This is a genomic window from Pseudomonas sp. HY7a-MNA-CIBAN-0227 (genome assembly GCF_040310325.1).
Taxonomy (GTDB): Bacteria; Pseudomonadota; Gammaproteobacteria; order Pseudomonadales; family Pseudomonadaceae; genus Aquipseudomonas.
In genome coordinates this window covers 170486-228156 of the sequence record NZ_JBEOPT010000006.1, presented here as the reverse complement: position 1 = coordinate 228156, position 57671 = coordinate 170486, and the positions used below count along the sequence as shown (strand labels likewise).

The 57671-nt window shown below is 59.9% G+C and carries 46 protein-coding genes, 1 other RNA gene and 2 pseudogenes (2 of these 49 running past the window's edge); 25 read left to right on the top strand and 24 right to left on the bottom strand.

Features of this window, described 5'->3' with window-relative positions; translation table 11 throughout:
- Both fadB and AAEZ06_RS12885 read right to left on the bottom strand, forming a co-directional pair.
- Positions 1 to 2045, bottom strand: the 5' portion of a protein-coding gene (gene fadB, locus AAEZ06_RS12890) for a fatty acid oxidation complex subunit alpha FadB (RefSeq protein WP_350614558.1). The gene continues 103 nt to the left of window position 1, outside the view; only the first 2045 of its 2148 coding nucleotides appear in the window; its start codon is at positions 2043 to 2045; its stop codon lies beyond the left edge, outside the window.
- 516 nt (positions 2046 to 2561) lie between these two features.
- The gene (locus AAEZ06_RS12885; protein ID WP_149412887.1) at positions 2562 to 2999 is read right to left on the bottom strand and encodes a hypothetical protein; all 438 of its coding nucleotides are present in this window, start codon (positions 2997 to 2999) and stop codon (positions 2562 to 2564) included.
- A 104-nt stretch (positions 3000 to 3103) separates the two neighbouring features.
- On the opposite strand from AAEZ06_RS12885, the gene AAEZ06_RS12880 reads away from it, so the two are divergent.
- Positions 3104 to 3541, top strand: coding sequence for a universal stress protein (locus AAEZ06_RS12880; protein ID WP_149412886.1), 438 nt, complete (start codon positions 3104 to 3106; stop codon positions 3539 to 3541).
- 151 nt (positions 3542 to 3692) lie between these two features.
- On the opposite strand, the gene AAEZ06_RS12875 is transcribed toward AAEZ06_RS12880, so the two are convergent.
- Entirely contained in the window at positions 3693 to 5603 is a 1911-nt protein-coding gene (locus AAEZ06_RS12875; RefSeq protein ID WP_350614555.1) for an ATP-binding cassette domain-containing protein, read from the bottom strand.
- 212 nt (positions 5604 to 5815) lie between these two features.
- Here AAEZ06_RS12875 and AAEZ06_RS12870 point away from each other — a divergent pair, with 212 nt between their 5' ends.
- Positions 5816 to 7744, top strand: a complete 1929-nt coding sequence (locus AAEZ06_RS12870; RefSeq protein WP_149412884.1) for a transglycosylase SLT domain-containing protein — start codon at positions 5816 to 5818, stop codon at positions 7742 to 7744.
- 90 nt (positions 7745 to 7834) lie between these two features.
- Here the strand turns inward: AAEZ06_RS12870 and AAEZ06_RS12865 are convergent, their stop codons facing one another.
- A complete protein-coding gene (locus tag AAEZ06_RS12865; RefSeq protein WP_350614552.1) occupies positions 7835 to 9610 on the bottom strand; it encodes an ABC transporter transmembrane domain-containing protein in 1776 nt (591 codons plus the stop codon).
- Positions 9611 to 9864: 254 nt separating this feature from the next.
- Here AAEZ06_RS12865 and AAEZ06_RS12860 point away from each other — a divergent pair, with 254 nt between their 5' ends.
- The gene (locus AAEZ06_RS12860) at positions 9865 to 10038 is read left to right on the top strand and encodes a PA1571 family protein (RefSeq protein WP_178114403.1); all 174 of its coding nucleotides are present in this window, start codon (positions 9865 to 9867) and stop codon (positions 10036 to 10038) included.
- Between the two features lie 57 nt (positions 10039 to 10095).
- Here the strand turns inward: AAEZ06_RS12860 and pdxB are convergent, their stop codons facing one another.
- The gene (gene pdxB, locus AAEZ06_RS12855; protein WP_350614550.1) at positions 10096 to 11238 is read right to left on the bottom strand and encodes a 4-phosphoerythronate dehydrogenase PdxB; all 1143 of its coding nucleotides are present in this window, start codon (positions 11236 to 11238) and stop codon (positions 10096 to 10098) included.
- A gap of 143 nt (positions 11239 to 11381) precedes the next feature.
- Between pdxB and AAEZ06_RS12850 the strand changes: the two genes are divergently transcribed.
- The gene (locus AAEZ06_RS12850; protein ID WP_350614548.1) at positions 11382 to 12776 is read left to right on the top strand and encodes an MATE family efflux transporter; all 1395 of its coding nucleotides are present in this window, start codon (positions 11382 to 11384) and stop codon (positions 12774 to 12776) included.
- On the opposite strand, the gene tusA is transcribed toward AAEZ06_RS12850, so the two are convergent.
- On the bottom strand, positions 12773 to 13024 hold the full coding sequence (tusA, locus tag AAEZ06_RS12845) for a sulfurtransferase TusA (RefSeq protein WP_133101612.1): 252 nt from the start codon (positions 13022 to 13024) through the stop codon (positions 12773 to 12775). The two genes, AAEZ06_RS12850 and tusA, sit on opposite strands and share 4 nt — an antisense overlap.
- Before the next feature lie 27 nt (positions 13025 to 13051).
- On the bottom strand, positions 13052 to 14125 hold the full coding sequence (gene rlmM, locus AAEZ06_RS12840; RefSeq protein WP_149412880.1) for a 23S rRNA (cytidine(2498)-2'-O)-methyltransferase RlmM: 1074 nt from the start codon (positions 14123 to 14125) through the stop codon (positions 13052 to 13054).
- A gap of 192 nt (positions 14126 to 14317) precedes the next feature.
- Here rlmM and acnA point away from each other — a divergent pair, with 192 nt between their 5' ends.
- Positions 14318 to 17059 (top strand): aconitate hydratase AcnA, encoded by a 2742-nt coding sequence (gene acnA / locus AAEZ06_RS12835; RefSeq protein ID WP_149412879.1) that lies wholly within the window; start codon positions 14318 to 14320, stop codon positions 17057 to 17059.
- Positions 17060 to 17360: 301 nt separating this feature from the next.
- Positions 17361 to 18926 (top strand): methyl-accepting chemotaxis protein, encoded by a 1566-nt coding sequence (locus AAEZ06_RS12830; RefSeq protein ID WP_149412878.1) that lies wholly within the window; start codon positions 17361 to 17363, stop codon positions 18924 to 18926.
- Positions 18927 to 19011: 85 nt separating this feature from the next.
- Here AAEZ06_RS12830 and AAEZ06_RS12825 read toward each other — a convergent pair whose 3' ends face one another.
- Positions 19012 to 19704: an alpha/beta family hydrolase gene (locus AAEZ06_RS12825; protein ID WP_149412877.1), complete on the bottom strand. Its 693-nt coding sequence runs from the start codon at positions 19702 to 19704 to the stop codon at positions 19012 to 19014.
- A gap of 79 nt (positions 19705 to 19783) precedes the next feature.
- Here AAEZ06_RS12825 and ccoN (AAEZ06_RS12820) point away from each other — a divergent pair, with 79 nt between their 5' ends.
- The 14 genes from ccoN (AAEZ06_RS12820) (at position 19784) to hemN (ending at position 34031) form a co-directional block, all read left to right on the top strand.
- Complete coding sequence (ccoN, locus tag AAEZ06_RS12820; RefSeq protein WP_133101626.1) at positions 19784 to 21208, top strand: cytochrome-c oxidase, cbb3-type subunit I; 1425 nt, start codon at positions 19784 to 19786, stop codon at positions 21206 to 21208.
- Positions 21209 to 21218: 10 nt separating this feature from the next.
- Positions 21219 to 21827: a cytochrome-c oxidase, cbb3-type subunit II gene (ccoO, locus tag AAEZ06_RS12815; protein WP_133101627.1), complete on the top strand. Its 609-nt coding sequence runs from the start codon at positions 21219 to 21221 to the stop codon at positions 21825 to 21827.
- A 3-nt stretch (positions 21828 to 21830) separates the two neighbouring features.
- On the top strand, positions 21831 to 22049 hold the full coding sequence (locus AAEZ06_RS12810) for a cbb3-type cytochrome oxidase subunit 3 (RefSeq protein ID WP_133101628.1): 219 nt from the start codon (positions 21831 to 21833) through the stop codon (positions 22047 to 22049).
- On the top strand, positions 22046 to 22966 hold the full coding sequence (ccoP, locus tag AAEZ06_RS12805; protein ID WP_149412876.1) for a cytochrome-c oxidase, cbb3-type subunit III: 921 nt from the start codon (positions 22046 to 22048) through the stop codon (positions 22964 to 22966). Before AAEZ06_RS12810 ends, ccoP (AAEZ06_RS12805) begins: the two co-directional genes overlap by 4 nt.
- Positions 22967 to 23513: 547 nt before the next feature.
- Positions 23514 to 24956, top strand: a complete 1443-nt coding sequence (ccoN, locus tag AAEZ06_RS12800; RefSeq protein WP_149412875.1) for a cytochrome-c oxidase, cbb3-type subunit I — start codon at positions 23514 to 23516, stop codon at positions 24954 to 24956.
- Complete coding sequence (ccoO, locus tag AAEZ06_RS12795; RefSeq protein WP_149412874.1) at positions 24956 to 25564, top strand: cytochrome-c oxidase, cbb3-type subunit II; 609 nt, start codon at positions 24956 to 24958, stop codon at positions 25562 to 25564. The genes ccoN (AAEZ06_RS12800) and ccoO (AAEZ06_RS12795) overlap by 1 nt, the downstream gene beginning before the upstream one ends.
- A 5-nt stretch (positions 25565 to 25569) precedes the next feature.
- Positions 25570 to 25755: a cbb3-type cytochrome oxidase subunit 3 gene (locus tag AAEZ06_RS12790; RefSeq protein ID WP_149412873.1), complete on the top strand. Its 186-nt coding sequence runs from the start codon at positions 25570 to 25572 to the stop codon at positions 25753 to 25755.
- Positions 25752 to 26729, top strand: coding sequence for a cytochrome-c oxidase, cbb3-type subunit III (gene ccoP / locus AAEZ06_RS12785; RefSeq protein ID WP_149412872.1), 978 nt, complete (start codon positions 25752 to 25754; stop codon positions 26727 to 26729). The genes AAEZ06_RS12790 and ccoP (AAEZ06_RS12785) overlap by 4 nt, the downstream gene beginning before the upstream one ends.
- Before the next feature lie 359 nt (positions 26730 to 27088).
- On the top strand, positions 27089 to 28504 hold the full coding sequence (gene ccoG, locus AAEZ06_RS12780; protein WP_149412871.1) for a cytochrome c oxidase accessory protein CcoG: 1416 nt from the start codon (positions 27089 to 27091) through the stop codon (positions 28502 to 28504).
- A gap of 14 nt (positions 28505 to 28518) precedes the next feature.
- On the top strand, positions 28519 to 29058 hold the full coding sequence (locus AAEZ06_RS12775) for a FixH family protein (RefSeq protein ID WP_149412870.1): 540 nt from the start codon (positions 28519 to 28521) through the stop codon (positions 29056 to 29058).
- A 111-nt stretch (positions 29059 to 29169) separates the two neighbouring features.
- The gene (locus AAEZ06_RS12770) at positions 29170 to 31620 is read left to right on the top strand and encodes a heavy metal translocating P-type ATPase (RefSeq protein ID WP_149412869.1); all 2451 of its coding nucleotides are present in this window, start codon (positions 29170 to 29172) and stop codon (positions 31618 to 31620) included.
- Between the two features lie 22 nt (positions 31621 to 31642).
- Positions 31643 to 31870: a cbb3-type cytochrome oxidase assembly protein CcoS gene (gene ccoS / locus AAEZ06_RS12765; RefSeq protein WP_149412868.1), complete on the top strand. Its 228-nt coding sequence runs from the start codon at positions 31643 to 31645 to the stop codon at positions 31868 to 31870.
- Positions 31863 to 32546: a sulfite exporter TauE/SafE family protein gene (locus AAEZ06_RS12760; protein WP_149412867.1), complete on the top strand. Its 684-nt coding sequence runs from the start codon at positions 31863 to 31865 to the stop codon at positions 32544 to 32546. Before ccoS ends, AAEZ06_RS12760 begins: the two co-directional genes overlap by 8 nt.
- Before the next feature lie 102 nt (positions 32547 to 32648).
- Complete coding sequence (gene hemN / locus AAEZ06_RS12755) at positions 32649 to 34031, top strand: oxygen-independent coproporphyrinogen III oxidase (RefSeq protein WP_149412866.1); 1383 nt, start codon at positions 32649 to 32651, stop codon at positions 34029 to 34031.
- A gap of 6 nt (positions 34032 to 34037) precedes the next feature.
- Here the strand turns inward: hemN and AAEZ06_RS12750 are convergent, their stop codons facing one another.
- Positions 34038 to 34508: a hypothetical protein gene (locus AAEZ06_RS12750; protein ID WP_149412865.1), complete on the bottom strand. Its 471-nt coding sequence runs from the start codon at positions 34506 to 34508 to the stop codon at positions 34038 to 34040.
- A 155-nt stretch (positions 34509 to 34663) separates the two neighbouring features.
- On the opposite strand from AAEZ06_RS12750, the gene fnr reads away from it, so the two are divergent.
- The gene (fnr, locus tag AAEZ06_RS12745; protein ID WP_149412864.1) at positions 34664 to 35398 is read left to right on the top strand and encodes a fumarate/nitrate reduction transcriptional regulator Fnr; all 735 of its coding nucleotides are present in this window, start codon (positions 34664 to 34666) and stop codon (positions 35396 to 35398) included.
- A gap of 79 nt (positions 35399 to 35477) precedes the next feature.
- Positions 35478 to 36026, top strand: coding sequence for an adenine phosphoribosyltransferase (locus tag AAEZ06_RS12740; RefSeq protein ID WP_149412863.1), 549 nt, complete (start codon positions 35478 to 35480; stop codon positions 36024 to 36026).
- A 5-nt stretch (positions 36027 to 36031) separates the two neighbouring features.
- On the opposite strand, the gene AAEZ06_RS12735 is transcribed toward AAEZ06_RS12740, so the two are convergent.
- The 5 genes from AAEZ06_RS12735 to dnaX form a co-directional block, all read right to left on the bottom strand.
- Positions 36032 to 37180: an acyl-CoA dehydrogenase family protein gene (locus AAEZ06_RS12735; RefSeq protein WP_149412862.1), complete on the bottom strand. Its 1149-nt coding sequence runs from the start codon at positions 37178 to 37180 to the stop codon at positions 36032 to 36034.
- A 97-nt stretch (positions 37181 to 37277) separates the two neighbouring features.
- The gene (gene recR / locus AAEZ06_RS12730) at positions 37278 to 37880 is read right to left on the bottom strand and encodes a recombination mediator RecR (protein ID WP_133101641.1); all 603 of its coding nucleotides are present in this window, start codon (positions 37878 to 37880) and stop codon (positions 37278 to 37280) included.
- 66 nt (positions 37881 to 37946) lie between these two features.
- Positions 37947 to 38981 (bottom strand): NADPH-dependent curcumin/dihydrocurcumin reductase, encoded by a 1035-nt coding sequence (curA, locus tag AAEZ06_RS12725; RefSeq protein ID WP_149412861.1) that lies wholly within the window; start codon positions 38979 to 38981, stop codon positions 37947 to 37949.
- A 267-nt stretch (positions 38982 to 39248) separates the two neighbouring features.
- The gene (locus tag AAEZ06_RS12720; protein WP_133101643.1) at positions 39249 to 39587 is read right to left on the bottom strand and encodes a YbaB/EbfC family nucleoid-associated protein; all 339 of its coding nucleotides are present in this window, start codon (positions 39585 to 39587) and stop codon (positions 39249 to 39251) included.
- A 43-nt stretch (positions 39588 to 39630) separates the two neighbouring features.
- Positions 39631 to 41712, bottom strand: a complete 2082-nt coding sequence (gene dnaX, locus AAEZ06_RS12715; RefSeq protein ID WP_350614537.1) for a DNA polymerase III subunit gamma/tau — start codon at positions 41710 to 41712, stop codon at positions 39631 to 39633.
- A 134-nt stretch (positions 41713 to 41846) separates the two neighbouring features.
- Here dnaX and AAEZ06_RS12710 point away from each other — a divergent pair, with 134 nt between their 5' ends.
- Positions 41847 to 42605, top strand: a complete 759-nt coding sequence (locus tag AAEZ06_RS12710) for a substrate-binding periplasmic protein (protein ID WP_149412859.1) — start codon at positions 41847 to 41849, stop codon at positions 42603 to 42605.
- On the opposite strand, the gene AAEZ06_RS12705 is transcribed toward AAEZ06_RS12710, so the two are convergent.
- The 3 genes and pseudogenes from AAEZ06_RS12705 to AAEZ06_RS28560 form a co-directional block, all read right to left on the bottom strand.
- Complete coding sequence (locus AAEZ06_RS12705) at positions 42586 to 44277, bottom strand: putative bifunctional diguanylate cyclase/phosphodiesterase (protein ID WP_149412858.1); 1692 nt, start codon at positions 44275 to 44277, stop codon at positions 42586 to 42588. The genes AAEZ06_RS12710 and AAEZ06_RS12705 overlap by 20 nt on opposite strands.
- 18 nt (positions 44278 to 44295) lie before the next feature.
- A pseudogene (locus AAEZ06_RS28565) lies at positions 44296 to 44643 on the bottom strand (methyl-accepting chemotaxis protein); the annotation flags it as partial.
- Positions 44644 to 45147: 504 nt separating this feature from the next.
- Positions 45148 to 45399: pseudogene (locus tag AAEZ06_RS28560) on the bottom strand (PAS domain-containing protein); the annotation flags it as partial.
- Positions 45400 to 45847: 448 nt separating this feature from the next.
- On the opposite strand from AAEZ06_RS28560, the gene AAEZ06_RS12695 reads away from it, so the two are divergent.
- Entirely contained in the window at positions 45848 to 46162 is a 315-nt protein-coding gene (locus AAEZ06_RS12695; RefSeq protein WP_149412856.1) for a helix-turn-helix domain-containing protein, read from the top strand.
- Between the two features lie 97 nt (positions 46163 to 46259).
- On the opposite strand, the gene AAEZ06_RS12690 is transcribed toward AAEZ06_RS12695, so the two are convergent.
- Positions 46260 to 47174 carry a DMT family transporter gene (locus AAEZ06_RS12690; RefSeq protein ID WP_149412855.1) on the bottom strand — a complete coding sequence of 305 codons (915 nt, stop codon included), beginning with the start codon at positions 47172 to 47174 and terminating at the stop codon, positions 46260 to 46262.
- Positions 47175 to 47276: 102 nt separating this feature from the next.
- Here AAEZ06_RS12690 and AAEZ06_RS12685 point away from each other — a divergent pair, with 102 nt between their 5' ends.
- Positions 47277 to 48140, top strand: coding sequence for a LysR family transcriptional regulator (locus AAEZ06_RS12685; protein ID WP_350614534.1), 864 nt, complete (start codon positions 47277 to 47279; stop codon positions 48138 to 48140).
- A 174-nt stretch (positions 48141 to 48314) separates the two neighbouring features.
- Here AAEZ06_RS12685 and ffs read toward each other — a convergent pair.
- The 6 genes from ffs to AAEZ06_RS12655 all read right to left on the bottom strand — a co-directional run.
- An RNA gene (gene ffs / locus AAEZ06_RS12680) (signal recognition particle sRNA small type) lies at positions 48315 to 48411 on the bottom strand.
- A 121-nt stretch (positions 48412 to 48532) separates the two neighbouring features.
- On the bottom strand, positions 48533 to 49699 hold the full coding sequence (locus AAEZ06_RS12675) for a zinc-binding metallopeptidase family protein (RefSeq protein WP_350614532.1): 1167 nt from the start codon (positions 49697 to 49699) through the stop codon (positions 48533 to 48535).
- Positions 49700 to 49938: 239 nt separating this feature from the next.
- The gene (gene ligA, locus AAEZ06_RS12670; RefSeq protein WP_350614530.1) at positions 49939 to 52305 is read right to left on the bottom strand and encodes an NAD-dependent DNA ligase LigA; all 2367 of its coding nucleotides are present in this window, start codon (positions 52303 to 52305) and stop codon (positions 49939 to 49941) included.
- 87 nt (positions 52306 to 52392) lie between these two features.
- Positions 52393 to 53241, bottom strand: coding sequence for a cell division protein ZipA (gene zipA, locus AAEZ06_RS12665; RefSeq protein ID WP_350614528.1), 849 nt, complete (start codon positions 53239 to 53241; stop codon positions 52393 to 52395).
- A gap of 305 nt (positions 53242 to 53546) precedes the next feature.
- A complete protein-coding gene (smc, locus tag AAEZ06_RS12660; protein ID WP_149412850.1) occupies positions 53547 to 57035 on the bottom strand; it encodes a chromosome segregation protein SMC in 3489 nt (1162 codons plus the stop codon).
- Between the two features lie 2 nt (positions 57036 to 57037).
- Positions 57038 to 57671 carry the 3' portion of a GntR family transcriptional regulator gene (locus tag AAEZ06_RS12655; protein WP_149412849.1) on the bottom strand. Its footprint extends 26 nt past the window's final position, so the window shows 634 of its 660 coding nt (coding positions 27-660); the start codon falls outside the window, past its right edge; its stop codon occupies positions 57038 to 57040.

Here is a 57671-nt window from a genome sequence, read left to right as displayed (position 1 = left end):
TCGGCCACACCGATCGAATCGATGTAACGCAGCGCACCGCCACGGAATGGAGGGAAACCAATACCGTAGACCAGACCCATGTCAGCTTCGGCAGCGGTTTCGACAATGCCGTCTTCCAGGCAGCGCACGGTTTCCAGGCACAGAGCGATCATCATCCAGTTGATGATGTCCTCGTCGGACACTTCACGCTGTTCGTAGACGATCGGCTTGAGCACTTCCAGCACCGACGGATCGGCGACTTTCTTCTGCTTGCCGCGCTTGTCGGTTTCGTAGGCGTAGAAGCCCTTGCCATTCTTCTGGCCCAGGCGCTTGGCTTCGTAGAGCGCATCGATGGCCGAACGACGGTCGTCTTTCATGCGGTCCGGGAAGCCTTCAGCCATTACGTCGCGACCGTGGTGGCCGGTGTCGATACCGACCACGTCCATCAGGTACGCCGGGCCCATTGGCCAGCCGAATTTTTCCATGACCTTGTCGATACGGACGAAGTCCACACCAGCGCTGACCAACTTGGCGAAACCGCCGAAGTACGGGAACAGCACACGGTTGACCAAAAAGCCCGGGCAGTCATTGACGACGATTGGGTTCTTGCCCATTTTCTTGGCGTAGGCCACGGTGGTGGCAACGGCCAGCTCACTGGACTTCTCGCCACGGATCACTTCCACCAGCGGCATCATGTGCACCGGGTTGAAGAAGTGCATGCCGACGAAGTTTTCCGGACGCTTGAGGGCCTTGGCCAGCAATGTGATGGAAATGGTCGAGGTGTTGGAAGCCAGGATGGTGTCTTCACCGACATGGGCCTCGACTTCAGCCAGTACCGCCTGCTTGACCTTCGGGTTCTCGACAACCGCTTCGACCACCAGGTCGACGTGGCCGAAATCACCGTAGGACAGGGTCGGACGAATGCCGTTGAGCACTTCGGCCATCTTGGCTGCAGTCATGCGACCTTTATCAACGCGGCCCACCAGCAGTTTCGCGGCTTCTGCCAGACCCTGCTCGATACCGTGCTCGTTGATGTCTTTCATCAGGATCGGCGTGCCTTTGGACGCCGACTGATAGGCGATACCGCCACCCATGATACCGGCGCCGAGTACGGCAGCCTGTTTCACGTCCTTGGCGATTTCGTCGTAGACCTTGGCCTTTTTCTTCAGTTCCTGATCGTTCAGGAACAGACCGATCAAGCTCTGCGCGGCAGAGGTCTTGGCCAGTTTGACGAAACCTGCGGCTTCGATTTCCAGCGCCTTGTCGCGACCGAAGTTCGCGGCTTTCTGGATAGTCTTGATGGCTTCAACCGGCGCCGGGTAGTTCGGGCCGGCTTGGCCAGCGACGAAACCCTTGGCGGTTTCGAACGACATCATTTGCTCGATAGCGTTGAGCTTGAGTTTTTCCAGCTTCGGCTGACGCTTGGCCTTGTAGTCAAATTCGCCGCTGATGGCGCCTTTGATCAGGCTCAGTGCAGCTTCGGCCAGCTTCTCGGGAGCAACCACGGCATCGACGGCGCCGACTTTCAGCGCGTCTTCAGCACGGTTTTCCTTGCCAGCGGCGATCCATTCGATGGCGTTGTCGGCACCGATGATGCGCGGCAGGCGCACGGTACCGCCAAAGCCTGGGTAGATGCCCAGCTTGACTTCCGGCAGACCGATTTTCGCGGTCGTGGCCATGACGCGGTAGTCCGCAGCCAGGCACATTTCCAGACCGCCGCCCAGGGCGATGCCATTGATCGCGGCAACGGTCGGTACGTTGAGGTCTTCGAAATCGCTGAAAATCTTGTTGGCTTCGAGGTTGCCAGCCACAAGCTCGGCATCGGGCAGCTTGAAGCTCTCGACGAATTCGGTGATGTCAGCGCCGACGATAAACACGTCCTTGCCGCTGGAAACGATCACGCCCTTGACCGAAGCATCTGCTTTGATGGCGTCTACGGCCTGACGCAGTTCGTTCAGGGTTAGACGGTTGAACTTGTTGACGGACTCACCCTTGAGGTCGAATTTCAATTCGACGATGCCACTTTCAAGAGCCTTAACCGTGATGGCTTTACCTTCGTAAATCATCAACTGATCTCCACGATATGGAAGCTGAACAGTACACGTCGGACGCAGGCACAAGCTTCAGCATTGACGTTACCGTCGATGCTAACGCCAATTCGCCAGGCACACCCGCCAACGCGATAGTCGGGATTCTGTAGAAGCGCTCGCTAATACAAACGCTCAATTCATACGCCCGTTTGATTTGGGTACGCCACCTTCATCCAAATTCCGACAATTGTCAATCGCCCGAAAGGGCCTGAAAAACGCGACTTTTCAGTCATTTCAGAACCATGAGGGCAAGTTGCAGGCGGATGGATGGCGAACCATTCACGCAATCAATAATAAGAAAATACGTGCGAAGGCCTGTACAGACTGGCGTCAGTAGCTACGCTAGCGGCAACCTTAGCAAGATCACATGAACGCTTGGATGAGTATCCGGCGTGAAATGAAAGCCAGCATTGAAGAGTTTCCGGCCTGCCTGGCCAACCCCGCCCGATGTTGATATCGGGCTTTTTATTGCCCGCGAAAACATACCGCCCCTCAGGCCAGCGCCTTGAGCAACGCAGTAATGTCCTGCAAAACACTCATCTCACCCTTCTCACCCCAGTACAAAGTGATCATCTGCGCATCCGCCTCCACCTTGTAGACGTTGTCGGGCAGCGTCGCAAAATGTGGCAACAATTTCTCGTCAACGCAGACTTCCTGCCACTGGTTGACCCACACACCCGGCTCCAACTGCCAATAGCTCCAGATCGAAGGCCGGCTGCCGCGCCGTGGCCGGTGATACTGCGCACACGGGCTCGGCGGCTCCTGCTTGAGCCAGTGCGGCCAATCCTGGGGCGCCAGTTGCATGGCCAGGCCAATGCGGCGTGCCTCCATGCGCAGGGCCATGCGTCCACTCGAATGACGCGATGGACGCAGCCATGCCAGAGGGCTCAAAACCACCGCAAGGATTGACACCACTATCCAGACCGTCATATGTGTACTCCCGAATTCTTGATGAGCGGATTTGACCTGACGCAAGCCCATCCGCTTGAAACCAGCCATACTGAACTTATCGCTTTCCTTTGGAGGAACTCTTCATGCCCTACCAACATATTCTGGTCGCTGTGGATCTGACCGAAGAGTGCGATCCGGTGATCAAACGCGCCGTTGAACTTGCCGGCGACACCGTCAAGCTGTCCCTGGTGCATATCGTCGAACCCATGGCCATGGCCTTTGGCGGCGATGTACCGATGGACCTTTCACAATTGCAACAACAACAGTTCGATCAAGCCAAAGAACGTCTTGAGCGATTGATTGCCAAGTATCCGGCACTGAAAAAAGATCAGAGCCACCTGACCTACGGCCAGCCGCGCCAGGAAATCCATCACCTGGCCAAGGAACAAGGCTGTGACCTGATTGTGGTCGGCAGCCATGGCCGTCATGGCCTGGCCTTGCTGCTGGGCTCCACCGCCAATGATGTGCTGCATGGCGCGCCATGTGATGTGCTGGCAGTGAGACTGATCAAAGCAGTGTAGGAGCGAGCTTGCTCGCGAAAAACCTGAGAGCACCTCACCGTGCCAGGCACCCCGCGTTATCGTTAACGAGCATCACGAGCAAACTAGTTCCTACAAAAAACCCGGCGTTCACCTAAGTGCACGCCGGGTTTTTTTATTACCGCAGAATCAATCAGGCATCCAGCTCGGCCCAACGCTCAACCAATACGTCCAACTCAGCCTGCAACTGCTCAAGGGAAGCAATGACCTTGGCGGTTTCAGCCGCAGGACGCTGATAGAAACTCGCGTCAGCCATTTCGGCCTCGACGCCAGCAATCTGCTTTTCCTTGGCGTCGATATCACCCGGCAACGCTTCCAGCTCGCGCTGCAGCTTGTAGCTGAGCTTCTTCTTTGCCACCGGTGCTTCTGCAGGAGCAGCGGCAGCCGGCGTCACCACGGCCGAAGCCAGGTCAGCCTTGCCGGATTTGCTTTCGGTCACGCCCAGCAGGCGCGGCGAGCCGCCCTGACGCAGCCAGTCCTGATAACCACCGACGTATTCGCGAACCTTGCCTTCACCTTCAAAGACCAGGGTGCTGGTGACCACGTTGTCGAGGAATGCCCGATCGTGACTGACCATCAGCACGGTGCCGTTGAAAGTCAACAAGACCTCTTCCAGCAGCTCCAGGGTTTCCACGTCCAGGTCGTTGGTCGGTTCATCGAGCACCAGCAGGTTGGCCGGTTTGCTGAACAGCTTGGCCAACAGCAGGCGCGCACGCTCACCGCCAGACAATGCCTTGACCGGCGTACGTGCACGTTGCGGGCTGAACAGGAAGTCGCCCAGGTAGCTCAGCACGTGGCGGCTCTGGCCGTCGATATCGATAAAGTCGCGACCTTCGGCGACGTTGTCGATCACGGTTTTCTCTAGGTCCAACTGGTGACGCAACTGGTCGAAGTAGGCTACGTCGATGCGCGTGCCCTCTTCCACTTTACCGCTGGTCGGTTGAAGGCCGTTGAGCATCAGCTTGAGCAAGGTGGTCTTGCCGGTACCGTTGGCGCCGAGCAAACCAATGCGGTCGCCGCGCTGCAGGACCATCGAGAAGTCCTTGATCAGGAACGGGCCGCCCGGGTGAGCGAAGCTCACGTTGTCCAGGACCATTACCTGCTTACCCGACTTGTCGGCGGTATCCAGCTGAATGTTGGCCTTGCCGGTGCGCTCACGACGCTCGCTACGCTCGTTGCGCAGGGCTTTCAGAGCGCGTACGCGACCTTCGTTACGGGTGCGACGCGCCTTGATGCCCTGCCGGATCCAGACTTCTTCCTGGGCAAGCTTCTTGTCGAACAGCGCGTTGGCGGTATCTTCAGCCGACAGAGCCGCCTCTTTATGTACCAGGAAGCTGGCGTAGTCGCCGTCCCAGTCGATCAGGCCACCGCGATCCAGTTCCAGGATGCGGGTCGCTAGGTTTTGCAGGAAGGAACGGTCGTGCGTGATAAACAGCACAGCGCCCTGGAAGTCCTTGAGGGCTTCTTCCAGCCAGGCAATTGCGCCGATATCCAGGTGGTTAGTCGGTTCGTCGAGCAGCAACAGGTCCGGTTCGGAAACCAGGGCCTGGGCCAGCAGGACGCGACGACGCCAGCCGCCGGACAATTCGGCGAGGGTCTTGTCGGCAGGCAGTTGCAGGCGGCTGAGGGTGCTGTCGACCAATTGCTGCAGGCGCCAGCCGTCACGGGCTTCGAGGTCGTGCTGGACGTGCATCAGCTTGTCCAGGTCAGCGGCGGTGACGATGTTCTGGCTCAAGTGGTGGTATTGCGCAAGCAACTCACCGACACCATCCAGGCCTTCGGCAACCACGTCGAACACAGTCCGTTCGTCGGCCACCGGCAATTCTTGCGGCAATTCGCCAATCTTGAGGCCCGGGGCGCGCCAGACAGAGCCTTCATCGGGCTTCTGGTCGCCTTTTACCAGCTTCATCATGCTGGACTTGCCGGTGCCGTTGCGGCCGATGATACACACCCGCTCACCACGGGCGATCTGCCAGGACACCTTGTCCAACAACGGCATAGCGCCGAAAGCAAGGGACACATCGCTGAATTTGAGCAGGGTCATGAGCTTCTCCAAAAACTGGGCGCGTATTCTACCTGACTTAGGGCCTGAGGCGGCCGGCATTTTCGCCGCCGACATGTTCTGCAGAAGATTTCCAGCGAACTTGAACGAAGCAGCCGGCAAAGCTTTCACCGGTTGCAGGCAAAAGGCTAAGCTAGAGGTAATCAGTGCCGGCAGCGTCGGCACTAGTCGTGATTTCTCTGCACGGACGTCTCATGCGCAGTCGCCTTTTCAATTTTTTATCTTGCCTACTTCTTTCCGCCACTGCCGCTCAAACCGCCCAGGCTGTGGACTTGACCACCCAACGCCAATATTACGATCAAGCCAAGCGGGCATTGGCCAAAGGCGACACTGGCCCTTACATGCAATACAGCCAGGCCCTGGCGGATTATCCGCTGACGCCGTACCTGGCCTACGACGAACTGACCGCCCGACTGAAATCCGCCAGCAACCAGGAGATCGAACAATTCCTGGCAAAAAACGGCGACCTGCCCCAGGCCAACTGGATGAAACTGCGCTGGTTACGCTGGCTGGCCGAACGGGGTGACTGGCAGACCTTTGAAAAGTACTACGACGCCAAGCTCAATTTCACCGAACTGGACTGCCTCCATGGCCAGTTCCAGCTAAGCCACAACCTCAAGGCCGAAGGCTATAAAACTGCCGAGAAACTGTGGCTCACCGGTAAATCCCAACCCGCCGCCTGCGATGCGACGTTTGGACAATGGGCCGCTGACGGCCAACTGACCGAACAGAAAATCTGGGACCGCACCAAACTGGCCGCCGAAGCGCGCAACTACGCGCTGGCCAACAGCCTGGTGAAAACCCTGCCCACCCTCGGCGTCCAAGGCCGACTGATGGTGGACGTCGCGCAAAAGCCTGACTTGCTCAGCGACCCATCACGCTTCCTGCCGGCGACCGAGGCAATGTCCGACGCGGTCGGCCTGGGTCTTCGCCGCCTGGCACGCCAGGACCCCGAAAAGGCCTTGGCCTTGCTCGATGGGTATGCCACCAGCATGCATTTCTCCCGTGACGAAAAAGTGTCCATCGCCCGGGAAATCGGCTTGACCCTGGCGCGACGCTACGACCCTCGCGCCCTGGACGTGATGACCAAATACGACCCGGAATTGCGGGACAACACCGTTTCCGAATGGCGCCTGCGGCTGCTGTTGCGCCTCGCTCGCTGGGAAGACGCTTATCAATTGACTCGCAAACTGCCCCAGGACCTGGCCACCACCAACCGCTGGCGCTACTGGCAAGCCCGCGCCCTGGAGTTGGCCGAACCGAAAAACCCGCACGCCTTGGTGCTGTACAAGGGCTTGGCGCAGGAGCGGGACTTCTACGGTTTCCTCGCGGCGGATCGCTCCCAAGCTCCGTACCAGTTGAACAACAAGCCACTGGTGATGAGTCAGGCGCTGGTCAACAAGGTACGTAACACCCCTGGCGTACGCCGCGCCCTGGAGTTCTACGCCCGTGGCCAGATCGTCGATGGCCGCCGCGAGTGGTACCACGTCAGCCGCCACTTCAACCGCGATGAAATGGTCGCCCAGGCCAAGCTGGCCTATGACATGAAGTGGTATTTCCCGGCAATTCGCACCATTAGCCAGGCAAAATACTGGGACGACCTGGACATCCGTTTCCCCATGGCCCACCGCGATACCCTGGTGCGCGAAGCCAAAGTTCGCGGCCTGCACTCAAGCTGGGTGTTTGCCATCACCCGCCAGGAAAGCGCCTTCATGGACGACGCCCGCTCCGGCGTCGGCGCCAGCGGCCTGATGCAACTGATGCCCGCCACCGCCAAGGAAACCGCGCGCAAGTTCAGCATCCCGCTAGCCTCACCGCAGCAAGTGCTGGACCCGGACAAGAACATCCAGCTCGGCGCTGCGTACCTCAGCCAGGTTCACAGCCAATTCAATGGCAACCGGGTCCTCGCTTCTGCCGCCTACAACGCAGGCCCCGGCCGGGTGCGCCAATGGCTGCGCGGCGCTGATCACCTGAGTTTCGACGTGTGGGTGGAAAGCATCCCATTCGACGAAACCCGCCAGTACGTGCAGAACGTGCTGTCTTACTCGGTGATCTACGGGCAAAAGCTCAACGCACCACAGCCTTTGGTGGATTGGCACGAGCGGTATTTTGATGATCAGTAAGATGGCAGTGGCAAGCGACAAGCCTTGAGCTTCAAGCTGAAATGAAAATGCCCGCATTAAGAGATGCGGGCATTTTTTATGGCCGACGATTTAACCTGTATGCGGCTCCCTGTCCCCATCGCTGAACTGCAACGCCGCCAACCGCGCATACAGAGGGTTACTGGCAATTAATTGTTGATGCGTCCCCACCGCCACCAACTTGCCTTGATCCATCACTGCAATCCGGTCGGCATTTTTCACGGTGGCCAACCGATGGGCGATCACCAGCGTGGTACGACCCTGCATCAATTGAGGCAAGGCTTGCTGGATCAAGTGTTCGCTCTGGGCATCAAGGGCGCTGGTGGCTTCGTCCAGCAGCAGGATAGGCGCGTCCACCAGCAGCGCGCGGGCGATAGCCAGGCGCTGGCGCTGACCACCGGAAAGGCCCATGCCGCCGTCGCCCAGGTGAGTCTGGTAGCCATCAGGCATTTGCAGGATGAAGTCGTGGGCGTGGGCGATACGAGCAGCTTCTTCGACTTGGGCAAACGTGGCCGAGGGGTTGCCGTAACGAATGTTTTCTTCGATGCTGCCGAAGAACAGCGCCGGGCTCTGGGAGACCAGGGCGAAGCAGCGGCGCAGGTCCAGCGGGTCCAGTTCGGTAAGGGCGTGGCCTTCCAGCATAACGCGGCCTTGTTGTGGATCGTAGAAGCGCAGCAGCAGGTCGAAGAGGGTTGATTTACCGGCACCGGACGGCCCTACCAATGCCAGGGTTTCACCTGCATTGACGGTCAGATTCAGGCCGTCGATGGCAAAGCGATCTGGACGTGACGGGTAGGAAAAGCTCAGATCTTGCAACGCCAGGCTACCGCTTACCCGCTCAGGCAGTTTGACGGTGCCATTGGCGGGCGCCTGGATTTCATTACTCGACTGCAACAACTCGGCAATACGCTCTGCCGCGCCCGCCGCCCGTTGCAGCTCGCCGATCACTTCGCTCAGGGTGCCGAAGGCGCTACCGACAATCAGGCTGTAAAACACAAAGGCCGCCAGCTCGCCGCCGGATATGCGCCCTGCCATCACGTCCATACCACCAACCCAGAGCATCACGCCCACGGCGCCCAGTACCAGCACGATCACCAGGGTGATGAGCCAGGCGCGCTGGACGATGCGCTTGCGCGCGGTATCGAAGGCCTCTTCCACGGTCACGGCGAAGCGCTGTTCGTCCTGGCGCTGGTGGTTGTAGGCCTGAACGGTTTTGATCTGGCCAAGGGTTTCCGACACGTAGCTGCCGACATCAGCGATGCGGTCCTGGCTCAACCGCGACAGGCTGCGCACCCGGCGACCGAAAATCAGAATCGGCGCCAGCACCAACGGCAGCGCAACCACCACGATGCTGGTGAGCTTGGGGTTGGTGATGAACAGCAGCACGATCCCACCGATCACCATCAAGGCATTGCGCAGGAATAGGGACAGCGACGAACCGATCACCGATTGCAGCAACGTGGTATCAGCGGTCAGGCGCGACTGGATTTCCGAGCTGCGGTTGTTTTCATAGAAGCCTGGATGCAGGTAGATCAGGTGGTTGAATACCTGCCGTCGAATGTCCGCCACGCAACGCTCGCCGATCCACGACACCAGGTAGAAGCGGGCAAAGGTACCCACTGCCAGGCCCACTACCAGAATCATAAACAAGCCGATGGACTGGTTGAGCAAATGGGGTGATTGGGTCATGAACCCCTGGTCCACCAACAGGCGGATACCCTGCCCCATGGATAAGGTGATGCCGGCGGTGACAATCAGCGCCAGCAAGGCACCCAGTGCCTGCCATCGATAAGGCGCGATAAAGCGGCTGGCCAGGCGAATGGCGCGGCGTTGAGGGGCTGAGAGCATGGAGAACTTCACCTGATGGAAACAGCCTCAAGCCTACACCGCAATTCAATGGAATTTGGCTAAATCACAATGAGTCAGGTTAATTATGCTCATCAACGATAGCTTCTAGAGGCTATCGGTCTAAAGTCCGGCTGGAAATCTGTAGCGGCTTCTGCTGGACTAGGGACTCGAACCGCCGATCTTGCAGGGCGCTGTAACAGCTCGGTCATGCGGGGGTTTTAGAGTAGGTACACAACCTGATGAGGAGACAGGCCATGTCCTTGCAAAATAGCAGCGATGCCAACATTGAAGTGATCCGCCAACCGCAGCATTTGCCTTGCTCGTATATCGACGCTCAAGGCCGCGAGGTGCAGATTACCGAAGACATGATCCAGGACGCTTGCCGAGAACTGGAACAAAAATTGGTCAAGCCTGCCGAGCAAGGCTGATACGCCCGCACCCTTTCAGAACCGGCCTACAGGGCCGGTTTTTTATGGTCGTGAATATCAGGAGACCGTCGCACCGAGTGCCGTGACGATAGCACCCAACTGCGCCGACTCCCCGTTGATCCGCACCTTCAACCCATCAATCTCCCGACGTTCAGGATAGTGCTTGCGCAGCAGATCAAACGCTTTGCGCTGCTCTTCCAAGGTTCCCACAAGGCTGCGACGCAAATCCGCGTCGTCGCGGCGCGGGTCGTAGACACTGCGGCACAACATGGCCAAGGCCCGGGTTGGATCGGTGCTGGCATTGAGGCTGACTTCAGCCAACCAGGGCTCAGGCAGCAAGTCGCTTAACTGAATGCTCGGTGCTTGCCCAAGATGTTTACAAAGCGCGTGATAGATCTGGGCCGTGCCGCGCTGCTTGCCATCGAGGCTATAACCGGCAATGTGCGGAGTTGCCAACACACACAAGTCGGCCAGTTCGGCATCCACCTGTGGCTCGCCTTCCCAGACATCCAGCACCGCTTGCAGGTCTTCGCGCTCCAGCAGCACGTCCTTGAGGGCCGAGTTATCCACCACCGGGCCACGGCTGGCGTTGATCAGCCAGGTGCCGGTTTTGAGTTGGTTCAGACGCTGACGATCAAACAGGTGCCAAGTGGAGCCATTGCCGGACTTGTTCAGCGGCGTGTGCAGGCTGATGACGTCGCACTGCTCGACAATCTGTTCCAGGCTGACGAAATCACCGTCTTCGGCGACTTGCCGTGGCGGGTCGCAGACCAGCACATTCCAGCCCAGGCCCTTGAGGACCTTGACCAGTCGCCCACCGACCTCACCCGCACCTACTACGCCGTAAGTGCGTTGAGCCAGGTCCACTCCTTCGATCTCGGCCAAGGTCAGCAGGCTGCCCAGCACATAGTCGACCACTCCACGGGCATTGCAGCCCGGCGCGCTGGACCACTGGATGCCGGCCCGCTGGAAGTAGTCGAGGTCCAGGTGGTCGGTGCCAATGGTGCACGTCCCAACAAAGCGCACCGGCGTGCCTTGCAGCAACGCGCGGTTGACGTTAGTGACCGAACGCACCAACAGCACATCCGCTTGCTCAAGGGTGGCGCGGTCAATGGAACGGCCGGGCACCCGTCGGATCTCGCCAAACGCTTCGAAGAAGGCGTCGAGCAGCGGGATATTTTCGTCGGCAACAATCAGCATGGCAGGCTCCTTTCGCGGATCAGCAGTGTACAGGGGTGGGAAGGTAGACCGTTTACAAATCCACAACACAGGTTTTTTCCTGACCGATGCGTCAAGGCGTAGAATGCGCCGTCCTGCGCTCCCCCCCTTTCTGGACTACGTACGTGAACACTGCAGCTGATACCCTCACCCGCCCCGCCCGCGTGCGCCTGGAAGTGCGCAACCTGCTGGCCCTGGCCCTACCGATCATAATCGGGCAACTGGCGACTACCGCCATGGGCTTTGTCGATGCGGTAATGGCCGGGCGTGTCAGCTCAAGAGACCTGGCGGCGGTGGCCCTGGGCAACTCGATCTGGATTCCGGTGTACCTGCTGATGACCGGCACCCTGCTGGCCACCACTCCGAAGGTCGCCCAGCGCTTTGGCGCCGGCAAGCACCGCGAGATCGGGCCGCTGGTGCGTCAGTCGTTGTGGCTGGCGCTGGTGGTCGGGATCACGGCACTGTTGCTGCTGATCAGCGCCGAGCCAATCCTGCATGCAATGAAGGTCGACCCCGAACTGATCACGCCGAGCATGGGCTACCTGCACGGTATCGCCTCGGGCATGCCAGCGATTGCACTGTATTACGTGCTGCGCTGCTTCAGTGATGGCCTGGGACGAACGCGGCCGAGCATGGTCATGGGCCTGTGCGGGCTGGCGCTGAATATTCCACTGAACTATGTGTTCATCTACGGGCATTTCGGCGTACCGGCAATGGGCGGCATCGGTTGCGGCTGGGCCACGGCGATTGTGATGTGGGTGATGATGCTCGGCCTGGCCGCCTGGACGCACTGGGCGCCGGTCTATCAGTCGAGCGAGTTGTTCAAGCGCTTCGATTGGCCGCAATGGGCGGTGATCAAGCGGGTACTGAACATCGGCTTGCCCATTGGCATTGCGATCTTTGCCGAATCGAGCATCTTCGCGGTGATCGCCCTGCTGATCGGCAGTCTCGGCGCCACGGTGGTGGCCGGGCACCAGATCGCCCTGAACTTCAGTTCCCTGGTGTTCATGATTCCCTACTCCCTGAGCATGGCTGTCACCGTACGGGTCGGCCAGGCTCTGGGCCGTGGCGAGCCTCGTGAAGCGCGCTTTGCCGCCGGCGTGGGGATGGGCACGGCACTGGCCTACGCCTGCCTGTCTTGCAGCCTGATGTTGCTGTTTCGCGAGCAGATCGCAACCATCTACACCTCGGACCCCATGGTGATCCAGATAGCAGCGATGCTGATTGTGTTTTCTGCGCTGTTCCAGTTTTCCGATGCGATCCAGGTCACGGCCGCCGGCGCCTTGCGCGGTTATCAGGACACACGGGTGACCATGATCCTGACCCTGTTCGCTTATTGGGCCGTGGGCCTGCCGGTGGGTTACGTGCTGGGGCTAACGGACTGGCTGGGCGAGGCCCGTGGTCCGAGCGGCTTGTGGCAAGGGCTGATCGTGGGGTTGAGCTGTGCAGCAGTGATGCTGGTGATCCGCCTGACACGCAGTGCGCGCAAGCGGATTCGTTTTGAGCAGGCCAGGGCTTAAACGGACTTCTTGCGAATCCAGTACAGGTAGGTGCCTGCCTGCTCCTGCTGGTCCACCAGTTCATGGTCGAGGAACACGCAGAACTTGGGGATATCGCGACGGGTCGAGGGATCGGTCGCGATGACCTTGAGCAAACCACCAGGCGCCAGGTCGCGGATGTGCTGGTGCAGCATCATTACCGGTTCCGGGCAGTGGAGGCCGGTGGCGTCGAGGATACCGTCGACGGCGGTGTCAAAAATGTCGCTCATCACTCACTCCTGAAACTGGCCGCCAGTTTACCGGGCCTTGGGTTTTTTCACATCCAATCGGCGCAAATGGCAGGTCACTTCTTCGCGGTCGTGGTACAGCTGCTTGCAGCCGATCTCCACGCGAATGCCGCGTGCCCTGAAGCCTTCCTCGATGCGTTCAAGCAAGCGCTTCACTTCGGCATAACGCTGTTTCATCGGCAGTTTCAGGTTGACCACCGCTTCACGGCAATGTCCCTCGCCAATCCAGGTTTCCAACAAGGCCGCGTTACGCGCCGGTTTCTCGACGATATCGCAGACCATCCAGTCCACCGGCTGCTTGGGCGTGTAGATGAAGCCGTCGGCCATCAAATGCTGCACCAGGCCGGTGTCCATCAGGCTTTCGGCCATGGGGCCGTTGTCGATGGCGGTCACCAGCATGCCGCGATTGACCAGTTGCCAGGTCCAGCCACCGGGCGCAGCACCCAGGTCGACGCCGGTCATGTCGCTGTGCAGGCGCTCGTCCCACTGATCCCGGGGGATAAAGTGGTGCCAGGCCTCTTCCAGCTTCAAGGTCGAGCGGCTTGGCGCGTCCCGGGGAAATTTCAGGCGGGGAATACCCATGGGCCACATTGCCGAATTGTTCGACTCTGCCAATCCCATGAACACTTCACGGCCGCTCTTGAAGGTCAGCAGCAAACGCGGCTTGCTGGCGTCTTCCACCAGCTTGCCAGCGGCCATCAGCGCCTTGCGCAGGTGGCCTTCGAATTTTTTGCAGAAGTTCGACAGTTCCTTGCCATCATTGGTGTCGACCATTTCCAGCCACAGGCTGCCGCACAACGGGAAGCCTTGCATGTGAGCAAGGATTACGCTGATGCGATCGGTTTCCGGCAGGTCGATAAACACCCCGCGCGCCCACTGCCTTGGGAAGATCAGCTCGGCAAAGCGCTGGCCGTGCATCAGGCGCTTGGCACCATCTTCTTCGGTGCAGACAAATTCGGCGCAGGCGCTGCCGGTCTTGGCCTTGGCGTAGCCCGAGACGTTCAGGCGCGCGGCGTGTTCCGAGATTTCGGAACAGACTTCGCCTTCAAATCCCGGCCGGCAGTGCATAAAAAGGGTGTTCATCAACTCTCCTGGATCACCGGATTGCGCTATCGCAATGCCTGTCATGAAAACGCGCGCATGATAGCCGACTTCGGAACCTTGGACTTCTCAATAGAGTCCAGTAATTAGCCAGCTACTTAAAACAGGGCTAGGTTAGAAGCTCTGCCCGCCCCGTCAGGTCCGTAGCCGTGCGGACCACAAGGAGTCATTTCAATGTCATCTCTTGATAGCCTGAGAACCCTTAAAACCTTAAAGATCGACGACAAGACCTACCACTACTTCAGCCTGCCCGAAGCCGCCAAGAGCCTGGGTGATCTGGACAAGTTGCCTATGTCCCTCAAAGTGCTGCTGGAAAACCTGCTGCGCTGGGAGGATGAAAAAACCGTCACCGGGGCGGATCTCAAGGCCCTGGCCGCCTGGCTCAAGGAGCGCCGCTCCGACCGCGAGATTCAATACCGCCCGGCACGGGTACTGATGCAAGACTTCACCGGCGTACCCGCCGTGGTCGACCTAGCCGCCATGCGCGCCGCCGTGGCCAAGGCTGGCGGTGACCCGCAGCGCATCAACCCGCTGTCGCCGGTGGACCTGGTGATCGACCACTCAGTAATGGTCGACAAGTTTGGCAGTGCCGGCGCCTTTGAACAGAACGTCGACATTGAAATGCAGCGCAACGGCGAGCGCTATGCCTTCCTGCGCTGGGGCCAAAGTGCCTTCGACAACTTCAGGGTAGTCCCGCCGGGCACTGGCATTTGCCACCAGGTCAACCTGGAATACCTCGGCCGCACCGTATGGACCAAGGATGAGGACGGCCGCACCTACGCCTTCCCTGACACTCTGGTAGGCACCGACTCCCACACCACCATGATCAACGGCCTCGGCGTTTTGGGCTGGGGCGTGGGCGGTATCGAAGCGGAAGCGGCGATGCTCGGCCAGCCGGTGTCGATGCTGATCCCGGAAGTGATCGGCTTCAAATTAACCGGCAAGCTCAAGGAAGGCATCACCGCCACCGACCTGGTGCTGACGGTCACGCAAATGCTGCGCAAGAAAGGTGTGGTGGGCAAATTCGTCGAGTTCTATGGTGACGGCCTCGCCGACCTGCCACTGGCCGACCGCGCCACCATCGCCAATATGGCCCCGGAGTATGGCGCCACCTGTGGCTTCTTCCCGGTGGACGACGTGACCCTGGACTACTTACGCCTGTCCGGTCGCCCTGCCGAAACCGTGAAACTGGTGGAGGCCTACAGCAAGGTCCAGGGCCTGTGGCGTATCGCCGGCCAGGAACCCGTATTCACCGACAGCTTGGCCCTGGACATGGGCAGCGTCGAAGCCAGCCTCGCCGGGCCGAAACGCCCACAGGACAGGGTATCGCTACCTGATGTCGGCCAAGCCTTCAGCGACTTCCTCGACCTGCAATTCAAACCGACGAATAAGGAAGAAGGCCGCCTGGAAAGCGAAGGCGGAGGCGGTGTTGCCGTAGGCAATGCCGATATGATCGGTGAAACGGACTACGACTTCGAAGGCCAGACCTATCGCCTGAAAAACGGCGCGGTGGTGATCGCTGCGATTACCTCCTGCACCAACACCTCCAACCCCAGCGTGATGATGGCGGCCGGGCTGGTGGCGAAAAAGGCAGTCGAGAAAGGCCTCAAACGCAAACCGTGGGTGAAAAGCTCCCTGGCGCCAGGCTCCAAAGTGGTCACCGACTACTACAACGCTGCCGGCTTGACCCAGTACCTCGACGAACTGGGCTTTGCCTTGGTGGGCTACGGTTGCACCACCTGTATTGGCAACTCCGGGCCGTTGCCGGAACCGATTGAAAAAGCCATCCTGAAAGCCGACCTCACCGTGGCCTCGGTGCTCTCGGGCAACCGCAACTTCGAAGGCCGGGTTCACCCGCTGGTAAAAACCAACTGGCTGGCCTCCCCGCCCTTGGTAGTGGCTTACGCCCTGGCCGGCAGCGTGCGGATTGACATCAGCAGTGAGCCGCTGGGTGAAGGCAAAGACGGCAAGCCGGTGTACCTGCGGGACATCTGGCCCAGCAGCCAGGAAATTGCCGACGCCGTGGCACAGGTCAGCACAAGCATGTTCCACAAGGAATACGCCGATGTGTTTGCCGGCGATGAACAATGGCAAGCTATTGAAGTGCCGCAAGCTGCGACTTACGTGTGGCAGAAGGACTCCACCTATATCCAGCATCCACCGTTCTTTGACGACATTGCCGGCCCGCTGCCGGTGATCAAGGACATCCAGGGCGCCAACGTCTTGGCCTTGCTCGGGGACTCGGTGACCACCGACCACATCTCCCCCGCCGGTAATATCAAGACCGACAGCCCCGCCGGGGATTACCTGCGTGAGCAAGGCGTCGAGCCCAGGGACTTCAACTCCTACGGCTCCCGCCGGGGCAATCATGAAGTGATGATGCGCGGCACCTTCGCCAACATCCGCATCCGCAACGAAATGCTCGGCGGTGAGGAAGGCGGCAATACGATCTATATCCCTACCGGGGAGAAAATTCCGATCTACGATGCGGCCATGAAATACCAGGCGTCCGGCACGCCGCTGGTGGTCATCGCCGGTCAGGAATACGGCACTGGGTCGAGCCGCGACTGGGCAGCCAAGGGCACCAACCTGCTGGGGGTCAAAGCGGTGATTGCCGAGAGTTTCGAACGAATTCATCGTTCCAATCTGGTGGGCATGGGCGTGCTGCCGTTGCAGTTCAAGCTGGACCAGAACCGTAAGGCGCTAAAGCTGACCGGTAAGGAGAAGATCAACATTCTCGGGCTGACCAATGCCCAGATTGAGCCACGAATGAACCTGACGCTGGTCATTACCCGAGAAGATGGCAGCCGCGAGAAGGTCGACGTGCTGTGCCGGATCGACACCCTCAATGAAGTCGAGTACTTCAAGGCGGGCGGGATTCTGCACTATGTGTTACGGCAATTGATTGCCTCGTAACTGACACGTTCTACACACAACACCGCCTTTATTAGGCGGTGTTGTCATTTTTGCCATGGGTGGCGGTCGGTTCAAGCCTGGGTAGCGCGGCGATTGCCACGCTTTTTGGCTTGAATCCGCTGTATTTCGGACTGTTTCCCTATCCGATGCTTGCTGGCTGAACGCCACATCAGCACAAGAGAGCAGCCCGCGCCAGCACCTGCGAGCCACGGTGTGATGGCGCGCTGATTATTGCAAAAATAAGTTAAATAAAACCCTGCGATGGTCGACAACCTGTCAAAGCCTTGTGGATTGAACAACCATGCGTAATAACCAACCCGTTACCCAGCGCGAACGTACCTTCCCCACTCAGCAACGGTTGATTTCCACCACCGATGCCAAAGGCGTGATCACGTACTGCAACGACGCGTTTGTCGAGATCAGTGGGTTTTCCCGGGACGAACTGATGCGTGCCCCGCACAATCTGGTTCGTCACCCGGATGTACCTGCGGCCGTTTTTGCACACATGTGGTCCACGCTCAAACAAGGCTTGCCATGGATGGGCATCGTCAAGAACCGCTGCAAGACCGGCGATCACTATTGGGTCAACGCCTATATGACACCGGTCTTCGACGGCAATCAGGTGGTCGGCTACGAGTCGGTTCGGGTCAAGCCCTCCGCCGAGCAGATCCGCCGGGCCGAAGCGCTTTACCAGCGCATCAACCAGGGCAAGTCGGCCATCCCGAGCAGTGATAAATGGCTGCCGGTGCTGCAGGACTGGCTGCCGTTTATCCTGGTCAGCCAGTTGAGCTTCCTGATCGGAATCTGGTTCGACTCCCACTGGGGCTTCGCCCTAGCCGCCGCGCTTTCCGTACCTCTAGGCCTGATCGGCCTGTCCTGGCAACAGCGCGGCCTCAAGCGTTTGCTGCACCTAACCGAGCAAACCACCTCCGACCCGCTGATCGCGCAGATGTACACCGACAGCCGTGGTGCCCAGGCGCGCCTGGAGATGTCGATCCTCAGCCAGGAAGCACGGTTGAAGACCTGCCTTACCCGCTTGCAGGACACCGCCGAACACCTCAACGAGCAGGCGCGCAAGTCCAATACGCTGGCTCATAACAGTTCCAGCGGCCTGGAACGCCAGCGGGTGGAGACTGAACAAGTCGCCACCGCCGTCAATCAAATGGCCGCAACGACTCAGGAAGTCGCCAGCCACGTGCAGCGCACCGCCGATGCGACCCAGGAAGCCAATCGCCTGACCGGACGTGGTCGCGATATCGCCGGGGAAACCCGCGAAGCCATTCAGCGCCTGTCGGTGGTAGTCGGGGAAACCGGGCTGACCGTGACGCAACTGGCCAAGGACAGCGACGAAATCGGCGGAGTGGTCGATGTGATCAAGGGCATTGCCGACCAGACCAACCTGCTGGCGTTGAACGCGGCCATCGAAGCGGCCCGTGCCGGCGAGATGGGGCGTGGCTTTGCCGTGGTGGCTGATGAAGTGCGCCAACTGGCCCAGCGTACCAGCGAGTCCACCGGGCAGATCCATGCCCTGATTGCCAAACTGCAGCAGACCGCCAGCACCGCCGTACAGACCATGTCTGCTGGGCATCGCCAGGCCGAAGAAGGCGTGGCGAAGGTGATGGAGGCCGATCAGGCGTTGGTGGGTATCAGCGAAGCAGTGGCCAATATAACCGACATGACCACCCAGATCGCCGCCGCTACCGAAGAGCAAAGCGCCGTGGCCGAAGAGATCAGCCGCAACATCAGCACCATTGCGCTGTTGGCGGATCAGACTTCGGAGCAGGCTTTGAACTCGGCGCAGTTGAGTGAAGAGCTGACGCATACCGCCAATACTCAGTACTCTCTGGTAGAGCGGTTTAACCGCTAGACCGCTATCGCAGGCAAGCCAGCGCCCACATTTGACTGGATTCACACATCAAAATGTGGGCGCCGGGCTTGCCCGCGATGGGGCCCTAAGTGCCGCCAAGAAAACTTGAGACCTTCACCGCCGCCGCCTCCAGATGCTGTTCATGACTGAATCCCGAAGCCTTCAACGGCTTCAAGTCATGATCCCCCGCCACCAGCCACATCACCTCGATGTTAGGCGATAGCGCATATCCTTCCACTGCCTGGCGGTTACCCAGCGCATCACGCTCGCCCTGGACAATCAAGGTGTGCGTTTTTAACCCAGACAAATGCTCGATCCGAGGCTTTTGTGGCTTGCCCACCGCATAAAATGGATAGCCTAAACACACCAGCCCATCAGCCCCCACTTCATCCGCCAGCATACTGGCCATCCGCCCACCCATGGACTTGCCGCCGATGGCCAGGCGCCCAGTGACATGTCGTCGCACCAGGGCATATACCTCACGCCAGGACTCCAGCAGTTTGGGGGCCGGGTTGGGCGGGCGCCTGCCGCCATCCAGGCGCCGTTGGGCCATGTAGGGAAACTCGAAGCGCAACACGTTGACGCCACGGCCGGAAAGGCGCGCAGCCATATTGTTCATGAAGCTGCTGTCCATCGGCGCGCCGGCGCCATGGGCAAAAATCAGCGTCACCGGGTCGCCAGAAACCGCGCCTGAGGCAACATCCCATAACCAGCCATGTTCACGCACACAGTGCGCCCATTGATCCTCGTCAATACTGGCCTTGTGCTCTTTGCCCATGCTTGCCTCGCTTTTTAGTCTGCCTATAACTACAGCCGAAGTGTCGCACCTGCTTCGGTTGAACCGTGGATGGGGAACCATGAACACTACAATCAGTACCGCCTATAACTACAAGGTGGTCCGCCAATTCGCCATTATGACGGTGGTCTGGGGCATCGTCGGAATGGGGCTCGGGGTTTTTCTCGCAGCCCAGTTGGTATGGCCAGAACTCAACTTCAACTTGCCTTGGACCAGCTTCGGTCGCTTGCGCCCGTTGCACACTAACGCGGTGATCTTCGCCTTCGGCGGCTGCGCACTGTTTGCAGCGTCCTTTTACTCGGTGCAACGCACCTGCCAAACCCAGTTGTTCGCGCCGAAAGTCGCCGCGTTCTGCTTCTGGGGCTGGCAGCTGGTCATCCTGTTGGCTGCGATTTCCTTGCCTCTGGGTTACACCAGCTCCAAGGAATACGCCGAGCTGGAATGGCCGATCGACATCCTGATCACCATCGTCTGGGTGGCCTACGCCATTGTGTTCTTCGGCACGTTGATGAAGCGCAATACCAAACATATCTACGTCGGTAACTGGTTCTTCGGTGCGTTCATCATCACCGTAGCCATCCTGCATATCATCAACAACCTGGAAATCCCGGTTAGCCTGACCAAGTCCTACTCCCTGTACGGCGGTGCGACGGATGCCATGGTGCAATGGTGGTACGGCCACAACGCTGTAGGCTTCTTCCTCACTGCAGGCTTCCTGGGGATGATGTACTACTTCGTGCCGAAACAGGCCGAGCGTCCGGTGTACTCCTATCGCTTGTCCATCGTGCACTTCTGGGCACTGATCACCCTTTACATCTGGGCCGGCCCTCACCACTTGCACTACACCGCACTGCCAGACTGGGCACAGTCCCTGGGCATGGTGATGTCGCTGGTGCTGCTGGCTCCGAGCTGGGGCGGCATGATCAACGGCATGATGACCCTCTCTGGCGCCTGGCATAAGTTGCGCAGCGACCCGATCCTGCGCTTCCTCGTGGTCTCCCTGGCGTTCTATGGCATGTCGACCTTCGAAGGCCCGATGATGGCCATCAAGACCGTCAACGCCCTCTCCCACTACACCGACTGGACCATCGGCCACGTTCACGCCGGCGCTCTGGGCTGGGTAGCAATGATTTCCATCGGCGCGCTGTACCACATGATCCCGAAAATCTTCGGTCGCGAGCAGATGTACAGCCTCGGCTTGATCAACGCGCACTTCTGGCTAGCCACCATCGGCACCGTGCTCTACATCGCGTCGATGTGGGTCAACGGCATCGCCCAGGGCCTGATGTGGCGTGCAATCAACGAAGACGGCACCCTGACCTACTCCTTCGTCGAAACCCTGGTGGCCAGCCACCCAGGCTTTGTCGTGCGGCTGGTGGGCGGTGCAATCTTCCTCAGCGGCATGTTTCTGATGGCCTGGAACACCTGGCGCACCGTGCGGGCAGCACAACCTGCCGAAGTCGCCGCTGCGGCGCAGATGGCCTGAGGAGTCAGTCATGAAACACGAAATTATTGAAAAGAACGTCGGCCTGCTGATGCTGCTGATGGTGCTCGCCGTGAGCATCGGCGGCCTGACGCAGATCGTCCCGCTGTTCTTCCAGGACGTTACCAACAAACCGGTGGAAGGCATGAAGCCCTACACCGCGCTGCAACTGGAAGGTCGCGACATCTACATCCGTGAAGGCTGCGTACAGTGCCACTCGCAGATGATCCGGCCGTTCCGTGCCGAGACCGAGCGTTATGGTCACTACTCGGTCGCCGGCGAAAGCGTCTGGGATCACCCGTTCCTGTGGGGTTCCAAGCGCACCGGGCCGGACCTGGCTCGCGTCGGCGCACGCTACTCGGACGACTGGCACCGCGCGCACTTGTACAACCCGCGCAACGTGGTGCCGGAATCGAAGATGCCGGCCTATCCATGGCTGGTCACCGCCCAGGTCGACAACAGCCACACCGAAACCAAGCTCAAGGTCATGCGCACCCTCGGCGTGCCGTACACCGACGCGGACATCACCGCCGCCGTGGACAGCCTCAAGGGCAAGACCGAAATGGACGCACTCGTCTCCTACCTGCAAGTGCTCGGCACTGCAATCAAGAGCAAGAGGTGAACCATGGGTTTTGAACTTGATACCGGAATGATCCGCGGCCTCGGCACGCTGGTGGTGGCAATTGCCTTCATCGGCCTGTCGCTATGGGTGTTCAACTCCAAGCGCAACCCGGAGTTCGCCGAGGCTTGCCTGCTGCCATTTGCCGATGAACCGTTGCCAAACACCACCGGCACCCCATCCGACGCTCACGAAGAGCCTGTAACAAGGAGCATTCGGCCATGACTACCTTCTGGAGTACATGGATCTGTGTACTGACCATCGGCAGCCTGATCGGCCTGACCTGGCTGTTGTTTGGTACCCGCAAGGGCGAAACCAAGGGCAGCGTCGACCAGACCATGGGCCACGCCTTCGACGGGATTGAGGAGTACGACAATCCCCTGCCCCAATGGTGGTTCATGTTGTTCGCCGGGACTTTGTTGTTCGCCGTCGGCTACCTGATCCTCTATCCGGGCCTGGGCAACTGGAAAGGCGTGTTGCCGGGCTATGAAGACGGCTGGACCCAGACCAAGGAATGGGACAAGGAAATGGCCAAGGCCGACGCCAAGTTTGGGCCTATCTTCGCCAAATTCGCAGCCATGCCCGTGGAAGAAGTCGCCAAAGACCCGCAAGCGCTGAAAATGGGCGGTCGCCTGTTTGCCTCCAACTGCGCGGTGTGCCACGGCTCCGATGCCAAGGGCGCCTACGGCTTCCCCAACCTGGCGGACAACAACTGGCGCTGGGGCGGTTCGGCGGATGCGATCAAGCTCACCATCATGAGCGGTCGTCACGCTGCCATGCCGGCCTGGGGTGAAGTGCTGGGCGAAGACGGGGTCAAGAACGTTGCCGCCTACGTGCGTCACGATCTGGCCAAGCTGCCATTACCTGCTGACAGCAATCTCGACATGGCGGCCGGCCAGGTGGCGTTCAGCACTACGTGCGTCGCCTGCCACGGTCCTGATGGCCATGGCGTTGAAGCCATGGGCGCGCCGAACCTGACGCAGCCAGGCGGTTTCATCTACGGCACCAGCCTGGCGCAGTTGCAACAGACGATCCGCCACGGCCGCCAGGGCCAGATGCCGGCGCAGGAAGTGCTGCAAGGCAATGACAAGGTGCATTTGCTGGCCGCGTACGTCTATAGCCTGTCTCAGAAGCAGGAGTAAGCTGCAAGCTGCAAGAGAAGAGCCCAAAACTTGGATCTTGCAGCTGCTTTCAACAGCCACGCCCTACACCTTCCCGCTTCAAACTTGTTGCTTGCAGCTTAAAGCTTGAAGCCGCGCGACTGCGCCCTATTGTCACACCCTCCCAAAGCACAACTTCCCCCTCCTGCCATTCGGGTCTACGCTTGTTTCGACAGTGGACCGGCATTGGCCGGTCGCAGGCCGACTTGCACTCGATGGGTTAGACATTTCTGCTCTATGACAGGCGCAAAGGCTGGTAGTTACCGGCTGTCGCGCCACTGACCATTCGTCACCTGAACAGCTTGTTTACACACTCTTCGTTACAAGCACCTTCGACTCTCCTATTTTCCTGTCCACTTCATCAATTTTTCATTATGGATTTTGTCCTTACGCCAAACATGGAAAGGGCGCAGAATCTGGTTCGGAACGCCTTGACGCATGTCAGGTTGCGTTGCAATGGATCCCCGCTTTCTACATACTTGCGGCCGATTTTTATCCTAATAAAACACCTAAACCGTGGAACCTTAGAATGAGCACAGCAATCAGTCCGACTGCTTATAACTATAAGGTAGTCCGCCAGTTCGCCATCATGACGGTGGTCTGGGGGATCCTTGGCATGGGGCTCGGTGTCTTCATCGCCTCGCAACTGGTCTGGCCGGAGTTGAACTTCGACCTGCCATGGACGACGTTTGGACGCCTACGCCCGCTGCACACCAACCTGGTGATCTTCGCCTTCGGCGGATGTGCACTGCTTGGCACCTCCTACTATGTCGTGCAGCGAACCTGCCAGACGCGACTGATTTCCGACAGCCTCGCCGCGTTCACCTTCTGGGGATGGCAAGCGGTCATCGTCGGCGCCATCATCACCTTGCCAATGGGTTTCACCACCACCAAGGAATACGCGGAACTGGAATGGCCCCTTGCCATTCTTCTGGCGATCGTCTGGGTGACCTACGCCATCGTGTTCTTCGGCACCATCGTCAAGCGCAAGACCAAGCACATCTATGTCGGCAACTGGTTCTACGGCGCATTTATCGTCGTGACGGCGATGCTGCACATCGTCAACCACGCGTCCCTGCCGGTGAGTTTCTTCAAGTCCTACTCGGCATACGCCGGTGCGACTGACGCGATGATCCAATGGTGGTACGGCCACAACGCCGTAGGTTTCTTCCTGACCACCGGCTTCCTGGGGATGATGTACTACTTCGTGCCCAAACAGGCCGAGCGTCCGATCTACTCCTATCGCCTGTCCATCGTGCACTTTTGGGCGCTGATCACCCTGTACATCTGGGCCGGTCCTCACCACTTGCACTACACCGCATTGCCGGATTGGGCGCAGTCCCTGGGCATGGCCATGTCGATCATCCTGTTGGCCCCAAGCTGGGGCGGCATGATCAACGGCATGATGACCCTCTCGGGCGCCTGGCATAAGCTGCGTACCGACCCGATCCTGCGCTTCCTCGTGGTGTCTTTGGCGTTCTACGGCATGTCGACTTTCGAAGGGCCGATGATGGCCATCAAGACGGTCAACTCGCTGTCCCACTACACCGACTGGACCATCGGCCACGTACACGCCGGCGCCCTCGGTTGGGTAGCGATGATCTCCATCGGCGCGCTGTACCACATGATTCCCAAGGTCTTCGGCCGTGCGCAGATGCACAGTACTGCCCTGATCAATACGCACTTCTGGCTCGCGACCATCGGTACCGTGCTCTACATCGCCTCGATGTGGGTCAACGGCATCACCCAGGGCCTGATGTGGCGTGCAATCAACGATGACGGCACCCTCACCTACTCCTTCGTCGAAGCGCTGCAAGCCAGCCATCCTGGTTTCATCGTTCGCGCCATCGGCGGTGCATTCTTTGCCAGCGGCATGTTGTTCATGGCCTACAACGTCTGGCGCACCGTTCGCGCCTCGACCCCGGCTGAAGCTGAAGCCGCCGCTCAGATCGCTGTCGTTGGAGCTCACTGATGAAGCATGAAGTAGTCGAGAAGAATATCGGCCTGCTGGCCTTCTTCATGGTTATCGCCGTGAGCATCGGCGGTCTGACCCAGATCGTTCCGCTGTTTTTCCAGGACGTAACCAACAAACCGGTGGAAGGCATGAAGCCGCGCACCGCCCTTGAACTGGAAGGCCGAGACATTTACATCGCCAACGGTTGTGTCGGTTGCCACTCGCAGATGATCCGGCCGTTCCGCGCCGAGACTGAACGCTACGGCCACTACTCGGTCGCCGGTGAAAGCGTCTGGGACCACCCGTTCCTGTGGGGCTCCAAACGTACCGGTCCGGACCTGGCCCGTGTCGGCGGTCGTTACTCCGATGACTGGCAGCGTGCGCACTTGTACAACCCGCGCAACGTGGTGCCTGAGTCGAAAATGCCGGCGTACCCGTTCCTCGTGGAAAGCAAGCTCGACGGCAAGGACACGGCGAAAAAAATGGAAGTCTTGCGCACCCTGGGCGTGCCTTACACCGACGAAGACATCGCCGGTGCCAAGGATGCCGTGAAGGGCAAGACCGAAATGGACGCGCTGGTGGCCTATCTGCAAGGCCTTGGCACCATTATCAAAAGCAAACGGTGATCTAAATGGATATCGGGATGATTCGAGGCCTGGGCACCGTTGTCGTGATGGTGGCCTTTATCGGCCTGGCCTTGTGGGTGTTCAACCCCAAGCGCAAGTCAGAGTTTGAAGACGCGACCTTGCTGCCTTTCGCGGATGATCCCGAAGCCATCAAGCACGTCGAGCAAGCTTCTAGGAGTAACAAAGAATGACTACGTTCTGGAGTCTGTACGTCACAGTCCTCAGTCTGGGTACCATCTTCGCCCTGACCTGGCTGCTGCTGTCGACCCGCAAGGGTCAGCGCGTCGAGCAAACGGACGAGACGGTTGGCCACTCGTTCGACGGGATCGAGGAATACGACAACCCGCTGCCTAAATGGTGGTTCATGCTGTTCGTCGGCACCATCATCTTCGCCCTCGGCTACCTGGTGCTGTACCCAGGCCTGGGCAACTGGAAAGGCCTGCTGCCAGGCTACGCCTACCTCGACAATGACAAGCAAACCCCGTTCGCCAACGGCCAAAGCGGCTGGACCGGCGTACACGAGTGGGAAAAGGAAATGGCCAGGTCGGACGCCAAGTTCGGCCCGATCTTCGCCAAGTTCGCTTCCATGCCCATTGAGGAAGTGGCCAAGGACCCGCAAGCCTTGAAGATGGGTGGCCGTCTGTTCGCCTCCAACTGCTCGGTGTGCCACGGTTCCGACGCCAAGGGTGCCTACGGTTTCCCCAACCTGACCGACGCCGACTGGCGCTGGGGCGGCGAGCCGGAAACCATCAAGACCACCATCATGGCGGGTCGCCACGCGGTGATGCCAGGTTGGGCCGAAGTCATTGGCGAGCAAGGCGTTGCAGACGTCTCCGGCTTCGTACTGACCAAGCTCGACGGCCGCAAGCTGCCGGAAGGCGCCAAGGCTGACGTAGCCAACGGTGAAAAACTGTTCGCCGCCAACTGCGTGGCCTGCCACGGCCCTGCTGGTAAAGGCACACCAGCCATGGGCGCGCCTGACCTGACTCATCCGGGCGCGTTCATCTACGGCTCAAGCTACGCCCAACTGCAGCAGACCATCCGCTACGGCCGCCAGGGCCAGATGCCTGCCCAAGAGCAGTTGCAAGGCAACGACAAGGTGCACCTGCTGGCCGCTTACGTTTACAGCCTGTCCCATGGGGAAAAGGCCGCTGACGCCAAGTAAGCAAGCTGCAATATAAAACGGCCCCGCCAGTGAGAATTGGCGGGGCCGTTTTTTTTGCCATTACTCTGGAACGCCATAGCCACTCAAGTTGCAAGGGTGATGTTTTTTAGCGAAGCACAGCCATGAGCAACGAGCCAATCATCCAGGATTGAGCCCTGCGCGCCCAAAAAACGTCCATACTTCACCTGTCAATTGATTCAAGTCATTTACACCATCAATTGATTTCTCCCAACGCGACCAAAGGTCGCACCCGTTCGCCAGCACTACAGGCGTATCATTGCGCCACTGCAACACCCTTATTTTGACCCCGACTGGCACGTACTGGCCGAGGCAAATCTCCACTGCCGTGGGATGCAATGATGAGCAACCAGATTCCGGTACATGACGTTACCCCGCCTGCCAAAAACTCAAGCAACTCCGTCGATCTCTACGCGTCTCGGGAGAAAATCTACACCCGTGCCTTCACCGGACTGTTTCGCAATTTGCGGATGCTCGGTGGCGCCGGGTTGTTCCTGCTTTATTTCGGCACGGTGTGGCTGAACTGGGGCGGTCATCAGGCCGTCTGGTGGAACCTGCCGGAGCGTAAATTTTTTATTTTTGGTGCGACATTCTGGCCCCAGGATTTCATCCTGCTGTCGGGTATCCTGATTATTTCCGCGTTTGGCCTGTTCTTCATCACCGTGTACGCCGGGCGTATCTGGTGCGGTTATACCTGCCCGCAAAGCGTGTGGACCTGGATCTACATGTGGTGCGAAAAGGTCACCGAAGGCGACCGCAACCAGCGAATCAAGCTGGACAAGGCGCCGATGAGCGCCAATAAGTTACTGCGTAAGTTCAGCAAGCACAGCCTGTGGCTACTCATCGGCTTTGTCACCGGCATAACCTTCGTCGGCTACTTCTCGCCGATTCGCGAGCTGGTGTTCGAGTTTTTTACCGGACAAGCCGATGGCTGGTCGTATTTCTGGGTCGGTTTCTTCACTCTCGCCACCTACGGCAACGCCGGCTGGCTACGCGAGCAAGTGTGCATTTATATGTGCCCCTATGCGCGCTTCCAGAGTGTGATGTTCGACAAGGACACCCTGATCGTCTCCTACGATCCGCGCCGTGGCGAAAGCCGTGGCCCGCGCAAGAAAGGCATCGACTACAAGGCCCAGGGCCTGGGGGACTGCATTGATTGCACCATGTGTGTGCAGGTCTGCCCCACTGGCATCGACATCCGCGACGGCCTGCAGGTCGAGTGCATCGGCTGCGCGGCCTGCATAGACGCCTGCGACAACATCATGGACAAGATGGATTACCCTCGCGGGTTGATCAGCTACACCACCGAACACAACCTATCCGGGCAGAAAACCAACAAGCTGCGCCCGCGCCTGATCGGCTATGCCCTGGTGCTACTGGCGATGATCAGCCTGTTGGCCACCGCTTTTTTCATGCGTTCGCTAGTGGGTTTCGACGTCAGCAAGGACCGGGTGCTGTACCGCGAAAACGCCGAAGGGCGGATCGAGAACGTCTACAGCCTGAAAATCATGAACAAGGACCAGCGCGACCACACCTATGTGCTGGACGCCAGCGGCCTGCCGGACCTCAAGCTGCAAGGCAAACGCGAGATCAAGGTGGCTGCCGGGGAAATCTTCAGCATGCCGGTGGAACTGTCGAGCGCGCCGGAGCAAATGCCGTCCAGCACCAACGAGGTCAAGTTCATCCTCAAGGATGCCGACGATGACAGCGTCCACGTTGAAGCCAAGAGCCGATTCATCGGCCCTCAAATTCGTTAAAAGAGAGCAGAACAATGCCCGTAGCAACTGCCGCAAGCCCCTGGTACAAGCACCTCTGGCCCTGGATCATCATTGGTATCCTGGCCTGCTCGGTGACCTTGACCTTGACCATGGTGACCATCGCGGTGAACAATCCGGACAACCTGGTCAACGACAACTACTACGAAGCCGGCAAAGGCATCAACCGCTCTCTGGACCGCGAACTGCTGGCCCAAACCCTGAAACTGCGCGCCACCCTGCACCTGGATGCACTGACCGGCGAAGTCGAGCTACGCCTGAGCGGCAACAGCCAGCCCGCCACCGTGGAGCTGAACCTGATTTCGCCCACCCAGCCGGAGAAGGATCGCAAGATCGTCCTGGCTCGCAGCGAAAGCGAACCGGGCCGTTACATTGGCCAAGTGACGGACAAGGTTGAAGGTCGTCGTTTTGTTGAGCTGCTGGGTATGCAGGACGGCAAGACCTGGCGCATGTTTGAAGAGGAAGATGTCAGCCATGACAAGGACTTGATGCTCGGTGACGAACCGTTGCAGGGTGCTGAAGACCTGAAAAACTAAATCCTGCGCATCGCGCATCGCGGGCAAGCCCGCTCCCACAGTTGATCGCGGTCAAATGTGGGAGCGGGCTTGCCCGCGATGAGGCCCTCCCAGCCGACATAGATCCAGACCATGACCACCCCAACCCCCTGCTACCACTGCGCCCTCCCCGTCCCGCCCGGCAGCCGCTTCACCGCCGTAATCCTCGGCCAGACCCGCGAGCTTTGCTGCCCAGGTTGCCAGGCCGTGGCCGAGGCGATTGTCGCTGGTGGTCTGGAAAGCTATTACCAGCACCGCAGTGAAGCATCGGCGAACCCCGAAGCGCTGCCGGTGCAGTTGGTGGACGAATTGGCGCTGTACGACCGTGCCGACGTGCAAAAACCTTTCGTACGTCACGACGGCGACCTGGCCGAAGCCACCTTGCTGATGGAAGGCATCAGTTGCGCCGCCTGTGGCTGGTTGATCGAAAAACACCTGCGTAGCCTGCCCGCTGTGGCCGAGGCCCGGCTAAACCTGTCCAACCACCGATTGCAGGTGCGCTGGGCAGACGCGCAATTACCGTTGAGCCAACTGCTCAGCGAACTACGCCACATCGGTTACGCCGCCCACCCTTATCAGGCCGACCGCGCCGCCGAGCAACTGGCCAGCGAAAACCGCCTGGCCCTGCGTCAACTGGGTGTGGCTGGGCTGCTGTGGTTCCAGGCGATGATGGCAACCATGGCCACCTGGCCGGAATTCAACATCGACCTGAGCCCGGAGTTGCACATCATCCTGCGCTGGGTCGCGCTGTTTCTCACCACGCCCATCGTTTTCTACAGCTGTGCGCCGTTTTTCAAGGGCGCCATGCGCGACCTGCGTACCCGCCACCTGACCATGGATGTCTCGGTTTCCCTGGCTATCGGCGGCGCGTACCTGGCGGGTATCTGGACCGCCATTACCGGCGTTGGCGAACTGTATTTCGATGCTGTCGGCATGTTCGCCCTGTTCCTGCTGGCCGGGCGCTACCTGGAGCGTCGCGCCAGGGAGCGCACTGCCGCCGCTACGGCGCAGTTGGTCAACCTGCTGCCTGCGTCGTGCCTGCGTCTAAGCGGCGATGGCCAGAGCGAACGCATCCTGCTCCGAGAGTTGGCGCTTGGCGATCGAGTGCTGGTACACCCGGGGGCAATCCTGCCGGCGGACGGGGTGATCCTCGACGGCCAGTCGAGCATCGACGAATCCCTGCTGACCGGCGAATACCTGCCGCAGCCTCGCCAAATTGGCGACGCCGTTACCGCTGGCACCCTGAACGTCGAAGGCGCACTGACCGTGGAAGTCCGCGCCCTGGGCCACGACACGCGCCTGTCAGCCATCGTGCGCCTGCTGGAGCGAGCCCAGGCGGAGAAACCCCGGCTGGCGGAAATCGCCGACCGCGCCGCCCAATGGTTCCTGCTGTGCTCGCTGATTGCCGCCGCCGTGATCGGCCTGCTGTGGTGGGAACTGGATTCGTCGCGGGCATTCTGGATCGTCCTGGCGATGCTGGTGGCGACCTGCCCTTGCGCGCTGTCCCTGGCGACACCCACTGCGCTGACCGCCGCTACCGGCACCCTGCACAAACTGGGTTTGCTACTCACTCGCGGCCATGTGTTGGAAGGCCTGAACCAGATCGACACAGTTATTTTCGACAAGACCGGCACCCTCACCGAGGGTCGACTGGCGTTGCGCGCAATCCGACCACTGAGCGTGCTGGACAGTGACGAGTGCCTAGGCCTGGCTGCTGCCCTGGAAAATCGTTCGGAACACCCAATTGCCCGCGCCTTCGGCCGCGCACCGCTGGCAGCTGACGAAGTGCTCAGTACGCCGGGCCTGGGGCTCGAAGGTCGGGTCGGCGAGCGCCGCTTGCGCATAGGCCAGCCGGGTTTTGTCTGCGCGCTGAGTGGTTGCCCGATCCCCGCCTCGCCGGATAAAGCCGGGCAATGGTTGCTGCTGGGCGACAACAACGGCGCCCTGGCCTGGTTTGTCCTCGATGACCGCTTGCGCAGCGACGCCCCGGCATTGCTGGCCGCGTGCAAGGCGCGGGGCTGGCGTACGCTGCTGCTGTCAGGAGACAGTTCACCGATGGTCGCCAGCGTTGCCGCCGAGTTGGGTATCGACGAAGCCCACGGCGGCCTGCGCCCGGATGACAAGTTGCAAGTGCTGCAGCAACTGCACAAGGAAGGCCGCAAGGTGCTGATGCTCGGCGACGGCGTCAACGACGTGCCGGTGCTGGCCGCCGCCGATATCAGCGTGGCCATGGGTTCAGCCACGGACCTGGCAAAAACCAGTGCCGACGCCGTGCTGCTGTCCAACCGCCTCGACGCGTTGGTGCAAGCCTTCAGCCTGGCGCGACGTACCCGTCGAGTAATCATTGAGAACCTGCTCTGGGCCGGTCTGTACAATGGCCTCATGTTGCCATTTGCCGCCCTCGGCTGGATCACGCCGATCTGGGCGGCGATTGGCATGTCCCTCAGTTCGTTGACCGTGGTGCTCAACGCCCTGCGCCTGACTCGCCTGCCGAGCGGGCCAGCCGTGGCCCCCGCCCCCGTAACCCGTCCGCTGCCGGCCTGAGCCGCGTGGGCATGGAGTACAGATGCCAGCTCTTTACGTGATGATTCCGGCGGCGCTATTGATCGTGGCCATCGCCATTTACATCTTCTTCTGGGCGGTGGACAGCGGTCAGTACGATGACCTCGACGGCCCGGCCCATACCGTGCTGTTCGACGACCAGGACCCCAATCACCTGGCCGGGGTCGATGAGGCCAATCGCCCGGCGACCACCGATCAAACCGCCAAACCCAAAGACCCACCCCATGCTTGAACTGGCGCCGTTACTGGTTTCAGCGCTAATCCTCGGTCTGTTGGGCGGCGGTCATTGCCTGGGCATGTGCGGTGGCCTGATGGGCGCGCTGACCCTGGCGATCCCCAAGGAGCAGCGCAGCCGGCGCTTTCGCTTGTTGCTGGCCTACAATCTGGGGCGAATTCTCAGCTATGCCACGGCAGGCGTGCTGATCGGCCTGGCGGGCTGGGCGGTGGCCAACAGCCCGGCAGCGATGTTCATGCGTATCCTCGCCGGGCTGTTGCTGATCACCATGGGCCTGTACCTGGCTGGCTGGTGGAGCGGCCTGACTCGCATCGAAAGCCTCGGTCGCGGCCTGTGGCGCTATATCCAGCCGATTGCCAACCGTTTGCTGCCGGTGTCGAGCCTACCCCGCGCCTTGCTGCTGGGCGCGCTGTGGGGCTGGTTGCCGTGCGGGCTGGTCTACAGCACCTTGCTGTGGGCGGCCAGCCAGGGCAATGCATTGGACAGCGGCCTGCTGATGCTGGCGTTCGGCCTCGGCACCTGGCCGGTATTGCTGGCCACAGGACTCGCGGCCGAGCGGGTAACCGCCCTGCTGCGCAAACGCAGCGTGCGCATGACGGGTGGCTTGCTGGTGATCCTGTTCGGAGTCTGGACGCTGCCCGGCCCCCACCAGCACTGGCTGATGGGCCATTAAAAGGCTATGTGGCATAGCGCCGCTCCCCGTTGATGCAAATCAAGATGACTGTCCAGCCCAGCCCCTAGACTCGGCCCACTAGTCACTCCGGGAAACGCCCGCATGCTCGACGCCATTCGTTGGGACACTGATCTTATTCATCGCTACGGTCTGGCGGGGCCGCGCTACACCTCGTACCCCACCGCCGTCCAATTCGACAGCCAGGTCGGCTCCTTCGACCTACTCCACGCCCTGCGCGACAGCCGAAAGGCCGTTCGCCCATTGTCGCTGTACGTTCACGTGCCGTTCTGCGCCAATATTTGCTACTACTGCGCCTGCAACAAAGTCATCACTAAGGACCGCGGGCGCGCCCAGGCCTATTTGCAACGCCTGGAGCAGGAGATTCAACTGGTGGCCTGCCACCTCGACCCCAACCAGCAAGTGGAGCAATTGCACTTTGGCGGCGGTACACCGACCTTTCTCAGCCACGACGAACTGCGCCAGTTGATGGCCAAGCTGCGCCAGCATTTCAACCTGCTGGACGACGATTCCGGCGACTACGGCATCGAGATCGATCCAAGGGAAGCCGATTGGGCCACCATGGGCCTGCTGCGTGAACTGGGCTTCAATCGCGTCAGCATCGGCGTGCAGGACCTCGATCCCGATGTGCAGCGGGCGGTCAATCGCCTGCAAAGCCTGGAAGAAACCCGTGCCGTGATCGATGCTGCGCGGACCTTGCAGTTTCGCTCAATCAATATCGACCTGATCTACGGTCTGCCCAAGCAGACGCCGGAGCATTTCGCCCACACCATGGACGAAATAATCAGCCTGCAGCCGGACCGCCTGTCGGTGTTCAACTACGCGCACCTGCCAGAACGCTTCCTGTCCCAGCGGCGGATCAACAGCGAAGACCTTCCGGCACCCGCCGACAAACTGAAAATGCAGCAAAACACCATCGAGCAACTGGCCGCCGCCGGCTACAGCTACATCGGCATGGACCACTTCGCCCTGCCCGACGACGAACTGGCCATCGCCCAGGAAGAATCCACCTTGCAGCGCAATTTCCAGGGCTACACCACCCATGGCCATTGCGACCTGATCGGCCTTGGGGTGTCAGCTATCAGCCAGATTGGTGACCTGTACTGCCAGAACAGCAGCGACCTGAGCCACTACCAAAACTCCCTGGCCGGCGCGCAACTGGCCACCAGTCGCGGCCTGATCTGTACGACGGACGACCGTTTGCGGCGGGAAGTCATTCAACGGTTGCTCTGCAAATTCAGCCTGGCGTTCGAGGAGATCGAACAGCTCTTCACAATCGATTTTCGCGGCTATTTCGCCGAACTGTGGCCACAACTGGAAGCCATGGCCCGTGACGGCCTGATCGAACTCGACGCCCAGGGGATTCGCGTGCTGCCCGCAGGGCGCTTGCTGGTGCACGCTGTGTGCATGGTGTTCGATGCCTACCTGGATCAGCAGAATAAGCAGCGTTTTTCCCGGGTGATCTGATCCGGGTTAGCTCATCGATAGAGATGCAGTCTTGACTGCATCACCGGCACTCATATCTTTTATCGCCTTGAGCAGGGACGCCTGGGCCGCCGTCAAGCCTGCCTGCAATCCGCTCAATGCTGTTTGCAGGCCACCTAGCCGGGCCTGGGCCTGATCAGGGCTAAGGCTCTTGTCGGCCATCACTGCCGCCATTTCCGCCTGTTTTTCTACGATCTGCTGTTTGAGTTGACGGATCATCTTCAGCAACTGCTTGACGTTATCCGCCAGCCCGCTGTCGTCGATATCCTCGTTAGCGGCTTTCTCGGCGGCTGCAGCGTTCAGCGAAGCCCCGGAAAAAGTCACGGTCACGCCCTCTACCGCCTTGGGTTCACTGAGCAGAGTCGTCTCGGGCGCATCGCTTGCGACGCTGTCTTTTTTCGGCTCAGGCAGGGTCTGAACATTTGTGCGGGCTGCGAGATTGCCACCGATGGAAAGCATGTATTGAGCCTCCTGGCTCTTGGGCTAATAGCAGTACATCGGCCGCTGGCGGATAATCTTTACATCCTTGCTGGTTTTTTGTACACGCTGGCCTGAAGACCCCCGAGTGCTGTACCCTTACCCATTATGTGTGTTTTCCCACAAGGATTTAAGAAATGTCCGAGCCAGTTAAACTGCGCGCTCATAGCCAGGCTCATTGCAAGGACTGCAGCCTGGCGCCGCTTTGCTTGCCACTTTCGCTGAATCTGGAAGACATGGATGCGCTGGACGACATCGTTAAACGTGGTCGCCCACTGAAAAAAGGTGAATTCCTGTTTCGCCAGGGTGACAAGTTCGATTCCGTTTATGCCGTTCGCTCCGGCGCCTTGAAGACCTTCAGCCTGAGCGATGGCGGCGAAGAGCAAATCACCGGTTTCCACCTGCCCAGCGAGCTGGTCGGTCTGTCGGGCATGGACACCGAGATTCACCCGGTGTCGGCCCAGGCCCTGGAAACCACTTCGGTGTGTGAAATCCCCTTCGATCGTCTCGATGAGCTGGCCCTGCAATTGCCGCAATTGCGCCGCCAACTGATGCGGGTCATGAGCCGGGAAATTCGTGACGACCAGCAAATGATGCTGCTGCTGTCGAAGAAAACCGCCGACGAGCGGATCGCCACCTTCCTGGTCAACCTGTCGGCGCGGTTCCGTGCCCGTGGTTTCTCGGCCAACCAGTTCCGCCTAAGCATGTCGCGCAACGAAATCGGTAATTACCTGGGCCTGGCGGTGGAAACCGTATCCCGCGTATTCACCCGCTTCCAGCAGAACGAACTGATCGCCGCCGAGGGCAAGGAAGTGCATATCCTCGACCCGATCCAGCTCTGTGCGCTGGCCGGTGGTTCGCTCGACGGCTGATCCAGACACTTGCGGTCGCGCCAACCGGCGAGGCCGCAGGTATACTGCGGGTCCGCTTGCCTCCCAGGACTCCTCGACGATGGTCTTCGATTCGTTCGACATCAAATCCCTGATTCGCCCAGTTATCGACTTCCCCAAGCCTGGGGTGATCTTTCGCGATATCACGCCGCTGTTCCAGTCGCCCAAGGCCTTGCGCCTGGTAGCCGATACCTTTGTTCACCGCTATGTCGAAACTGAGTTCACCCACATCGGCGCGATGGATGCTCGCGGGTTCCTGATCGGTTCGATCATCGCCTATCAGTTGAACAAACCACTGATCCTGTTCCGTAAACAGGGCAAGTTGCCGGCAGACGTGTTGAGCGAGGGTTATCAGACCGAATACGGCGAAGCCTTCCTGGAAGTCCATGCCGACAGCCTGTGTGAAGGGGATTCGGTGCTGATGTTCGATGACCTGATTGCCACCGGCGGCACCCTGATCGCCGCGGCCAACCTGGCACGACGCATGGGCGCGCGGATTTTCGAAGCAGCGGCGATTATTGACCTGCCGGAGCTGGGTGGCTCGCAGAGGTTGGAAGACATGGGTATCCCGACGTTTTGCTTGACGCAGTTTGCGTTGACGGACAAATAATCCGGTTACAACCCCATCTGCTTACTGATGATTTCATTCATCACTTCCCGGGTTCCCCCGCCGATGGACAGGATGCGGTTGTCGCGGTACAGCCGCTCCACCAGGCTGCCACGCATGTAACCCAAGCCACCGAGGATCTGCACCGCGTCGTAGGTCACGCGGTCGGCGGTGTCGGTGGCGAGGTTCTTGGCCATGGAAATCTCTTTGATCACGCTCTTGCCTGCGGCCATCTTCGCCGCCTGGCGATAGGTAAATTCCCGGGAGACTTCGACGGCGGTGGCCATTTCCGCCAGGCGATGCTTGAGCACCTGGAACTTGCCGATGGGCTTGCCGAAGGCTTCGCGCTGGGCAGCCCATTTCAGGCTTTCTTCCAGGGCCAGCTGCGCGGTCATGTTGGCCATTAAGGCCAGGGCCAGGCGCTCACTCTGGAAGTTGCCCATGATGCAGGCAAAGCCCATGTTCTCGGCACCGATCAGATTGCCGACAGGCACCTGGCAATCATCGAAGAACAGCTCGGCCGTGTCCGACGCCCACCAGCCCATTTTTTTCAGCGGCTGGCCGACGGTGAAGCCAGGGGTGTCCTTTTCCATCAGCAGCAGGCTGATACCACCGAAACCTGGGCTACCGGTACGCACCGCAACGGTGTAGAAATCGGCACGCACGCCACTGGTGATAAAGGTTTTGCTGCCACTGACCCGATAATAATCACCCTCGCGTACCGCACGGGTTTGCAGGTTAGCCACATCGGAGCCGCCAGCGGGCTCGGTGACGGCCAGGGCCATGATCTTCTCACCGGCCAACACCTGGGGCACCACACGCTCTCGCACCTCGGGCCGGGCCCATTTAACGATGGGCGGCAGGCCGATATCCAGCGAGCCCAACCCCGCCACTACCCCACCAGAGCCGCAGCGCATCAGCTCTTCGCTGGCGACGACCTTGGCGAACAGGTCACCTTCATGGCTACCGCCCAGGGCTTCGGGATAGCCTATGCCGAGAATCCCCGCCGCGCCTGCCTTGAGGTACAACGCCTTGGGAAAGCTTTCGGCTTCTTCCCATTGCTCGATGCCCGGCAGAATTTCGCGCTCGACGAAACGGCGTACGCTGTCGCGAACCAATTGGTGGCTGGAATCGAAGTATTCCTGATAGGCAGGCATCGGCAAGCTCCACGCAGAGGTGGAGCGAACTTACCAAGCGCTTGCTTGGTTTTCAAGCATGCAATGCTGTAGGGCCCTCGCTCCTACACTGAAAGCATCAAAGAACGATAGGCTTGCGCCCGGCAAACGAGTGCGCCAGGGTGCCGCCATCCACCAATTCCAACTCGCCACCGAGCGGTACACCGTGGGCGATGCGCGAGGTGATCAGGCCTTTGTTGGCCAGCAGTTGGGCGATGTAGTGAGCGGTCGCTTCGCCTTCCACCGTGGGGTTGGTGGCCAGGATTACTTCAGTAAAGGTGCCCTGCTGTTCGATCCGCGTTACCAACTGCGGAATACCGATAGCCTCCGGGCCTAGGCCATCCAGCGGAGACAAGTGGCCCTTGAGCACAAAGTAACGGCCGCGATAACCGGTCTGCTCCACGGCATAGACGTCCATCGGTCCTTCGACCACGCACAGCAGTGTGTCATCGCGACGCGGGTCGGCGCATTGCGGGCAGAGTTCTTCTTCGGTGAGGGTGCGGCATTGACGGCAATGGCCCACACCTTCCATGGCTTGACTCAGAGCCAGGGCCAGTCGGGAGCCACCGTTGCGATCACGCTCCAGCAGTTGCAGCGCCATGCGCTGGGCGGTTTTCTGGCCGACGCCTGGCAAAGTGCGCAGAGCGTCGATCAGTTGACGAATCAGGGGGCTGAAGCTCATGAGGGAAAGGTCCGACAAAACAACGAGACGCGGTTTATACCCGCGCCCCGGATTAGCGTCAAATGCTCAATCCTCTGTAACACGCACCACCAACTTGCCGAAATTGCGCCCTTCCAGCAAACCGATAAAGGCTTCGGGCGCCTGCTCCAGGCCGTCGACCACGTCTTCGCGGAATTTGATCTTGCCATCGCGCACCCACGGCGCCATGGCGCTGAGGAATTCAGGCTGGCGGTCGCCGTAGTCGTCGAACACGATAAAACCCTGAATCCGCACGCGCTTGGTCAACAAGGTGCGCTGCAGCGCCGGCAACCGATCGGGACCGCTGGGCGCTTCGTGAGCGTTGTAGCCGGCGATCAGGCCACACAGAGGAATCCGCGCCTTGGGGTTGAGCAACGGCACCACCGCATCGAACACCTTGCCGCCGACGCTTTCAAAGTAGATGTCCACGCCGTTGAAACAGGCCTGGGCCAGTTCATCGGCGAAATGCTCGCTCTTGTGGTCGATACAGGCATCAAAGCCCAACTCGTCCACCACATAGCGGCACTTATCCGCTCCGCCCGCCACACCGACCACGCGCAAGCCCTTGAGCTTGGCCACCTGGCCGACCACCGAACCCACCGCGCCGGACGCAGCCGCCACCACCAGGGTTTCCCCAGCCTTGGGCTGGCCGATGTCCGTCAGGCCCATGTACGCAGTCATGCCAGGCATGCCGAGCACACCCAAGGCCATGGACGGGCTGGCCAGGCCATTGGGCACCGGCATCAGATTGCGGCCATCACAGATGCTGTGGCTTTGCCAGCCGGTGGAGCCTACTACCAGGTCGCCCACTTCGAATTTCGGGTTGCGCGACTGTTCGATACGGCTGACAGCGCCACCGGTCATCACCTCACCGATTTCCACGGGAGCCGCGTAAGACGGCGCATCACTCATGCGACCGCGCATGTAGGGGTCCAGGGACAGGAACAGCGTCTTGAGCAGGACCTGGCCATCGGCCAAATCCGGCAGGGTCACGCGTTCCAGGCGAAAATTCTCTGGTACAGGCGCGCCCTGGGGGCGGGAGACCAGAACGATGCGCTGGTTGAGGGTCAGGGCTTCGGTCATCAGTGAGGCTCCTTTATCGGTGAGTAAATTCAACGGTATAGGGTGCAGACACCGACCAGGGCATCGAGGTTCGACAAAACTGCGTACAGTTGTCGAGCCCCAGCAAGGCTACGTTGGCCACACCACTGCAATCAAGCTAGGCACCGAAGTCGCCCCCGAGCAACCTCGTTTCACTCGACAGCTGCGCAATAGACAGGCCCTGCCAATCTACACAGCAAAAAAAATGCCAGGCACGATGCCTGGCATTTTCATGTTCACGCGCGCCAATCAGAACGGCAGTTTCATACCCGGCGGCAGTTGCATGCCAGCGGTCACCCCGGACATTTTGTCCTGGCTGTTGGCTTCGATCTTGCGCACGGCGTCGTTGACCGCCGAGGCGAACAGAGCCTCGAGCATTTCCAGATCGTCTTCGCCCACACCTGGCAGCACGCTTGGGTCGATGGTCACGCGCTTGATGTCGTGACGACCGGTCATTACCACGCTGACCATATCGCCGCCGGCTTTACCGGTGACTTCGGCGTTGGCCAGTTCTTCCTGCATCTTGGCCATCTTTTCCTGCATCTGCTGCGCCTGCTTCATCAGGCCGGCCATGCCACCTTTCATCATGGGAATCACCTCAAAAGTACGTGGATCAATTATTAGCCCCAGCTTATGAAACCTGGGTTACCGGGGCTTCGACAGGTTCAATAGTATCGTGGCGAACCACGGCGCCAAACTGCTGCATCATCTGCTGGATGAGCGGATCAGCCTGGATCGACTCTTCAGCCTCGCGCTGGCGGTTTACCCGGCGACGGGAACCGGCCTGGGCCGGGGTTTCCTGCTCGGGCTTGATCAGCTCGATGCTGATCGTCAGGGTGCGCTCGTGGTACTGGTTCAGGGCATCGTTCAATCGACGCTGCTGGGTGGCGTTGAACAGCGCGCTGTGGGCCGGGTCCAGGTGCAGCAGCCAGTGGTCACCATTAATAGCGATCAAGGTGCAGTTAGCGGCGATGCTGCCCGTCATGCCGGAAATCGGCAGTTTCGGGAACAACTCCAGCCATTGCAGCGCCAGGCCGGTAGCCGGCATCGCCGCCGGTTCCGGCTCGGGCTCTGGGGCCGGCTCGGCGGCGTGTTCGCTGGCCAGGTCATCCAGATAGCTGTAGGCCGAGTCCATGTCTGGCTCGATGTAGTCTTCGTCCAGCGGCGGTTCGTCATCCAGGTCGACGCCCGGCGTAGCCGCGTCCACGTCGGCGATGGTCGGTTCGGGCACGGGGGCCGAAGCCCATTCCGACGCATCCGGCACCATGCTGTCCGGAGTTGGCGTCGGCATCGGCGTGAGATCGGGCTGCTCGCCGGTGGTTTCGAGCACAGGCTCGACGGCCGCTTGCTGCTCGATTACCGCCTCTATAGGGTCGTTCCAGGGCAGATCGACCACGGGCAACGGCTCGGGCTCGACAATCAGCTCTGGCACGACAACAGGCGCCACCGGCTCTGCAGGTGCAGGTGCAGGTGCAGGTGCAGGTGCAGGTGCCACAGCCTCCGGCGCCGCAATACTTGGCGCAACCACTGGCGCGACAACCGCCGCGCCAGCCACTGGTTTGGCGGAATCAACTGTGGCCCGGCTGATCCCCACTGGCTTTAGCGGCTGTCTCGGCGCATCTGCCGTGTCCGCAGGCCTGAACGCCAGCATGCGCAACAGGACCATTTCGAAACCGCCACGCGGGTCCGGCGCCAGCGGCAAATCGCGGCGGCCGATCAGGCCCATCTGGTAGTAGAACTGCACATCTTCGGCCGGCAGCGCCTGGGCCAACGCCAACACGCGATCGCGGTCGCCATGACCGTTGTCGACGCTTTCAGGCAACGCCTGGGCAATAGCGACGCGGTGCAGCACGTTGAGAATTTCCGAGAGCACACCATTCCAGTCCGGGCCTTGCTCGGACAGATGGCGCACAGCTTCAAGCAAGGCCTTGGCATCGCCTTCGATCAGCGCGTGCAGCACGTCAAAGACTTGCCCATGATCGAGAGTGCCGAGCATCGCCCGCACGTCAGCAGCCATGACCTTGCCTTCACCGAAGGCGATGGCCTGGTCGGTGAGGCTCATGGCGTCGCGCATCGAGCCATCGGCGGCACGGCCCAGCAACCACAGGGCGTCGTCTTCGAACGGCACGTTCTCGACACCGAGGACGTGGGTCAAATGCTCGACCACCCGCTCGGGAGTCATGTTCTTCAGGGAGAACTGCAGGCACCGCGACAAAATGGTTGCAGGAAGTTTCTGCGGGTCGGTGGTGGCCAGGATGAATTTAACGTAGGGCGGCGGCTCTTCCAGGGTTTTCAACAGCGCGTTGAAGGAGTGAGTGGAAAGCATGTGCACTTCGTCGATCAGGTAGACCTTGAAGCGGCCGCGGCTCGGCGCGTACTGCACGTTGTCCAGCAATTCGCGGGTGTCTTCGACCTTGGTCCGGCTCGCGGCGTCGATCTCGATCAAGTCGATAAAGCGCCCTTCGTCGATCTCCCGGCACACCGAGCAAGTGCCACAAGGCGTCGAGGTGATACCAGTTTCGCAGTTCAGGCACTTGGCGATGATCCGCGCGATGGTGGTCTTGCCGACACCCCGGGTACCGGTGAACAGGTAGGCATGGTGCAGCCGCTGGCTGTCCAAGGCATTGATCAGAGCCTTGAGCACATGGGTCTGGCCGACCATTTCGCGGAACGAGCGCGGACGCCATTTACGTGCAAGAACCTGATAACTCATCGAAAACCGTCGCAACTGGGAAGCGGAAGCGGGTAATGCTAGCGGAGCAAGGGGGAAATTGCATCCGGCACGCTCGCCTAATCTGACTAAGCTGGTCTAACCAAGCCCTATTAAGGGCTGAACCCGGAGAGTTTATGCGCGTAGTCCTGGGCGCCTTATGGATGATCACCACCGTCAGCCTGGCTGTGCCCGCACCTTTGCGCTTCTCCATTTCCGACAGCTGGGCCATGCCTATGGTGCAAATCGAGCAGGGCCAGCCGACCCAGGGTATTTTGTATGACCTGATGCTGAGCCTGGCGACCCAGGTTGGCCGCCCGGCACAGTTCCAGGTCCTGGCCCGGGCGCGCATCACCCCCGCCATGGAGCACGGAGAAATCGATGTGCGCTGCTATGTCACGCAAGCCTGGTTGAGCAATCTGTCCGGCGACTACAGCTGGAGTATCCCGCTGTGGGTCCAGCGCAATGTGCTGGTCAGCGCCCATTTGCCGCCGCTGTCGGTGCAACTGGGCAGCCTGGCGCCGCAGCAGATCGGCACGGTGCTCAATTACAGCTACCCAACCCTCGAACCGCGCTTCGCCAGCGGTCAACTCAAGCGCGATGACGCCCGTAACGAGGAGCAAGTGCTGCAAAAACTGGTGGCCGGACGTTTCAAGTACGCGGTCATCAACGAGTGGACACTGAATCGCTTCAACCAGAAACTGCCGGTGGCGCAACGACTTCATACAGTGGCCGTCGTAGAGGAACAAAGCCTGGGCTGTTATGTGCGCAACGACCCTGCCCTCCCGGTTCAGGAGATTCTGAGCACGCTCTGGCGGATGAAAATGTCAGGGGAAGTTGATGAGATCATCAAGCTGTATACCGGGACAGCGAGCCCTACACCTGACTCCCCGTAGCAGATGACAGCGAGAAGCCGTCTACCCACCCCGGCACCTCGGCAGCCGGCATCGGCCGGGCGAAAAAATAGCCCTGCGCCACTTCACAGCCCATGCGCATCAATAACTGGCCATGCTCCAGGGTCTCCAGGCCTTCGGCGATCACTTCGCGGCCAAACGCACGGGCCAGGCCTATCACGGCCTGGGTCAGCGCCAGATCGTCCTTGTCATGGAGAATGTCGCGCACAAACGACTTGTCGATCTTGATGGTCTGGGTCGGCAGCCGCTTGAGGTAGCTCAAGGATGAGTAACCCGTGCCGAAATCATCCAGGGAAAACTGCACCCCCAACGCCTGGCAGGCTTCCAGGTGATGGGTGACTCGCTGGATATTGTCGATGGCTACCGATTCAGCGATTTCCAGGTCAAGCATCTGCGGTGCAACCTCGGGGTGCTGCGCCAACAACTGCTGTAATCGGTCGACAAAATCTGCCCGCTGGAAATGCCGTGCCGCGATGTTAACGCTGACCGACCAGGAGTGCCCTGCGCCCTGCCACTGATGCATCTGCGCCAGCGCCTGGTCCATCACCCACTCACCCACGTCGACAATCAGATCGGTCTGCTCGATCAACGGCAGGAAATCCCCCGGAAACACCAGGCCGCGCACGGGATGCTGCCAGCGCAACAGCGCTTCAAAACCCACCACCGTACCGCAGCGCAGGTTCACCTTGGGATGGTAATGCAGGCACAACTCACCTGCCGCCAGTGCCTGGCGTACCTGCTCCACCGTCTGGTGGGTGGCCTTGACCTCCTGCTCCAGGGACACATCAAACAGCTGGAAGCGGTTACGCCCGCTCTGCTTGGCTACGTACATGGCCTGGTCGGCGTGGCGTAGCAAGGTGTCGGCGTCCTCGTCATCAGAGGGAAACAGCGTGACACCGATGCTGGCGAACACGTTGATCTCCAGGCCCTGGATCGAATAGGGCTCGGAGATGGACTTGAGGATACGCAACAAGGCGGCGTTCAGTTCGTCGGCATCCCGTACGTAACGCAGAATCAACACGAACTCGTCGCCAGCCAACCGGGCGACCACGTCCTCACCACGGATGATCTCTCGCAGGCGGCTGGCCACTTCCACCAGCAGCAGGTCGCCACACGCGTGACCGTAGCCATCGTTAACTGCCTTGAAGCCGTCCAGGTCGAGCATGCACACGGCCAAGGGAATGTCCTCGCTGCGGGAAAACTCCAGGGACTGGATCAGCAATTCGGAAAGGTAGGCGCGGTTTGGCAAGCCGGTCAGCACATCGTGGCCAACCCGCCATTGCAAGGTGTGCAGCAACTGGCGTTTTTCGCTGACATCAAAGCGAATCGACACATACTTCTGCACCTGCCCGGTGCGCTCATCCAGCAGCGGCACCATGGTGCTGTCGACCCAATAAAGCGTGCCATCCTTGGCCCGGTTGCAAATTTCCCCACGCCAGATCTTGCCCTGGGTAATGGCGAGCCACATGCCCTGGAAAAACCCGGCCGGATGCAATCCGGAGCTGAGTATCCGATGGTTTTTCCCCAGCAACTCCTTCCGGCTGTAGCCGGACAGGCTGCAGAACTGATCATTGACGTAGGTGATGCTGCCGGCCAGGTCGGTCTCGGAAAAAATGGCGGCGGCATCCACGGCCCTGCGATATTTCTCATCCATGAGTCAGGCTCTGGGTGGCTAGCGGTTGAACCGTTCGACCAGGGCACGCAACCCGGAAGAGATGCTTTCAAGTTCCCGGCCACGGGTGACTGCAGCGTTGGCATTGCCCGCTGTCTTTTGCACCGTGGCGGCGACGTTGTTGATTTGTTGCGAAACTTCCTCGGCGACGTGGGATTGCTCCTGGGAGGCGGCGGCCCGCAGGTTCTGAATGATGCCCTGGATCTGCTGGGTCGACTCACGGGTCTTGCCCGCCAGCGCCCGCACTTCATCGGCTACCACGGCAAAACCGCGACCCTGCTCGCCGGCCCGTGCGGCTTCGATGGCAGCGTTGAGGGCCAGCAGATTGGTCTGATCGGCGATTGCCTGAATCATGCTCGCGGCCACGCGAATTTCCTGAGTCTGCCCGGCCAGATTGCCGACAGCCTGGTTGATCTGGGTGACGGTACCGGCCAGCAGCTGGATAGCCTCACGGGAGGTCCCGGCCACCTCGCTGCCCTGTTCGGCCAAGGTATTGGCGGTGTGAGCTTCGCCGGCGGTCTGCTGCACATGCACGGCGACTTCGGCAATGGAGGCGGCCATTTCGGTCATGGCGGCGGCGGTCATGTCAGTTTCGGCGCGTTGCTCCAACAAGGCTGACTCGGTATTGCTCGACAGCACGCTGGAATCGGCGGCTGCTTCAGCCATTTGGCTGGCCAGGTCGCTGAGGCGCGTGAGGGCGGTTTTCAAGCGCGCGTCTTCGCTGATCAGGATCATTTCCAACTGCGCAGCCGGGCCCAACGCATCGCTGTAGGTCAACGCACTGATGGGATCGGAAAAGGTGTTGGGTGTGTGCTGAACAATCTGTTCGAGCTGTCGCCCCAGACGCTGCTGAGCCCAGGCGCCCATCCAACTGTGACCGGCCTTGAGGTAACTCCACATCAGCTCGAACACTGCGGGCGGCATGTCCGGATGGCGCACCAGGTTGTGGGGGCTGCCGATCAGCTCCGCCTGGGTAAAGCCGCTCATGGCGGCAAACTCGGCGTTGCAGTAAGTAATGTGGCTGTTGACGTCAGTTGCGGAAATTAGCCGTTGCTGCTCCCCAAAAGTCTGTTCAACAGCGGTGACCGGCAAGTTGAGACGCACGTTAAAGCTCCATGGACAGCGTTCGATCGCTCTGCCGACGGCCGGGTAGGCCCCGCAGGCGGATTCGTATTTCCAGACAGGCTGTGCCGTCAATCGGCGAGTTGGCCACAATCGACGGAAAACCCAAGATTTTGCCCAGCGATTCACCGTTGATTCGACGAAGATCAACTAGGCTTGAATTCAGGTATCTGGCACGGGAGGCGGGATGCTGCGTGGCGCTGACGAGCGACGTTAAAGTCCCTGCCAAGCGTCCGATTTATGTGAACGAGGAGAGCACAATGATTTCCTGTTTCATAAACCTGCCTTCTGAAACGAGACCACTAAATACTTGTCCTAAATGTTGATTCTACGAATTACATCACATTTTGCAAGAAAAGGTGATGGTACAAGCGGTTGTCTAATCCAAATATTTATCGTTAAGTTCTTGATTCTAAATGGGAATTGAGCGATGCACATTTCAAGTTTGGGTCCAGCCATCAGACGTTACCGCAAGGTCGCAGGGCTTACTCAGGCTGAACTAGGTGAAAAAACCGGTTTTGACCCTAAAACCATCAGCCGCTTCGAAACCGGCACCTATACACCCAGCGTGGAGGCTCTGTTCTTGTTCGCAGAGGCGCTGGAAGTGAAGCTGAAAGTCTTTTTCGCAGACCTGGTCGACGAGGATGAACAGCGCGCTTATCTGTTTGGTGTCATTCAAAAAGCCACCCCGAATGATCTGGGAAAGCTGATTGCGGCGGTAGACCAGGCCTTGTCCAAGCCTTAGAGCTCGTAACAGAAGCGTCCGTAATAAAAAGAGCAGGCAGCTTACGCTGCCTGCTCTTTTCTTAAAGACTCCTGACATGAACTGACCGGACAGCCCCCTAGACTTGCTGAGGCTGGGCAACGCCTTTACTGGCTCTTCTTCGCCAGCGCCCTTCCAGGCTGATGGCGCCGACACTGACCAACACGATCAGGCCGCCCAGCAGCACCCGCAGGGAAACCTGCTCGCCGAGCATCGTCGCTGCCATCACCATTGCCACCGGCGGCACCAGGTACAAGGCCACCGAAGCGCGACTGACCTCAACGTGCTTTAACACAAAGGCCCAGGCCAGGTACGCCAGGGCGCTGGGGAAGACACCCAGCACCAGCACCGCCAGGTTGACCCGCAGCGGCGCCTGGCTCACGGCCTCAGGCAGGCCGGGCAAATAGAAACAAAGCAGCAACGCCCCCGACCAGACCGTGTAGCACACGCTGGTCAGCGGACTGTAGCGACGGGAATAGTGCTTCTGGATGGCAAAATAGAAACTCCAGGAGATTGCCGCCAGCAAGATCAGCAGGCCGCGCGGGTCGATCTCACCTACACCATGATCGCCCCAGATCACCACTAACACTCCGAGTAGCCCCAGCAACACACAGCCCCAGCGCCAGCCACTTACCACTTCCTTCAAACAGAAAAACGCCACCAACACACTGAACAACGGAACTGACTGCGCCAACACACTGGAAGCCGCCGCCGTGACCCATTGCTGACCAACGTTAAGGCAGAGGTGATGCAGGAATATCCCGAAAAAACCCAGCACCAGCAGCCACGGCAGATCCCGCAGTCGCGGCCGATCAATGCGCACAACCAGCGCCACGCCCGCCATGAACACCGACGCAATCAAAAATCGCAACAAGGCCAACTGACCAGGACTGTAGCTGTGCAATCCCAAATGAATACCGATGGGTGAATAGGCCCAACAGAGGATCACGCTGGCGGTGACTAGCGTAAGCTTTACGGGTGACGGGGCATTCATCGATGGCGTCCAGAAACAGAATGGGAACGCCGTCAGTCTTGCCCTGCGCAAGGCGCAGGACAATTAACCGATTCTGACTTCTGTAATCACTGGAACTGAGCGATGGAACTGGCGCAACTGAAGATGGTGAGAGCCGTGGCGCAAACCGGCAGCGTGGCCCAGGCCGCCCTGCAACTGCACTGCGTACCGTCCAACATCACCACGCGCATCAAGCAGCTGGAAAGCGAACTGGGCACGGCGCTGTTTATTCGTGCCGGACGCGGGTTGGCGATCAGCGCTGCAGGCGAAGTGTTCCTTGATTACTGCGAGCGTATTCTCGCCCTGGTGGAGGAGTCCAAACGCGCCGTCGACAGCAACGCCATCCCCCGCGGCAAATTGCGCATCGGCGCAGTGGAATCCAGCGCCAGCGGCCGCCTGCCTCCATTACTTGCCGAATACCATCGGCGTTATCCAGAGGTGACCCTAGAACTGGTCACCGGCGCCTGGTCGCAATTGCTCGATGACTTGCAGCACCATCGCCTCGATGCTGCCCTGGTGGCCGCCGGGGCCAAACGACCAAAACTCGAACAGAGCGTGGTCTACAGCGAACGCCTGGTGCTGATCGCAAGCAGTACCAGCGCCCCCATTAAGGACGCACGGGACCTGGCAGGGCGCACCTTGCTGGTCTGGCCGCAGGGCTGTCCTTACCGAGCAGCCCTGGAAAACTGGCTCAAACCCCACGACATCAAGCCGGCCATCGCCAGCTATGCCAGTTGGGGCACGATCATCGGCTGCGTCAGCGCTGGCGTTGGCGTAGCGCTGGCACCGGAAGGCATCCTTGCCCGTTACGAACAGAGCAACCAGCTCACTTCCTATCGTTTTGACGAACTGGCGGCCGTCGACAATCTTCTGTTCTGGCACAAGGACACCCAGCGCCACCTGGCCCGGGATGCATTCGCCGGGTTGCTGCGGGAGACGTTCGGCTAACGCGCCGCCAGTTGACTCAGGCACCCGTCGAGCTGCGTCGGTGGGTAAACGACAGACACGCAAAATGACTACGCAGAGAGCATCAGCGAAGTTATTGAAAAGTATTTTTTGAGATTTACCGCAGGGTACGGCTTTGTAGCGACATCCGCTCATGGGCGGACGTTATGGAGGCAACCCCACCAGCCACACCCCGGCACACAATGTTCCCGCTGTGGCTGCTGCCTTCCGGCTCTGACCAGGTTCACGGGTAATCGTTGCGGGGGGACCGATGGAGTCACCATAACGACACTCGCCTCTCGGCAAGCCGCGCCATTGTACCGATCTGATCGGAAGTTACAACCGTTGCACCGGATTAAAAAATGTTGGGGCTCAAGCACTTGCCCGCGGCTGTGTTATTGCGCCTGCAATACCTCATCCGCCCTGCCACCCTCTTGCTGGATCACCAAGTGGATAAAGTGCAGCTTGGCAATCACCGCCGGTGGCAACACGAACGGGTAGAAATCCGGCTGCCCCATGCTGCGTGATAGCTCGTTGAGCATTGCCGCCAATTCGATCCACGCATTGACGAACGACAGGAACGCCACGGCGCCGGGATGCTCTGGATCGTAGAGGGTGCCAAGGGGAAAAGGCTGATAGTCCAGGTCCATCTCCCGTGCGCTCATACCAAAGCCCAGCGCCGTGTCCACTGCATCCATCATGTGCAGGTAATGGGCCCAGGTTTCTGCCCAGTCTTCCCAGGGGTGCATGGTGGCGTAGGCGCTGACGCAGGTTTGCTGCCAGTCCGGGCGCGGGCCGTTTTGATAGTAATGATCCAGGGCGTCGGCATAACTGGCACGCTCGTCGCCGAACAACCGGCGGAAGGGCTCCAACCAATGATCGTTGACGATCAGCCGATCCCAATAGTAATGACCCACTTCATGGCGCAAGTGACCGAGCAAGGTGCGGTAGGGCTCGCGCATCTGCACGCGAATACTCTCGCGATGGGCATCGTCGGCCTCCTTGATATCGAGGGTGATAAGGCCGTTGGCATGACCGGTGGTGGGTGCATTACCTTCCAGGTCGATGCCGACAAAATCGAAAACCAGGCCGGCGCCTTCATCGGCCGCCTTGGGAATGACCTGCAGGCCCAAGCTGATGAGTTGCGCCACCAAACGGCGCTTGGCGGTTTCCACTTTGCGCCAGCGCTCGGCGTTCTCCGGGATCGACAAGTCGGGAATTGTGCGGTTCAGGCTGCAAGCCACGCATAAGGTTTGGCCGTTATCGGTGGGCAGCAGCCAGTTGCAGGCGGCCGGGGTGTCGAGGTTGGCGCAGCGGCGAAACAACCCACAGTCAGGCTCGGCATCCAACTGCCACGTCCCAGCGTACGGCCCAGGCGTGAGAGACGACAGCCGGCTCTGCTCCGGCTGATACCCAAGCAATGCCGAACAAGCCAGGCATTGGCTGTTACGAAAAAACAGCGACTGCCCACAGCGACACTGCCAGACCTTGCTGTTGCGCGACTGCTCGACCATGAACGGCGCAGCAATGCGCGAACTGAGCTGCTCGAAGAAGCGGTACATGGCAATCTCTCCCTGGGACATGCCAAGACTAGATCATGGTTATGCGCTAATCGTTCCAGTTTTTATTCAATACCGATTACTTGTGACAAGCGGACTTCCTGTAGCGAGGGGGCTTGCCCCCACTGGGCTGCGTAGCGGCCCTAATAAAGTCACCGAGTTTTTTTCAGACAGAACTCGATGCTGGGTTTTGGGGCTGCTACGCAACCCAACGGGGGCAAGCCCCCTCGCAACAAAAGACATCAGACGGTGATGTTGTGCCTGGCCAAAAACCCCACGAACGCCTCTTCATCCAACACCTTCAACCCCAGCTCGCTGGCCTTGGCCAGCTTCGAGCCCGCCCCAGGCCCCGCTACCACGCAATGGGTTTTCGCCGACACCGAACCCGCCACCTTGGCGCCAAGGCTTTCCAGCTTCTCCTTGGCGACATCGCGACTCATCAGCTCCAGGGAGCCGGTGAGCACCCAGGTGTGCCCCGCTTCAGGCAAGCCTTCGACGACTTTCTTTTCACTCTGCCAGTGCATACCGAAGTCCTTGAGCTGCTGCTCAATGGCCAACGCCCGGCGGGCATTTTCTTCGATGTCGAAGAAATCGCGCACGGCCTTGGCCTGCTTCTCCGGCAACGCCTGGCGCATGTCCAGCCAATCGGCCTTGATCACCCCATCCAGGGAGCCAAACTTGTCCGCCAGTTTCTGCGCAGCGCCCGGACCTACCGAGGGCACGTGCAGCTTGTCCAGCAGACCGCCCAACGTGGTACTCGCCGCAAACTCGGCGCTCAGGTCGCCCTGCTCCTGCAACTCCAGCCCGCACTCGTCCTTGGACAGCAAGGCGCCAATGACTTCCCGGTTATGGCGGTCTTCAAAGAAGCTATGGATTTCATGGGCCACTTCCAGGCCAACATCCGGCAAGTACGTCAGCACTTCCGGCAACGCCTGCTGAACGCGCTCAAGGGAGGCCAGGGAGCGAGCGAGCACCTTGGCGGTCTCCTCGCCGACATCGGGAATGCCAAGGGCGTAGATAAACCGCGCCAGAGTCGGTGCCTTGCTGTTTTCGATGGCGGTGATCAGTTTTTTGCTGGAGACATCGGCAAAGCCTTCCAGATCGATGATCTGCTCGTACTTGAGCTTGTACAGGTCCGCCGGCGAGCCGATCAGTTTCTCATTCACCAACTGCTCAATGGTCTTGTCGCCCAGGCCATCAATGTCCATGGCTCGTCGAGAGACAAAATGGATAATCGCCTGTTTGAGCTGCGCACCACAGGCCAGCCGGCCAACGCATCGGTACACCGCACCTTCGCTGATGGTTTCCTTGCCCTTGCTGCGCTTAACCAGTTGCGTACGCTCGACGTGGGAACCGCACACCGGGCAACGCTCGGGAATCTGCACCGCACGGGCATTTTCCGGGCGACGCTCGGCCACCACCGAAACCACCTGCGGAATCACGTCACCGGCACGACGGATGATCACTGTGTCGCCGATCATCAAGCCCAGGCGCGCCACTTCGTCCATGTTGTGCAACGTCGCGTTCGACACTGTCACGCCAGCAACCTTGACCGGTTTCAGGCGAGCCACCGGCGTCACGGCGCCGGTGCGGCCGACCTGAAATTCAACGTCCAGCAGCTCGGTGAGCTCTTCCAGCGCCGGGAATTTATGGGCAATCGCCCAACGCGGTTCCCGGGCGCGAAAGCCTAGTTCACGCTGGGAAGAGAGGCTGTTGACCTTGAACACCACGCCGTCAATTTCATAAGGCAAGGCATTACGGCGCTCGCCGATATCGCGGTAGTAGTCCAGGCATTCCTGGATACCTTTGGCCAACTTCAGCTCATGGCTGATGGGCATGCCCCACTTTTGCAGTTGCTGCAGGTTGCCGATATGAGTGTCACTGATATCGGCAGTCACCTGGCCGAGGCCATAGCAGCAGAACTCCAGCGGGCGGCTGGCAGTGATCTTCGAGTCCAACTGACGCAGGCTGCCGGCGGCGGCGTTGCGCGGGTTGGCGAAGGTCTTGCCGCCGACTTCCAATTGCGTGGCGTTCAGCCGCTCGAAACCGGCCTTGGACATGAACACTTCGCCGCGCACTTCCAGGGTCGCCGGCCAGCCCTTGCCTTGCAACTTGAGCGGAATATTGCGCACGGTGCGCACGTTGACGCTGATGTCTTCGCCAGTAGTACCGTCGCCACGCGTGGCGCCGCGCACCAGCTCACCCTCCTGATACAGCAGGCTGACCGCCAGGCCATCGAGCTTTGGCTCGCAGCTATATTCCACCGCCGCTCCACCGCCAAACAGATCACCCACCGGCAGGTCCAGGCCTTCGGTTACCCGGCGATCGAATTCCAGCATGGTGCTTTCATCGAAGGCGTTGCCCAGGCTGAGCATCGGGATTTCGTGACGCACCTGAGTGAAGGCTGACAACGCCGCGCTGCCGACTCGCTGGGTGGGCGAATCACGGGTTACCAAATCCGGGTGCTCGGCTTCCAATGCCTTGAGCTCGTGGAACAGCCGGTCGTACTCGGCGTCCGGAATGCTCGGTTCGTCGAGGACGTGGTAACGGTAGTTGTGCTGATCCAGTTCAGCGCGCAGTTCGAGGATGCGGGTATGGGCGGCGGTCATGGGTGTTCTCTCATAAAGCAAAAGAGCAGCCGAAGCTGCTCAATATGTTAGTGCGCTTATTCTATCGACAACGCCGAGGGGTAAGCCTCAGCGTTTCTGTGTCAGGGCACGACGCTCGAACTCGACGATGCGCTGACGGTAGTGTTCGATGGTCTGGGCGGTCAGGACGCTGCGTTGGTCGTCCTTGAGTTCGCCATTGAGTTCCTGGGACAGCTTACGGGCTGCGGCCACCATGACGTCGAACGCCTGCTTGGGGTGACGCGGGCCTGGCAGGCCGAGGAAGAAGCTCACCGCCGGGGTGCTGAAATGGTCGATATCGTCCAGATCAAAGATGCCCGGCTTGACCGCGTTGGCCATGGAGAACAGCACTTCGCCGTTGCCAGCCATGCTTTCGTGGCGGTGGAAAATATCCATCTCGCCAAAACGCAGGCCACTTTCCAGAATATTTTGCAACAAGGCCGGGCCTTTGAAGCCGGCGGCGTCACGGCAGATCACGCTGATCACTAGAACTTCTTCGGCGGCTGGCTGATCCTTCACCGATTCACGATGGCTGCTTTTCGGCTGGCCTTCGTCCGGAAAATCGTCGTCGCGGCTGCTGATGCTCGGGCCACCATCCAGGTCGAGATTCAGGTTCAGGTCGCCCTGGTGAGGTTCGCCACCACGCTTGCCACGCTTACCTGTTGACTCCCGAACGGGAGCGTTCATCGACGGCAGATCGTGCTCGTCCAGTTGCGGTTCTTTATGGGTATCCAGGACACGGGGCGGCCCCAGCAATTCGGTACCGCTGTCATCGTCCGACAAATTGGACAGGTTTCTATCCAGACGGAATTTCAACTTGCCCTTGCCGCCACGCATCCGGCGCCAGCCATCAAAAAGAATACCGGCAATGACAATAATGCCGATGACGATCAGCCACTCGCGCAGACCGATTTCCATGTAATCCCTTGCCTCTATAAAAAATGCTGAAAAATAAGGGGTTTAGCACCGTGCAAACCGCTTTAAAACGTGGCGCCAACTCTATGTTCTGAATGACGTTTTGCCCACGCATACTATAAATTGACATTAAACTAGCACGACCAAAGATAACTTTACACAGTTGGCGCAAATTGTGTCGATTTGCCATCTTTTCGACAACATAGGCAATCTCCTACAGCAGGCGCCAACTGAGAGCTACAAGCCCTAAGCTACAGGCTTCAAGCCAACTCACTTGCAGCTTGCGGCTTGAAACTAACAGCTCGCCGCTAGGCGTCCACCATCGCCATCGCTTCTTCGACATCCACTGCCACCAACCGCGAACAACCCGGTTCATGCATTGTCACCCCCATCAGTTGATCAGCCATCTCCATGGCGATCTTGTTGTGGGTGATATAGATGAACTGCACCGTCTGGGACATCTCTTTAACCAGTCGGGCATACCGTCCAACGTTAGCGTCATCCAGCGGGGCGTCAACTTCGTCGAGCATGCAAAACGGCGCCGGGTTCAACTTGAAGATAGCAAATACCAGCGCCAATGCGGTCAGGGCCTTCTCGCCGCCGGACAACAAATGGATAGTGCTGTTCTTCTTGCCCGGAGGCCGCGCCATGATCGTCACCCCTGTATCGAGTAGATCTTCGCCCGTCAGTTCCAAGTAAGCGTTGCCGCCACCGAAAACTTTTGGGAATAAGGCCTGTAAACCGCTATTAATCTGATCAAAGGTATCTTTGAAGCGGTTACGGGTTTCCTTGTCGATCTTGCGGATCACGTTTTCCAGGGTATCGAGGGCTTCCACCAGGTCTGCGTCCTGGGCGTCCAGATAACGTTTGCGTTCGGACTGCTGCTGATACTCATCGATGGCAGCGAGGTTGATCGCCCCCAGTCTTTGAATACGTGCAGCAATTCGTTCAAGTTCTTCCTCGGCCTCTTTCTCGTTGGCCTGGACAGTCAAGGTGGCGAGGACGCCGTGCAGGTCGTAACCGTCTTCCAGCAACTGGTCTTGCAGGGTTTTGCGCCGCACCGTCAGCGCCTGCCATTCCATGCGCTGCTGTTCGAGCTGGCCACGGATCAGTTGTGATTGTTGCTCAGCCTGGGTCCGGCGTTTTTCAGCTTCCCGCAGTTCGCGGTCGGCATCTTCCAGGGCGATTTGTGCGGTCTTGAGTTCTTCGTCGACGGTCATGCGCTTGTCGAGCAACTCTTCAAGCTTGAGCCGCAGTTCTTCCAACGGGGCTTCGCCCTCCTCCAGATTAAGGCTCAGTTGCTCGCGCTTTTCGGTCAGGCGCTCGGACTGCATCTCTAGACGTTCAAGGGCCTGGCGCGTGGAGTCGTGTTGTGCCCGCAAGGAACCCAGGCGCACCGCCAGTTGATGGGCGTGATCCTTGTGTTGGCGAGCCTCCTGACGCACCCGATCCAGGCGCTCGCGCAGGCTGTCGCGCTGGGCCAGCAGCAACTCGCGTTGCTCAGTGTCCAGTGCCATGCTGTCGAGGGCTTCCTGCAATTGCAGGCGTGCTTCACCGACTTGTTCGTGTTCCAGGGCGCGCTGCTCGCCCATCTCGGCCACTTCTTCATCAAGACGGATGCGGCGCAAAGTCAGTTGCTCGACCTTGGCCTTGCTCGCCGACAGCTGGGCTTTCAATTCGCCTTGCTGGCGCGCTTCGTCCTGCAATAACCGACGCAAGTGTTCGCGGCCGGTCTCTTGCTGGCGCTGGGTGGCGCGCAGGGTTTGCAGTTGGCTTTCCAGCGTTTCGAGAGTGGCTTCGTGCTCTTCGCGTTCGGCGATCAGATTGACGATTTCCTGACCTCGGGCCAGCACGCCGCTTTCCGCTTCGCTGGCACGACGCACCCGCAAGAAGTGCCGGCCGATCCAGTAGCCGTCACGGCTGATCAGGCTTTCGCCGTTGGCCAACTGGCCGCGCAAGGCCAAGGCTTGCTCAAGGGTTTCCACCGGTTTGACCTGACCGAGCCAGGGTGACAGGTCAATTGCCGCCTCGACCTTTTCCAGCAGGCTGCCGGGCACACGCGCACCGTCCGCCGCCGGACTGAGCAAGCGCAAATCACCCTGGGCAAAACCTGCCAAGTCGAAACCGCCAAAATCATCCACCAACACCGCTTGCAGATCGGCGCCGAGCACGGTTTCCACCGCCAGCTCCCAACCGGCCTCAACCTTCAAGCCTTCGGCCAAACGCGCATGCTCGGCCAGATGCTGATCGCGCAGCCATTCGGCGGTGCCGGTGCCCGGGTCCAGTGCCGCTTGCTGCAATGCCTCAAGAGATGCCAATCGACCGTTAAGCCGCTGCAAGTCGCCTTGGGCCTGCTGCTGCGCCTGAGTCGCCTGTTGCAGCTGCTGACGCAGTTGCTCCAGGCGCTCCACCTGCTGTTCTTCGCTGGCTTCCAGCTCTTCAAGGGTCATTTCACTGGCGGCCAATTGCTCGCTCAGCTCCAGGATCGCCGCGTCCTCCGGGTCGGCGGCGAGTAACACGCGCTCTTCCCCCAGGCGACGCTGGCGCTCGCCCAGGCGCTCCATGCTGGCTTCCAGTTGCTGGATGCGCGACTGCTGCACCTCGGCCTGTCGGCGCGGTTCGGCGGAGCGCAGGTTGAAGGCGTCCCACTGCTCTTGCCAAACGTGCATGGTGGTCTCTGATTCTTCCAGGGTCGCGGCGGCTTCTTCGGCGGCGGCGCTGGTGACTTCCTGCTCGGGGGTGAGCATGCCCAGCTCTTCGCCAAGGGTCAGCAGCAAGGTGCGGTCGTGGCCCAAGTGGGATTCAGTTTCCAGCCGGGCGCGCTCGGACTCTTTCAAGTCTTCCTGCAACTGACGCAAACGTTGCTGACCGTGCTGGATACTCTGTTCGACCCTGGCGATGTCACCGCCCACCGAATAGAAGCGCCCCTGCACCAGATTGAAGCGTTCAGACAGGTCATGGTGACCGTCTCGCAGGCGCTCAATACTGGCGTCGGCGTTGCGTTGCTCGGCCACCAGGGCCTCGAAGCTGATTTCCTGGGTGCCGATGGTCGCTTCGCGCTGGCCGACCTGCTCGTTCAAAGCCTGCCAGCGCAGCGCCGACAACTGGGCCTTGAGCTGGCGTTCTTCGCCCTTGTATTCCTGATACTTCTCGGCGGCCTGAGCCTGGCGGTGCAGACGCTCAAGCTGACGCTCAAGCTCTTCGCGCAAGTCACTCAGGCGGGCGAGGTTTTCGTGGGTACGGCGAATGCGGTTTTCGGTCTCGCGGCGGCGCTCCTTGTACTTGGAGATGCCGGCCGCTTCCTCGATAAAGTTACGCAGGTCTTCAGGCTTGGCTTCGATTAGCTTGGAGATCATCCCCTGCTCGATGATCGAATAGCTGCGCGGGCCCAGGCCGGTGCCAAGGAAGATGTCGGTAATGTCCCGGCGCCGACACTTGGTGCCGTTGAGGAAGTAACTGTTCTGGCTGTCGCGGGTCACTTTGCGGCGAATGGAGATTTCCGCGTAGGCGGCGTACTCACCGACCAGCGTGCCGTCGGAGTTGTCGAACACCAGTTCGATGCTGGCCTGGCTCACCGGTTTACGACTGGTGGAGCCATTGAAGATGACGTCGGTCATCGACTCGCCACGCAGGTTTTTTGCAGAGCTCTCGCCCATCACCCAGCGTACGGCGTCGATGATATTCGACTTGCCGCAGCCATTGGGCCCCACCACTGCCGCCATGTTACTGGGGAAGTTCACCGTGGTCGGGTCGACGAAGGATTTGAACCCCGCCAGTTTGATGCACTTGAGCCGCACGCTTAGGCATCCGCCAGGGCAGTAATGACCAGCGAGCAACTGCGCTGGCCATAAGCGGAGAGCACCATGCGAATCTGCGGCAGGTCACGGGCCAATACAGCGGCGAGCAACTGCTCGAACAGCGCCAGGTACTCGCTCATTTCTGCCTTGCGCTGATCCAGGGCCAGGTAATAGGCGCGGTTCATCGCCGGCTGCAGGTTCTCGACGGTTTCCTGCAAATACGGATTGTTGGCGAAGGGATAGGCGGCGCGCATCACGTTGAAGCTTTCTTCAACGAAGGCACGGATGTCCTGGTGCTCGAAACTGCTCACCAAGCGTTGCTGGATCTGCACGAACGGCGCCATGTCGGCCTGGGTCTGCCAGCCTTCGGCTACTGCGTTACCCAGCAGGATGTACAGCTCGCCCATCAACGTACACAGGCTCTGCACCTTGTGGGCGGTGAGTTCAGTGACGTGGGCGCCACGGCGCGGCAGGATGGCGATCAAGTGCCGCCGCTCAAGGATCAGCAACGCTTCGCGCACGGAACCACGGCTGACATTGAGCGCCAGTGTGACCTTCTGCTCCTGGATCCGCTCCCCAGGCTTGAGGTCGCCGCGAATGATACGTTCGGCGAGGTGGTGAGCGATTTGCTCGGCA

What these genes read in the sequence shown, in the direction of transcription:
- AAEZ06_RS12885 (WP_149412887.1), bottom strand. Translation starts at nt 2,999, where the DNA reads ATGACGGTCTGGATAGTGGTGTCAATCCTTGCGGTGGTTTTGAGCCCT.
- AAEZ06_RS12880 (WP_149412886.1), top strand. Translation starts at nt 3,104, where the DNA reads ATGCCCTACCAACATATTCTGGTCGCTGTGGATCTGACCGAAGAGTGC.
- AAEZ06_RS12875 (WP_350614555.1), bottom strand. Translation starts at nt 5,603, where the DNA reads ATGACCCTGCTCAAATTCAGCGATGTGTCCCTTGCTTTCGGCGCTATG.
- AAEZ06_RS12870 (WP_149412884.1), top strand. Translation starts at nt 5,816, where the DNA reads ATGCGCAGTCGCCTTTTCAATTTTTTATCTTGCCTACTTCTTTCCGCC.
- AAEZ06_RS12865 (WP_350614552.1), bottom strand. Translation starts at nt 9,610, where the DNA reads ATGCTCTCAGCCCCTCAACGCCGCGCCATTCGCCTGGCCAGCCGCTTT.
- AAEZ06_RS12860 (WP_178114403.1), top strand. Translation starts at nt 9,865, where the DNA reads ATGTCCTTGCAAAATAGCAGCGATGCCAACATTGAAGTGATCCGCCAA.
- pdxB (WP_350614550.1), bottom strand. Translation starts at nt 11,238, where the DNA reads ATGCTGATTGTTGCCGACGAAAATATCCCGCTGCTCGACGCCTTCTTC.
- tusA (WP_133101612.1), bottom strand. Translation starts at nt 13,024, where the DNA reads ATGAGCGACATTTTTGACACCGCCGTCGACGGTATCCTCGACGCCACC.
- rlmM (WP_149412880.1), bottom strand. Translation starts at nt 14,125, where the DNA reads ATGAACACCCTTTTTATGCACTGCCGGCCGGGATTTGAAGGCGAAGTC.
- acnA (WP_149412879.1), top strand. Translation starts at nt 14,318, where the DNA reads ATGTCATCTCTTGATAGCCTGAGAACCCTTAAAACCTTAAAGATCGAC.
- AAEZ06_RS12830 (WP_149412878.1), top strand. Translation starts at nt 17,361, where the DNA reads ATGCGTAATAACCAACCCGTTACCCAGCGCGAACGTACCTTCCCCACT.
- AAEZ06_RS12825 (WP_149412877.1), bottom strand. Translation starts at nt 19,704, where the DNA reads ATGGGCAAAGAGCACAAGGCCAGTATTGACGAGGATCAATGGGCGCAC.
- ccoN (WP_133101626.1), top strand. Translation starts at nt 19,784, where the DNA reads ATGAACACTACAATCAGTACCGCCTATAACTACAAGGTGGTCCGCCAA.
- ccoO (WP_133101627.1), top strand. Translation starts at nt 21,219, where the DNA reads ATGAAACACGAAATTATTGAAAAGAACGTCGGCCTGCTGATGCTGCTG.
- AAEZ06_RS12810 (WP_133101628.1), top strand. Translation starts at nt 21,831, where the DNA reads ATGGGTTTTGAACTTGATACCGGAATGATCCGCGGCCTCGGCACGCTG.
- ccoP (WP_149412876.1), top strand. Translation starts at nt 22,046, where the DNA reads ATGACTACCTTCTGGAGTACATGGATCTGTGTACTGACCATCGGCAGC.
- ccoN (WP_149412875.1), top strand. Translation starts at nt 23,514, where the DNA reads ATGAGCACAGCAATCAGTCCGACTGCTTATAACTATAAGGTAGTCCGC.
- ccoO (WP_149412874.1), top strand. Translation starts at nt 24,956, where the DNA reads ATGAAGCATGAAGTAGTCGAGAAGAATATCGGCCTGCTGGCCTTCTTC.
- AAEZ06_RS12790 (WP_149412873.1), top strand. Translation starts at nt 25,570, where the DNA reads ATGGATATCGGGATGATTCGAGGCCTGGGCACCGTTGTCGTGATGGTG.
- ccoP (WP_149412872.1), top strand. Translation starts at nt 25,752, where the DNA reads ATGACTACGTTCTGGAGTCTGTACGTCACAGTCCTCAGTCTGGGTACC.
- ccoG (WP_149412871.1), top strand. Translation starts at nt 27,089, where the DNA reads ATGAGCAACCAGATTCCGGTACATGACGTTACCCCGCCTGCCAAAAAC.
- AAEZ06_RS12775 (WP_149412870.1), top strand. Translation starts at nt 28,519, where the DNA reads ATGCCCGTAGCAACTGCCGCAAGCCCCTGGTACAAGCACCTCTGGCCC.
- AAEZ06_RS12770 (WP_149412869.1), top strand. Translation starts at nt 29,170, where the DNA reads ATGACCACCCCAACCCCCTGCTACCACTGCGCCCTCCCCGTCCCGCCC.
- ccoS (WP_149412868.1), top strand. Translation starts at nt 31,643, where the DNA reads ATGCCAGCTCTTTACGTGATGATTCCGGCGGCGCTATTGATCGTGGCC.
- AAEZ06_RS12760 (WP_149412867.1), top strand. Translation starts at nt 31,863, where the DNA reads ATGCTTGAACTGGCGCCGTTACTGGTTTCAGCGCTAATCCTCGGTCTG.
- hemN (WP_149412866.1), top strand. Translation starts at nt 32,649, where the DNA reads ATGCTCGACGCCATTCGTTGGGACACTGATCTTATTCATCGCTACGGT.
- AAEZ06_RS12750 (WP_149412865.1), bottom strand. Translation starts at nt 34,508, where the DNA reads ATGCTTTCCATCGGTGGCAATCTCGCAGCCCGCACAAATGTTCAGACC.
- fnr (WP_149412864.1), top strand. Translation starts at nt 34,664, where the DNA reads ATGTCCGAGCCAGTTAAACTGCGCGCTCATAGCCAGGCTCATTGCAAG.
- AAEZ06_RS12740 (WP_149412863.1), top strand. Translation starts at nt 35,478, where the DNA reads ATGGTCTTCGATTCGTTCGACATCAAATCCCTGATTCGCCCAGTTATC.
- AAEZ06_RS12735 (WP_149412862.1), bottom strand. Translation starts at nt 37,180, where the DNA reads ATGCCTGCCTATCAGGAATACTTCGATTCCAGCCACCAATTGGTTCGC.
- recR (WP_133101641.1), bottom strand. Translation starts at nt 37,880, where the DNA reads ATGAGCTTCAGCCCCCTGATTCGTCAACTGATCGACGCTCTGCGCACT.
- curA (WP_149412861.1), bottom strand. Translation starts at nt 38,981, where the DNA reads ATGACCGAAGCCCTGACCCTCAACCAGCGCATCGTTCTGGTCTCCCGC.
- AAEZ06_RS12720 (WP_133101643.1), bottom strand. Translation starts at nt 39,587, where the DNA reads ATGATGAAAGGTGGCATGGCCGGCCTGATGAAGCAGGCGCAGCAGATG.
- dnaX (WP_350614537.1), bottom strand. Translation starts at nt 41,712, where the DNA reads ATGAGTTATCAGGTTCTTGCACGTAAATGGCGTCCGCGCTCGTTCCGC.
- AAEZ06_RS12710 (WP_149412859.1), top strand. Translation starts at nt 41,847, where the DNA reads ATGCGCGTAGTCCTGGGCGCCTTATGGATGATCACCACCGTCAGCCTG.
- AAEZ06_RS12705 (WP_149412858.1), bottom strand. Translation starts at nt 44,277, where the DNA reads ATGGATGAGAAATATCGCAGGGCCGTGGATGCCGCCGCCATTTTTTCC.
- AAEZ06_RS12695 (WP_149412856.1), top strand. Translation starts at nt 45,848, where the DNA reads ATGCACATTTCAAGTTTGGGTCCAGCCATCAGACGTTACCGCAAGGTC.
- AAEZ06_RS12690 (WP_149412855.1), bottom strand. Translation starts at nt 47,174, where the DNA reads ATGAATGCCCCGTCACCCGTAAAGCTTACGCTAGTCACCGCCAGCGTG.
- AAEZ06_RS12685 (WP_350614534.1), top strand. Translation starts at nt 47,277, where the DNA reads ATGGAACTGGCGCAACTGAAGATGGTGAGAGCCGTGGCGCAAACCGGC.
- AAEZ06_RS12675 (WP_350614532.1), bottom strand. Translation starts at nt 49,699, where the DNA reads ATGTACCGCTTCTTCGAGCAGCTCAGTTCGCGCATTGCTGCGCCGTTC.
- ligA (WP_350614530.1), bottom strand. Translation starts at nt 52,305, where the DNA reads ATGACCGCCGCCCATACCCGCATCCTCGAACTGCGCGCTGAACTGGAT.
- zipA (WP_350614528.1), bottom strand. Translation starts at nt 53,241, where the DNA reads ATGGAAATCGGTCTGCGCGAGTGGCTGATCGTCATCGGCATTATTGTC.